A 57,671-nucleotide genomic window follows, 5' to 3' on the forward strand; every position below is an offset into this window, starting at 1 on the left:
AGGCACGCGGCGAAGGCCGTCGCCAGGACAAGCGTGAAGATGGTGCCCAGGGCGAACAACGCAAGGGCCGTGGCGAAGGCCGCCAGGACCGCAACCGCAAGGAAGAGGTAACGACGGCGCAGGCCGCGCAACCGGCCACCGCCAAGCCACAACGTGAGCCGCGCGAGCCCCGTGAAGGCAAGGAAGGCCGCGAACCGCGCGAGCGTCGCGAACGCCAACCGCGTGAGCCGCGTCCGGCTGCCACGCAGGCAACTGACGAGGTGATCGACCAGAGCCTCGTGCAGGCCGCCGTCACTGATGTGACGGCCATCGAGCAAGGTGCCGCCACCGGCGAACAGCGCGAAGGCAGCGGCCGTCGTCGCAACCGTCGCGGCCGCGGCGGCCGTGGTGGCGAGCGTCGTCAGGATGGCGAGGCCGGCGCTGTCGCCGCCGTCAGCTCCGAGCTCGACGTTCCGACCGAACTGGTATTGCCTGCCGAAGTCAGCAGTGCTGCCACGCAGGTGAACGAGCCCGCTCCGCTGGACGTCCCGCCTGTCGTGCCGGTCGAAGCAAGCCAGGAGGTCGCCGAGCCTGCGACCGAACCGAGCTTCCTCGAAGTCCTGCGTGAAACCGCACCGCCGGCCCTGCAGAAGGAAGCCGAGCTGGAGCCGGTAGCCGTGGAAACCGCCACCGCTGAAGAGCCCGTCGTCGCCCTCAACGAGGAAGTGCCGGCAGCATCGGCCACGTCGCTGAGCGCGTTCGAGAATACGGTGGTGCAGGCCGTGGAACGCCAGAGCGCTCCTCAAGCGCCGGCCGTCGAGGCGCCGCAAGCCCAGTTCGACTTCAGCGCGCTGCTGAAGGACGACAGCCTGCAGATGGTCGAAACCAAGGGCGGCAGCAGCATGGTCGTGGCGAGCGAAGAATCCACCACCGAACCGGCACGTCGCCGCCCGCGTCCCACCGTGACACCGGTCGCCGATGAGCCCCTGCAGCAGGTCGAAACACGCCGCGAGTAAGCATGCAGGAGTGTCCGATAAAGGACGCAAAGGAAAGGGGCCGCAACAGCGGCCCCCTTTTTTTTGGCCTGTGGCCCTTGGCACTCGGACTTGCCGGAAAGGGCGAGTCCTATTGAAACAGAGTTCAAGCGAATGCAGCGCGACTACCAGATGGAACTCGCCGATTGACCACTGGTGACGCGGGCGCATGCATGAACGGTTCCACTTGCTCAGACATGAAGGCTCCAATGCAATGTCGCGCGGTCATTGAAAGAATCTGAGGCCATCGCACCGCCCGAGGGCGGCCAATGTCGCTGTGGATGGTTGCTGCGCACCCCGCACGAAGAGCCTGTCCTCAAGCGCGGCACCCGACCCCGGGGGCGTATAGCAGGCGCGTCTCTGCCACCGAAACGCGAGCATCCATTCCCGCCGCCGTCCACCGAACAGTGCGGCAATGACCGGACGGCTGGCCTGCGTCAGACATCCCCCGTCGCAACTGACCTATCTCACCCGCTGGCGTCGCAGAAAGCAAAACGGGCACCTCGCGGTGCCCGTTCTTGCCTGTTCCAGGACGGCTTACTTCAGTTGCTCATACAGCAAGGACAGGATCTGGCGTGCGGAATCCGTCTTGACCACCACGCCTTCCTTGTTCAGCACGCGCACGGTCGACTGCGCCGCATCTCCGGCCACCGCAATCCGGTACTCGCCAGTAATGCTGTTGCCCTTGTCATCGCGCCAGAACGCCAGCTTGGACATGATGCCGCTGTCCTTACGTTCCACATCTTCCGGCATCACGTAACGCACGACGTAGTAGCCCTTTGCGCGGTCGCGGTCTTCAACGACGAGGCCGACGCGATCCAGCGACAGACCCACCTGGCGCCAGGCCCGATCGATCGGATCCTTCAGCAGCAGTTGCGAAGCGCCGTCAGCATCCTTGCCGAGCTGGGCACGATCCGAAGGCGCTGCCGCTGCAGCAGCCACCGTCTGCGTCGCCTCCTCCTTCTTCACACCCGCGAAGCGGGTCATCATGTTGACCAGCATCTCGGCTTCGAGATTCGGATCAGGCGGGCGCGACTGCCAGCGGGTCTGCGTGTTGCTCTCTTCGATGAAGACTTCATCGACACCGCGATGGCTGATGTAGATCTCGACCGTGCCGGGCTCTTGCCCCGGCTCCAGGCGGGTGCGGAATTTGTCGCGTTCCGAATTGCTCCACAGCGTGCCGATCACCGAACTCAATGCGCTGCGGACGATGTCCTGGGGAATGTTGGCGCGGTTTTCCGCCCAGTCGGTTTCCATGACCAGCGTGTTCGGCGATTCCGACTTCAGCGTGAAGCCGGAATCCAGCCAGAATTCGCGCGTCTTGGTCCACCATTCCGTGGTCGTCCCCGGTACGACCAGCCAGCGCTGCGTGCCGGCGCGCATGATGCGCATCTTGGCAGCGACTTCGGTCATGGACGATCGCACCGGCGACGCAGCCGCAGCCTCGGCAGGACGGCTGCTGTATGTCGACAGCGTGGCGCTGCCACGTGAGCTGTCGGGCATCGCGAAACGGCCGTCAGCGGTGGGCGCCATCAGATCGGGCGGAACTTCCAGCGTGCTCTTCTTGGCAGGAACGCTGGACTCGTAGCCAGTGGGATTCTTGTGGTCGCCGGTGCTGGAACAGGCGGCCAGTCCGAGTGCGCAGGCCAGCACGGCCCCGTTACGCACGAGTTTCATCATCAGACCTCGAATTCAGGAATGCGCCACGCCGGCAGCCGCCATGGCGGCACGCACGCGAGCGTGGAATTGATCGGAGAGACGGGTCAGCGGCAAACGCTGGCCGGGCCCTGTCAGGCCCATCTGCTCGACCGCCCACTTCACGGGAATCGGGTTGGCCTCCACGAAGAGATCGCGATTGAGCAGGAAGAGCTTTTCATTGATCGCACGGGCTTGCGCAAGTTCGCCGCTGCGCACGGCCACGCAGAGTTCGTGCATCAGACGCGGCGCCACGTTGGCCGTCACCGAGATGACACCGTGGCCACCGACCGCCATGAACGCCATGCCGGTCATGTCGTCGCCGCTGTACAGCGCGAAATCTTTCGGCGCACGCATCACCAGGTCGGTCACGCGCTCCAGGCTACCGGTGGCGTCCTTGATGCCGACGATGTTGTCGACCTGCGCCAGGCGCAGAACCGTGTCGTTAGACAGGTCCGCAACGGTACGGCCGGGTACGTTGTAGAGGATGACCGGCAGATCCACCGCCTCGGCGATCGCCTTGAAGTGCTGGTAGAGCCCTTCCTGGGTCGGCCGGTTGTAGTACGGCACCACCGACAGCGAGGCTTGCGCCCCGACCTGCTTGGCAAAGCGCGACAACTCAATGGCCTCGCTGGTGGAGTTGGCACCCGTTCCGGCGATGATCGGCAGGCGGCCGGCAGCATGTTCGACCGCCACGCGAATCAGATCGCAGTGCTCTTCCACATCAACCGTGGGCGACTCGCCGGTGGTGCCGACGATGACCAGACCGTCGGTGCCTTCCCTGGCGTGAAAATCAATCAGCGCGCGAAAACGCGGCATGTCGAGCTGACCGTCCGCCTGCATCGGCGTGACCAGCGCAACGAGAGAACCCGTAATCATGTCGGACCGTGACATCGAAATCTAAACGGCCATTGTACCCGAGCCGCCCGGCCAGACTGCGAGCTTTGCAAGCAGTCACACGCACTGGCGGGGTCACGGCCTAGATGCCGGCGAGCGCCTTGACATGGGCGACCACGCTGCGGCCCAGGGCCGAAAGCGCGTAGCCGCCTTCGAGCATCGAGACGATGCGCCCCTTGCAATGCTGGTCGGCAAACTCGCGCAGACGCGCCGTGATCCACGCATAGTCGGCTTCGACCAGTGCCATGGACGCCATGTCGTCCTCGTAGTGGGCGTCGAAGCCAGCTGAAATGACCAGCATCTCGGGCTGGAACATTTCCAGCGCCGGCAGCCATTTCTCCTCCACCAGCGCACGCACCGCATCGCCGCGCGTACCTGCCGGCAGCGGAGTATTGCGCATGTTGTCGTCCAGGGGCTTCGTGCCGCTGTATGGATAGAGCGGGTGCTGGAAGAAGCTGAGCATCATCGCCCGTGACTCACCAGCCAGAATGTCTTCCGTACCGTTGCCGTGGTGCACATCGAAATCGATCACGGCCACCCGCGCCAACCGATGATGTTCCAGCGCGTGGAGCGCAGCGATGGCAACGTTGTTGAAAAAGCAGAAGCCCATCGCGCGCATGCGTTCCGCATGGTGCCCGGGCGGGCGTACTGCGCAGAACACCGAGCGCACGTCGCCACCCATCACGAGGTCCACGGCTTTCACGCCAGCGCCTGCCGCCCGCAATGCGGCCTTCAGGGTTTGCGGACACATGGCAGTGTCCGGATCCAGGTGAGTGATGCCGCGTTCAGGTACGGCGGCATGGATGTCGTCGATGTACTCGTCGGTATGCGCGAGCAACAGGTTCTCGCGACTGGCTATCGGCGCCTCGACACTGTCGACGTACTGGTCCAGCCCGGAAGCGATCATCTGGTCGCGGATGGCCGACAGGCGATCCGGCGACTCCGGGTGCATGGCACCCATGTTGTGCTGCCAGCAATCGGGGTGCGTGATGAAGGCGGTGGGGGTCAAGAGAAACCTCCGCGATGCGACGCCGCCAACTCTGTCACGGTCGCCGCGACGACACAAGCCGGCGATGGTGGCCGGCAGCAGCCAAACGGCCGCCCGCCCCCTTAATCGGCGTGCCCGCTCCGGCGCGCCGGGCGCCAGGGCATGTTCATGTACACGTCGCCCCGCGCCAGTTCGTCGAGCATCTGTTCAAGCCGCCGTTGCTGGGTCTCTGGCAGGCGTGCGCGATTGATCCAGCCAAGGTAGTCATTCTGCTGGTAGCCCGGCCGCCCCCGGTAGGCGTCCAGCAGGCGCTGGTGTTCCAGCGCCTGGCGCACGAAATCCGGCATCGGATGGCGTTCGCGCTTGAGTCGGGCAAAAGCTTCGCTCATGACGTCCTTGCTTTGTGCAACGGTTGGCGATCAACGCTTGATGCCGAGGCGCGCCTCTTCGTACTGGGCCAGCAGGCCCCAGCTACGGCCGCGGCGACGCACCACTTCGAGAATGGCCAGGGGACGGATGCTGATCCGCGCAGGCCGGGCCGGCGGACAAGCCTGGGAGACGCGAGAAGACTGGGCGGGGACGACAGCGGCGAGATGACGGGCAAACATGGCGGACTCCTGTGATGCGTGCGGACAGCAAGGGGCGGGATGAACGGGCTCAGCGGGCGAAACCATCGCGGACCAGGCCGACGGCAAGACCTTCGATGGCCAGCGGGGTATGGGACGGGTCGACCAGGATCGGCGCGTAGTCCGGATTCTCGGCAATCAGTTCGACGATGCCGTCACTGCGCCGACGCAGCCGCTTGACGGTGACGTCATCCTCGACGCGGGCCACGACGATCTGGCCGTCGCGGGCCTCGGCAGTGTTGTGTACCGCCAGCAGGTCGCCGTCGAGAATGCCGACGCCAGTCATGGAGTTGCCCCGCACGCGCAGCAGGTAGTCGGCGCGCGGCATGAACATCGCCGGATCGATGGCGTGGCGGGATTCGATATGTTCCTGCGCGAGGATCGGCGAGCCGGCGGCGACCCGCCCCACCAGCGGCAGACTCAGGCGCTCGGTCACCGTGCGCAGGTGCGCATCGAGGCGTTCGCTGACCTGTTCGAGCATGCCTTCGGGCAGGCGGATACCGCGAGCCGAACCGGGCTCCAGGCGGATCGCGCCTTTCTGCGCCAGCGCCCTGAGATGGCTTTCAGCCGCATTGGGCGAGGCAAAGCCGAAGGCAGCGCCGATGTCGGCGCGGGTGGGCGGCATGCCCTGCTCCGCCATGTAACGGCGGATGAAATCGAGGATGGCTTGCTGGCGAGCGGTCAGGGACTGCATGCGGAATCCTTAAGCGGGCTACTGTTTTTTCATACAGTAATTGTATTTTTATACAGCTCCGCCACAGAACGCAAGCCCTTGCGTGAATAATCGCTCGCTGCTGGCTTTGCCGTGGTGCAGCGCGGTTTGTCGTGTCAGAAAAATTCGTACATGATTCCCGGAGCTGACGCTGCACACGAGATGCACGCGGCGCACGTGCAGTACAAGAAGAAACACATCCATCCCGGAGGAGACACCATGAAACTCAAGCACCTTGTGGGTGCTGTGGCAGCGTTCGGCCTGAGCGCCGCCGCACATGCCGCCACCGACTATCCCAGCGGCTACACCAAATGCGTCCAGAACACCGGCGCGACCTGCACGTTCAGCGGCACCCGCTCGGTGGCGCTCGGCAAGTCCGGCAGCTTCGTCTACGGCACCTTCACCAACAGCGTCGTCTGTAGCGGCAGCAACTTTCCGAGCAACAGCTTCAGCAGCTCGGCCTGGTGCTCGTACTCGAACAGCACGAGCAGCGGTTCCAGTTCCTCTTCGAGTTCCTCGAGCTCGTCGAGCAGCAGCTCCTCTTCAACGAGTTCATCGTCGAGCAGCTCCTCATCCAGCTCCAGCTCCAGCTCCAGTTCGACGTCGTCTTCCTCCTCGTCTTCTTCGAGCAGCAGCTCCAGCTCGACCTCATCCTCTTCCAGCAGCTCGTCGTCGAGCAGCTCCGGCGGCAGCACCAATGGCAAGCAGGTCGAGCGCCTGAACCGCGGCGCGGTGGCGGTGCAGACCAGCGGCGGCGTGTTCCTGTCCTGGCGCATGCTGGCCACCGATCCGGATGGCATCGGCTTCAACATCTACCGCAACAACAGCAAGCTGAACAGCAGCCCGATCACCACCGCGACCAGCTACCTGGATTCCGGTGGCTCGTCGAGCTCCAGCTACTGGGTGGTGCCGGTCGTCAATGGCACGGAGTGGACCGGTGAGAGCCCCGGCAGCGTCTGGAGCAACCAGTACAAGACGGTGAACCTGTCGCGTCCCTCCGGCGGCACCTCGCCCGACGGCGTGGCCTACACCTACTCGCCGAATGACATCAGCGTGGCCGACCTGGATGGCGACGGCGCGCTGGACATCGTGCTGAAGTGGGATCCGTCCAACGCCAAGGACAACTCGCAGTCGGGCTACACCGGCAACGTGTTTGTCGATGGCTACAAGATCGACGGCACCCGCCTGTGGCGCATCGACCTCGGTCGCAACATCCGCGCCGGCGCGCACTACACGCAGTTCCTCGCCTATGACTTCGACGGCGACGGCAAGGCAGAAGTGATGATGAAGACGGCCGACGGCACCAAGGACGGTACCGGCGCCATCATCGGCAGCAGCAGCGCCGACTACCGCAACAGCAGCGGCTACGTGCTGTCCGGCCCCGAGTACCTGACGGTGTTCAACGGCCAGACCGGCAAGGCCATGGCAAGCACCGACTACCTGCCGGGCCGTGGCACGGTCAGCAGCTGGGGGGACAGCTATGGCAACCGCGTGGACCGCTTCCTGGCCGGCGTGGCCTACCTGGATGGCAAGCGTCCGAGCGCGGTCTTCACGCGCGGCTACTACACCCGTGCGGTACTGGTGGCCTGGGACTACCGCAACGGTTCGCTGAGCCGCCGCTGGACCTTCGACAGCAACTCGTCGGGCAACAGCGCATACGCCGGCCAGGGTGCCCACAGCCTGTCCATCGCGGACGTCGACAACGACGGCAAGGATGAAATCATCTTCGGCGCGGCCGCCATCGACGACAACGGCTCCGGTCTGTACTCGACCGGCCGCGGCCACGGTGACGCGCTGCACGTCTCGGACTTCAACCCGGCCCGCTCCGGCCTGGAAGCCGTGATGCCGCACGAGTCGCCCAGCGCCTATGGCAGCCACGGCATCGAGATGCGTGACGCACGCACCGGCTCCATCATCGCCAGCATGTCGGGCGAGGGTGTGGACGTGGGTCGTGGCGTGGTCGGCGACATCGACAGCCGCTACGCCGGTGCCGAGTTCTGGGGCTCCAAGGGCACGCTGATGAGTGCCGCGGGCGTGTCTATCGGCTCCAAGCCGAGCCAGATCAACTTCATGGCCTGGTGGGACGGTGACCTGATGCGCGAGATCCTGGACGGCACCTCCATCTACAAGTGGAACCAGGGCTCAAGCAGCACCCTGCTGTCGGCCGGCAACAATGGCGCCGCGTCGAACAACGGCACCAAGTCCAACCCCGGCATTTCGGGTGACATCCTGGGTGACTGGCGCGAGGAAGTGATCTGGCGTCACAGCGACAACGACAAGCTGCTGATCTTCACCACCACGATCCCGACCAGCTACCGCTTCTTCACGCTGCTGCACGACCCGCAGTACCGCGTGGCGCTGTCCTGGCAGAACGTGGGCTACAACCAGCCCCCGCACCCGAGCTTCTACCTGGGTACGGGCATGAGCCAGCCGGTACGTCCCAACGTCTATACGCCGTAAGACGACAGGCAGGCTGAGCTGCAAATGAAACGGCCCGGTGCGTGAGCATCCGGGCCGTTTCACTTCAACCCACTCCGGGCAGCGGTCGTTCAGTCCGCCTCGTCTTGATGCAGGGCCATCAGGCGCTCGCGGTAGTACTCCGCCTTCTCGGTGTCGCCCCGTCTGGCATAGAACTCCCACGCCCGTTCGTTCGCGGCGAAGACGCACTCGCCGTCCTTGTCCATCGCAGCCTCCAGGTAGCGGATGCCTGATTCGTCATCCCGCTCGAGCAGCATGCGTCCGACGATGAAGGTGGCCCTTGCGGTGCTTTCACGGCTGTCCGCCACGCGCCGCAGCACTGCCAGCGCACGGTCCGGTTCGTCCAGCGTAAGCAGTGCGAGTCCGTAGCGCTCCCTGTCCTGCTCGGCCAACGCGCCTTCGTCCGGCCCCAGTTCCGCCAGCGTGCTGCGGGCGTCCTGGACATCCCCGTGGCGTTCGCGCCAGGCAGGCTGCGCCTGGCGCCACCAATCCTGGTCGAAGTGCTTCACGAGCTGCGGCAGGCGCTCCTCGAACAAGGCCTGCGCCGCAGACGGCGAAGCCGGCGGCGGAATGCGGGCCGGCTCGCCGAGGGCCTCCAGCCGATCACGCAGGGCCGGGTGGGTGTCATCCACGTCGGTACGCTGCGCCATCGCTTCTTTCAGCCAGGCGCTCTCGTCACCGGCAGTGATGCCGGCCTTCAATGCCGTCAGCATCGATGCATGCGGCATCAGTGCCGGCGCCGGGTGATTGTCCGCATCACGCCACAGCCGGTTCCAGAAACGCTCGCCGATGAAACGGCCCTTCAGCCGCACGCTGACCAGCGCATCCGCGGCCTCCCGCGCGCCGGCGATGCGGGCCGCGATGGCATCCGCTTCGTACTCCTGCTGCCTGGCCAGCACGAAGCTGTAGGCGCTGAAGAACGGCAGGTAGCGGCGGAAGAACCATTGCAGGCCACGGTCCACCGGCGAATCGGGGTCATCGAAATTCTGGTAGACGCGGTCCCAGGTCGTACGCAGGCGGTACAGCCAGGCCCCGAGCTTGCCGTGTGCGCCGGACAGATGGCCGTACTCGTGGGCGAGCACGGCGGTGAACTGCTTCTGGCTCAGGGCCTGCAGCAGCGGCAGGCCGATGACCAGGGTGTTGCGATGCCAGCCGAACATGCCGAGTCGCGGCGTCTGCCAGATCGAGGCATTCATCTCGTCGTTGAGCACCACCTCGTGGATAGGCGGTGCCTGCAGCTTGACGCGAAACTTCTCGATCAGACGGAACAGGCGTGGAGCCTGCTCGACCGTCAGGCGCTTGCCCGGCGGGCCTTCCAGGCGCACCCACAGGGCGCGGACGAGCAGGAAGGTCATCACACCGCCGATCAGGGCCAGCTTGCCGCCCACGAAGTACCGCTGCTCCGCGAGGAAGGCGGCCCCGGCGACGAGAAGCCCCAACCCCAGGCCAAGCGCCGCCAGCACGACGGCATAGCCCAGCAGGGCCAGCGCCAACACGCGGAGACGATAGCGTGGCGGCGATATTTCGCATTCGACTTCGAGTCGTGCAACCAGCTTGCGGAATTCCTGGTCGGTCATGCGCGGCACCCGGATATGACAATTTCGACAACATTATCAAAACAAACCAGGTCCGATATCAGCGCTGGACGAACGTGCCGTATTGCCGACCAGCGACAAGCAGATGCCCGGACCAAAAGAAAACGGCCGTCATGCGACGGCCGTTCGATCGGACAGGCAGTCCCTGTCAGGCGCTCAGGCTGCTCGCCCCGCCCATGTACGGACGCAGGGCTTCCGGGATGGTCACCGAGCCGTCCGCCTGCTGGTAGTTCTCCAGCACCGCCACCAGCGTGCGGCCCACGGCCAGGCCGGAGCCGTTGAGGGTGTGCACCAGTTCGTTCTTGCCCTGCTCGCTCTTGAAGCGGGCCTGCATGCGGCGCGCCTGGAAGCCCTCGCAGTTCGACACCGACGAGATCTCTCGATAGGCGTTCTGCGCCGGCAGCCAGACTTCGAGGTCGAAGGTCTTGCTGGCGCCGAAGCCCATGTCGCCGGTGCACAGCGACATCAGGCGATACGGCAGGCCCAGCTTCTGCAGGATGGCCTCGGCATGGCCGACCATCTCGTCCAGTGCAGCGTAGCTGGTCTCCGGGTGCACGATCTGCACCATCTCCACCTTGTCGAACTGGTGCTGGCGGATCATGCCGCGGGTGTCGCGGCCGTAGCTGCCGGCCTCGCTGCGGAAGCACGGCGTGTGGCCGGTCAGCTTGATCGGCAGGTCCTTCGCCGCGACGATCTCGTCGCGCACGGTGTTGGTCAGCGTGACTTCGGAAGTCGGGATCAGGTACAGCGCTTCGCCATCACCTTCCTGCCCGCCCTTCTTCGCCGCGAACAGGTCGGCCTCGAACTTGGGCAACTGGCCGGTACCCAGCAGCGAATCGGCATTCACGATGTAAGGCGTATAGCACTCGGTGTAGCCATGCTCGTTGGTCTGCGTGTCGAGCATGAATTGCGCGAGCGCGCGATGCAGGCGGGCGATGCCACCACGCATGAACGTGAAGCGCGAACCCGACAGCTTGGCGCCGGTGTCGAAGTCCAGACCCAGCGCGGAGCCGACGTCGACGTGATCGCGCACTTCGAAATCGAAGCTGCGGATCGTCCCCCACTTGCGTACCTCCACGTTGCCGGACTCGTCCTTGCCGACCGGCACGGACTCGTGCGGCAGGTTCGGGATGCGTTGCAGGAAGTCATTCAGCTTCGCCTGCAGTGCAGCCAGCGATTCCTCGTTGGCCTTCAGTTCGTCGCCCAGCCCGGCCACTTCGGCCATGACGGCGGAAGCATCTTCGCCCTTGCCCTTCAGCATGCCGATCTGCTTGGACAGGCTGTTGCGGCGCGACTGCGCTTCCTGCGTGCGGGTCTGCAGATGCTTGCGCTCGTTCTCCAGCGCGGTGAAGGTTTCAGTGTCCAGAACGAAGTTGCGCGACGCGAGGCGCTGGGCCACGGTGTCGAGCTGGGTGCGGAGTAGTTGGATGTCGAGCATGTTTGTTGTTGTACAACGCGACGGCGTCGGAAAGTCGAGATTCTAGCTTGCCATCCCGCACAGGCGAGCTACCTTGAAACATGAGTCTGGAACAGGAGTCGTGACCATGCTTTCTCTCAAGGACTGCACCGACTACTGCGATCTCACCGAGGAAGAGATCGCGCTCATTGCCGAGCATGAACATCTGCCCACGCATGTGGCCGCCACACTGGCGTGCGGGCTGGTGCAGACGGACGAGGGCGTGGTCATGATCGACCAGTGCCTGGAGGAAATGGTGTCGGCTGCCATGCGTGACGGGCAGCTCGACAAGGCAGAACACGTGTTGCACGTGTATGCGCAGTTTCGTGCTGCGCACCCGCTCGCTCAATGATCCCGCGCCTCCCGTGCGCGTCATCGCCCCTCTTCGGGATGCGAGCAACAAGATGACCTCCGGGTCGTCTTCCTCCCGCGGTCAGCCGGACGCCCCCGACTGACTGCGGGAATTTCTCGTCCGCAGCTCGTACTCATCCCGCGTGCAAGGCTGAACAGCCCGGCTAGCGCTTGCCGCCATCCTTTTTCGCGGCCTTGTCCAGGCTGCGCAGGTAAGCCAGCTTCTCCGCGATCTTGCCTTCCATGCCGCGGTCCGTCGGCCGGTACCAGCCCGGCTCGCGCATGCCCTCCGGCAGATAGTTCTCGCCAGCCGCGTAGGCCTCCGGCTCGTCGTGCGCGTAGCGGTAGGCCTTGCCGTAGTCCAGTTCCTTCATGAGCTTGGTCGGCGCATTACGCAGGTGCAGTGGCACCGGTCGGGTACCGTCCTGCTCCACGAAGCGGCGCGCCTCGTTGTAGGCCATGTACAGCGCGTTCGACTTTGGCGCGCAGGCCAGATACACCACGGCCTGCGCCAGCGCGAGTTCGCCCTCCGGCGAGCCAAGGCGCTCGTAGGTCTGGCAGGCCTCCAGCGTCATCGTCAGCGCGCGTGGGTCGGCCAGGCCGATGTCCTCCACCGCCATGCGCACCACGCGACGGCCGAGGTACAGCGGATCCGCGCCGCCGTCCAGCATGCGCACGAACCAGTACAGCGATGCGTCCGGATTGGACCCGCGCACCGATTTGTGAAGCGCGGAGATCTGGTCGTAGAAGGCCTCGCCGCCCTTGTCGAAGCGGCGCAGGTTCTGCGCCAGCGTGCTCTGCGCAAACTCGCCGCTGATCGTCTCGACACCCGCCGCATGTGCCGCCGTGCGCAGCGTGTCCAGGACGTTGAGGAAGCGGCGCGCGTCACCGTCCGCCCAGCCGATCAACCGCTCTCGCGCCTCCTCCTCGAACACGATGTCGGGAAAAGCGACGCGCTGCGCGCGCTCGAAGAGCTGCGCCATCTCTTCCGGCTTCAGGCTGTCCAGTACGTACACCGCCGCCCGCGACAGCAACGCGGAATTCACCTCGAAGGACGGGTTCTCGGTGGTCGCGCCGATGAAGGTCAGCAGGCCGGATTCCACGAAAGGGAGGAAGGCGTCCTGCTGCGACTTGTTGAAGCGATGCACCTCGTCGACGAACAGGATGGTGCTGCGCCCCTTCACGGCACGGATGGACTCCGCCTGCGCCACCGCCTCGCGGATGTCCTTGACGCCCGAGAACACCGCCGACAAGGCCACGAACTCCGCGTCGAAATGCGTCGCCATCAGGCGTGCCAGCGTGGTCTTGCCCACGCCAGGCGGCCCCCACAGGATCATCGAGTGCGGCTTGCCGGCCTCGATGGCCAGGCGCAGCGGCTTGCCCGGCCCCAGCAGGTGGGCCTGGCCCACCACCTCGTCCAGGCTCTTCGGGCGCAGGGATTCGGCCAGCGGCACGTTGGCGGCGGGTTGTTGATCGGCGAACAGGTCGTCCAAGGCAGGCTTCCGGCAGTGAAACGGCAAGGACGGATTGTAGCGACCCATAGACAACCTCGGCCGGGCGAAGGCGGCCGGCTATAATCCCGGGTTTCCCCGATTTGCCGGAACCGCGCCATGGAAGCCGAACGCCTCAACGCCATCACCAACCAGATCGCCGACCTGCGCGCCCGCGAGCAGGAACTGCGGAGGTATCTTTGACTACCCTGACAAGGCGGAAAAGCTAGAGGAAGTCTCCAAGCAGCTCGAAGACCCGAACATCTGGAACGACGCGCAACGCGCGCAGGAACTGGGCCGCGAGAAGAAGGCACTGGAGACCATCGTGCTGGCGCTGGACGGCATCGGCCAGGGCCTGACCGACACCGAGGAGCTGTTCGAGCTCGCCAGCATGGAAGAGGACGAGGACACCGTCGCGGCGGTGGAAGCGGACCTCACGCGCATTGCCGGGGAAATCGGCGGACTGGAATTCCGCCGCATGTTCAACAACCCGATGGACCCGCAGCCGGCGTTCATCGAAATCCAGTCCGGTGCCGGCGGTACCGAGGCGCAGGACTGGGCGCAGATGCTGGAGCGCATGTACCTGCGCTACTGCGAGAAAAAGGGGTTCACCGTCGAACTGATGGAAGAGTCCGAAGGCGAAGTTGCCGGCATCAAGAGCGCCACCATCAAGGTCACCGGCGACTATGCCTACGGCCACCTGCGCACCGAGACCGGCATCCACCGCCTGGTGCGCAAGTCGCCCTTCGACTCCAACGCCCGCCGCCACACCAGCTTCGTGTCGGTGTTCGTGTTTCCGGAGGTGGATGACTCGATCGAGATCGACATCAACCCTGCCGACGTGCGTACTGACACTTACCGCGCCTCCGGCGCCGGTGGTCAGCACATCAACAAGACCGACTCCGCCGTGCGTCTGACCCACGTGCCGACCGGCATCGTCGTGCAGTGCCAGAACGACCGTTCGCAACACCGCAACCGCGACGAAGCCTGGAGCATGCTGCGCGCCCGCCTGTACGAACTGGAACTGCGCAAGCGCCAGGCCGAACAGCAGAAGCTGGAAGACGCCAAGAGCGACATCGGCTGGGGCCATCAGATCCGCAGCTACGTGCTGGACCAGGGCCGCATCAAGGATTTGCGCACCAACCATGAAGTGGGGAATACCCAGGCTGTGCTCGACGGCGACCTGGATGGTTTCATCGAGGCCAGCCTGAAACAGGGCGTCTGAGCGGCGCATAGAACGCCCGCCCTCCCCGCTGCGTCGCGCCTCGCCAACCCCCTGATCGGGAGAACTCGCCATGGAAACCCGCACCGGTTCCTGCCATTGCGGCGCCGTCGTATTCACCCTGCAGTTGCCCGACGGCCTGCAGAACCTGCGCCGCTGCAATTGTTCGCTATGCCGGCGCAAGGGCGCGGTGATGGCGATGGTGGCGCTCGACGGCCTGAAGGTCATCCAGGGCGCGGACAAGCTGAGCCTGTACCAGTGGAACACCGGCATCGCGAAGCACTATTTCTGCAGCGTCTGCGGCATTTACACGCACCACCAGCGCCGCAGCAAGCCGGATGAATACGGCTTCAACGTAGCCTGCCTGGAAGGCGTGAATCCCTTCGAGCTGGGTGACATCCCGGTGGCCGACGGCGCCTCGCAAAGCCGAGTGGTGCCAAGCTGAGCGCGCTGGACCCAGCCACGCAACAACGACACATGAACCCGACCAATCCCGCCTCGATACTGGCTGCGAATCTCGCCGTATTCCTCGCGCCGGGCTTCCAGCTCGACGACGTGCCCGCGCTGTGGTCGCTGGCGCGCTCGCATGCGCTGATCGACGCCTTCATCACGCTGTTCCGCGGTGGCGACGAAGAGGTGTACGCGCGCCTGCACGTGCTGCGCGAACTCGGCATCCAGGCCGAGGCCACGCGCTGGGAGCCGGACGCCCTGCGCCGCCACTTCAGCTACCTCGACACCGTCAAGCTGGAGACCGTGCTCAAGCGCCTGCGCGAAAACGGCCTGATGGTCTTCGGCGAGGACGGCACCTACTCACTGACCGACGCCGGCCGCAACGCGCTGGCTGCCATCTCCGCCCTGCTGCGCTTCGGCGAGAGCGAGGACGCGGAACTGGGCTTCCTCACCACGCAACTCGCCGGCATGCAGGCCACCGGCAGCGTGTCGCCGGAGATGCTGCAGCACTTGCTGGCGAAGTTGAACGCGCTGACCGAGAGCTTCGAGGACGCCATCGCTTCCGGCTCCGAGTTCCGCATCCTGGAAGCCCGTTCGCGCCTGTCGGCCAACGTGCGCTGGCTGGACAAGGGCACCAGCATCCTGCGCGAACTGCTCTCCGACGACGAGATCAGCGCGGAGACCGGCCGCATCGCCCACTCCATCGGCCTTGCGCAGAGCCGTCTGGCGCGCGTCGACGCTGCCTTCCAGCGGGCGCTGAACAAGATCGAATCGCAGCGCGTGACGCTGGGCGCCTCCGGCGTGTCCTCCTCGGATGCAGCCGCCTGGCTGCGCAGACTGAGCATCACGCAGATCGTCGCGCTGGGCCACGGCGCCATGCGTGGCGGCGTGCGCACCCAGTACCTCGCCGGCGGCCACGAACTGCTGGACCGCGCCGAGAGCGCGCTGTCGGAAGAAGTACAACGCATCGAGGCCGACACCGCCCTGCCCCCGCCGGGCTCGGCCGACATGAACATTTCGCCGGAGACCGACGACCTGTCGCTGCTGATCCGCCTCACCGACAAGCTCGCCGCCGTCGAACAGGAAGCGCCCGCCCACAAGCTGGTGCTGGGCGGCGGCTTCGGCCCGGCCAGCTATCGCCTGTCGCTGCTGTCCCTGTTGGGCGGCGTCGAGGCGCAGGCCGAAGGCCCGGTCGCCAGCTTCACCCAGATGCCCTACGACCTGATGCTGGAAGCCACGCTGCTGACCCTGCGCGAAGACGAGATCGAACAAATGTCAGCCGGCCAGGTGGTACGCAGCGGCGCACCGGCCAGCACCAGCAAGGACGACAGCCCCCGCCCGGGCACCACGGACACCACGACGGCTACCCCCGTCTCTCCCTGAGCGAACATGGACCAAGACATCACCTCCCTCACCGCGCGCCTGCTCGCCCATCGCTGGCTGCCGCGCAACGACAGCCAGGTGCGCCGCGCGCTGGTGGACGAAAGCTTCCGCAGCGAACTGGAAGCGCGCCTCGCCGCCGTCGGCCTCGTGCTGCTCGACAACCCCTTCGCGGAACATGTGGCCGTCGGCCTGCAAGGCGAGGTCATGGATGCCGTGCTGGGCGGCCGCGAATACCAGGCCAGCACCATGGGCCTGACCCGCGACGAGATCGCGCTGCTGATCGTCATCTGGGCGCTGATCGTGCTGCCCAAGCGCGAACGCCAGCTCGGCCGCCGCCAGGTGGCGGACGATGGCCAGAACGACATGTTCGGCCAGGACAAGCCGATCGAACACGGCGAAACCGTGTCCGGCGCGGTGTCCGAGGCCTCGCTGCTGGCCGACTTCGGCACGCAACTCGGCGGCCGTACCCGCATCCGCAACTTCGCGCTCGGCAAGCTGGCCCGCCTGGGCTTCATCGAGCGTCGCAACAACTACATCTACGAGGGCCCGCTGCTCGACGTGCTGCTGGACTACCGCGTGCTGGCCGACCGCATCATCAACGGCACCCTGGCCGACGTGCTGGCCAGCGCCGGTCACGCACTGCCGACGCAGAGCGAACTCGACGAGGACGTGCTGGATGTCTACGAGGACGACGTGCCGCCGGACGCCCCGGCTGGCGTCCGTCCCACGCCTGACACGACGCTGACCGCGACGCCGGATGACGACGGCGGCGAAACACACGTCGTAGACGAAATCGACGACATCGAAGCGCGCCGCTGAGCCGCGCCCACGACAGAGACACTGACACCCGATGTTCCACATCCGCGAAATCGAACTCGTCCACTGGGATTTCTGGCGCCGCTTCACGGTGCCGCTGGACGCCCAGATCATCACCATCGTCGGCCCCAACGGCTCCGGCAAGACCACCCTGCTGGACGCGATGCGCACGCTGTTCGCGCTCAAGTGCTCCGGCAAGCGCGACTACCGCCGCTATGTGCGCCGCTCCAACCACGGCTTCGCATGGATCCGCGCCACCGTCGCCAACACGCCCTCGTCCACCGGCAAGCGGCCGTTCTTCCCCTGCATGAAGGACGTCGTCACCCTGGCTTGCCGCATCAAGCGCGCCGGCGGTGACTGGACGCGCGAGTACTGCATCGAGGACGGCCTGGTCAGCGTCGAGGAGCTGGAAGAGAAAGCCAGCTTCGCCGGCCTGCGCGACTACCAGCACCGCCTGGCCTTCGCCGGCCTGTCGCCGGCCATCGCCAAGGTGCTGTCGCTGGAACAGGGCGACACCGACAAGCTGTGCGAATACTCGCCACGCCACCTGCTGGACCTCGTCTTCGACGTGTTCGGCGACAAGGAGGTGCTGGACAACTACGAGACCGCGCGGCAGGAGCAGAAAGGCGCGCAGCGCGAGCTGGACGCGCTGGCGCTCGACCTGGAGAAGCTGCGTGCGCAGGCCGAGGCCAAGCGCCTGGAAGCGGATCGCTACGCTGAATGGAAAGGCCTCGCCAGCGAAGTACAGGCGCTGGACACCGACGTCATTCCGCGCCTGGAAGTCGGCGAGTTGCGCGAACAGGTCGCAGCCGAACGCGAGCAACTGGCCGGTGCCCGCAAGGACCTTGCGAAGAATCGCGACGGGCTGGACGCCGCACGCAGCCGCCTCGCCGGCGTGAAGGAAGAAAAGGGCAGCGCCGAATCCGCCGTTGAACAGGCGCGCATCGCCGCCCGTGAGGCCGACGCCGCCTGGCAGCAGGCGCGCGACGCGGTGCGCGACCTGGAAAAGGTGCTGGAAGAACGCAACCGCCTGCGCGAGCAACTGGCGCGCGAACACGGCGAGGATGCCGTCGCGCTGGAAAAGGAACACGAGCAGCTCGACAGCCGCCGCCAGGCCTTGCGCAACGAAGTGCGCACGCTGGAAACGAAGTTCGAGGACGTCGCCGGCTCGCTGCGCGCCGCCCGTTCGCTGTCCGGCCCGCCGGGCGAGCCGGAGGTGAACCGCTTCCGCCAGACGCTGCGCGACGAAGGCATCGCCCACGCCGGCCTGGCCGAGATCGTCAACGTGCGTGATGCACGCTGGCAAGGCGCGGTGGAGGCCATCCTGCGTCCCTATCGTCACCTGGTGCTGCTGGAGGACGAAGGCGATCGTCATATGGCCTGGGCCATGGGCGAGCGCGAGCGTTTCCGTCACTTCATCGTCGCCGAACGCGCACCCGCGCCGAAGGGCGACCGCGACTCGCTGCTGGCGGTCGTCGAATTCACCGCCGACCCGCCGCGCTGGCTGGCCGACCTGCTGGGCCGCATCCAGCGCGTGGAGGACGCCGCGGAAGGCGCCAGTATGCCGCGCGAACAGGAATGGATCACCCGCGAGGGCTACCACCGCGAACGCCGCGGAGCACGCCACTTGGGCGTGCCCACCGACTTCTGGTTCGGCGAACTCGCCAAGCAGGCTCGCGTCGATGCGCTGGACAAGCAGGTGGCGGAACTCGACGCCGCCCTGCGCAGCAAGCGCCCGCAACTGGAAGAAGCGGAAGCCGCGTTGCGGGCACTGCGTGGCCGGCTGATCGGCCTGCAGGCCGCGCAATTGCTGGCCACCAATGCGGAGCGCTACAACGAGGCCGACGCCGCCCTGCCCGCCGCGCGCGAAAAGCTCAACACCCTGGAAGCGCAGCGCAGCACCGCCAACACCGAATCGGAACGCCGGGCCGACATGCTGCGCGGCGTCACCATCGAGATCGACCGTCGCGAGCGCGACCTGCGCGATGTCGAACAGCACCTCGGCCGCCTGCGCAGCGAATCCGCACCGCGCCGCCATGAACAGGCACAGCGCCTCCTGAAGCTGCGCCGCCTGCAGCACGGCATCCCCGCGGACTGGCTGGACGCCGACACGGTGCACGCGCTGTCCGAGCAGTACGCCGGCGCACACGGCGCGCGCAACGAGCTCTCACGCCTGAAGCGCCGCCTCGCCGACGGCGACTGGGTGACCGACGACAGCGTGGTGGCGGTGCGCGACAAGCTGGCGCTGGAGCTGACGCAGCGCGAACGCGATGCCGGCGAGCGCCTGGCCTATTGCGAACGCACCCGCGTGCTGGTGGACGAAGCCCGCGCCGCCTATATCGCCAAGCTGCGTGCCACCGTGCGCCAGTACGGCAAGAACCTGCGCGCGCTGGGCGAACTGGCCGGCGTCAATGTCGAATGCCCGCTGCCGGTGCTGGACAACGACGACGCCACGCTGCATTCGGCCGGCCTGGAAGTGCAGTTCGACTTCGACCAGAAGGGCGCGCAAAGCCTCAACGACGGCGAGGCCTCCGGCGGCCAGCAGGTCATGAAGTCGTTGATCCTGCTGATCGGCCTGCTGATGGACGAAGCCCGCCCCGGCGGCTTCGTGTTCATCGACGAACCCTTCGCCCACCTGGACGTGGCCAACATCGACAAGGTGGGCGCCTTCCTGCGCGCCACCCGCGCCCAGTACCTCATCACCACCCCGGTGACCCATAACGCCAACGTATTCCAGCCGGCCCAGCTAACACTGGTGACACGCAAGAAACGACCTTCGGAAGACTGGGCGCCAGCCATCGGCGTGCTCAAACGCCAGATCGACTGAGCGGTCGCTTTCGCGCCACGGGTGGCGCTTTGAGGCGTCAAACGCCACCCGCGTAACAAAAAGCCACGAAATGCCTGAAAGATCAGTGCTTCCCTCGTGGATTCCCACACGCCCGAGGCCTTCAGCAAAGCGTCATGAGGGCCGATACTCGCTGACAAGCTGAACCGCCCACGCTGCGCCCGTTTTTTGCTGCGCCCCGTTTTTGCTGCGCCCCTTTTCATAGCCAAGGCCAACGCGCTCGTTCTCATGCAAGCCGACACCCTGCTGCACCTGCTGGAGCACATGGATGAAATGACTGCCTCGCGCGATCGCGAGCGTCTGGCCGAGCATGTTGCCAGCGGCGGACGCGAGCTGATCGACGCGCAGTTCGCATTGCTGCACCGCGTGCAGATCACCCCGCAAGGCTACGCACTGACGCCGGCCGCCTGGTCGGTGGAGGGCGTGGGTTCGTCGACGGCTGACGTGGACCGCCTCGAAGCGGAGAACGAATCGCTCTCTGCCGACCCCCTCCTGGAAGAATGTCTGGCCACACCGGAAGGCTTCGCCTGCGAGGAATACGGCAGCGACATCCGCCTGGCGTTCTCAGTGGGCGGTGTCGGCAACGCCGCGGCGGTGTTCGATGCCCGCACGCCGCAGATGCCGGATGCCGGTGCCATGGATTGCCTGCGCCATTTCCTGCGCATCTACGAGCAGCAGCTCAAGATGCTGGACTACGCCGAACTGGACACGCTGACCCGGCTGAACAACCGCAAGACCTTCGACGAGAACTTCGACCGCTTCATCTCGATTGCGGAGCAGGCCAGGCGCGTGAAGAACGGCGACCGTCGCGAGGACGAGGACAAGACCGCCCGCCCCTGCTGGCTGGGCGTGGTCGACATCGACAAGTTCAAGCGCATCAACGACAACTTCGGCCACCTCTTCGGCGACGAAGTGCTGCTGCGCGTGGCCGAGATCATGAAGAAGACCTTCCGCACCAGCGACAAGCTGTTCCGCTTCGGCGGGGAGGAATTCGTGATCCTGCTGCGCCACGTTTCGCAGGACAAGGCCGCGATGGTGTTCGACCGCTTCCGCCAGGCGGTGGAAGAGTACGAGTTTCCACAGGTCGGCCGCGTCACCTGCTCGCTGGGTTATCTCCAGATCGACGCCACCCTGACGCCGGCCGACATGCTGGGCCGCGCCGACGAGGCCTTGTACTTCTGCAAGGAAAACGGCCGCAACCAGATTGCCTGCTACGAAGACCTCGTGGCGCAAGGCCTGGTCGATGCGCCGGTGGAAACCTCCAACGCGGATCTGCAAGCCGACGTCGACGCATTGTTCGACTAGGAAAATCCTGCAAAGTGGTTCTGGCGTCCTTGCGCCTCCTGGCCGTACCAATCGTACTGTCTGCGTCGGCGCGCCTGGCCACTCATTTTCCCGAAGCGGTTGCGCTCCGCTCCACTCCACTTTGCAGGCTTTTCCCGTTCTGACAGGGGCAGAAACCCCGCAGCGCATGTGACAGCCCTGCACCGATCGGTCAAAATGTCAGGCTCTCGCGCCGATGGCGCACGATTCCAGCCTTGATTGCATCCCTTGACCATGTCAGACCAGCCGAACGCATCCACCAGCAACGCCGCCGAGCCCGCGCAAGACGAGAACCACATCATCGCGGAGCGCCGCGCCAAACTGGCGAAATGGCGCGAGGCAGGCAACGCCTACCCCAACGACTTCCGCCGCGAGAACACCGCCGCGAAGCTGCACGAGGGTTACGACGACAAGGAAACGGAAGCACTGGAAGCGACGCCGGTCAGCGTCACCGTCGCCGGTCGCGTTATGCTCCGCCGCATCATGGGCAAGGCCACCTTCCTGACCATCCAGGACCTGTCCGGCCGCATCCAGCTCTACGTCACGCGCGACGCCGTCGGCGAGGACGTGTATGCCGACTTCAAGACCTGGGACATCGGCGACATCGTCGGCACCACCGGCACCCTGTTCAAGACCAAGACCGGCGAGCTGTCGGTCAAGAGCGAATCCATCCGCCTGCTCTCCAAGTGCCTGCGCCCGCTGCCGGACAAGTTCCATGGCATGGCCGACGTGGAGCAAAGCTACCGCCAGCGCCACCTCGACCTGATCACCAGCGAGGAGTCCAAGGCCACCTTCATCGCGCGCAGCAAGCTGGTGTCCGCGGTGCGCCAGTACATGGACACACACGGCTTCCTGGAAGTGGAAACGCCGATGATGCATCCCATCCCCGGTGGCGCATCGGCCAAGCCCTTCATCACGCACCACAACGCGCTGGACATGCAGATGTTCCTGCGCATCGCACCGGAGCTGTACCTCAAGCGCCTGGTCGTCGGTGGTCTGGAGAAGGTGTACGAGATCAACCGCAACTTCCGCAACGAAGGGGTGAGCACGCGTCACAACCCCGAGTTCACGATGATGGAGTTCTACGAGGCCTACGCCGACTACAACCTCCTCATGAACTTCGTGGAAGGCCTGCTGCGCCACGCCGCACGCCAGGCGCTGGGCACCGAGGTGTTCCAGTACCAGGGCCGCGAGCTGGACATCTCCCGCCCCTTCGACCGCCTGACCATGGTGCAGGCCGTGCTGAAGTACTGCCCGGAATTCACCGAAGCGCAACTCGCCGACGAAGCCTGGCTGCGCGAGCAGCTCGCCGCCCGCAAGGCACTGCCGAAGGGTGAAGTCGGAATCGGCTCGCTGCAACTGGCCTTCTTCGAAGAGACGGCAGAAGCGCAACTGTGGAACCCCACCTTCATCATCGACTACCCGGTGGAGACCAGCCCGCTGGCCCGCGCTTCCGACAAGAACCGCGAGATCACCGAGCGCTTCGAGCTCTTCATCGTCGGCCGCGAGATCGCCAACGGCTTCTCCGAGCTGAACGATCCGGAAGACCAGGCCGAGCGTTTCCTGTCGCAGGCCAAGGCCAAGGATGCCGGTGACGAGGAAGCGATGTACTACGACGCCGACTACGTGCGCGCGCTGGAGTACGGCCTGCCCCCGACGGGTGGATGTGGCATCGGCATCGACCGGTTGATCATGCTGCTGACGGACAGTCCGGCCATTCGGGACGTGATCCTCTTCCCCCACCTCCGCCCTGAATGACACGACACGGCCTACTGCGCGGGCCGATCTTGAAACTGTGGTGCTCAACGTACATCACGTACGTCTCCGCTCCGCGTTTCAACCTCGACCCGCTCGCTACGGCCGCCTCGCGTCATTCCCCTCCAGCGGGCTTCTGATATCCGAAGCCGTCGTTCCCGCGAAAGCGGGAACCCAGTGTCGTTGAGTTCTTTTTCCGGCAACTGACACTGCCGCGCCGCCCCGGGTTGTTAAAATCCCGCCTCCCCCGCCGCGCGAGAAAATCCCTGTGTCCGCCGCCCAGCCCCGCTTCAGCGAAGCCGAGATCGCCGCCCATACGCCGATGATGCAGCAGTATCTGCGCATCAAGGTGCAGCACCCGGACACGCTGCTGTTCTACCGCATGGGCGACTTCTACGAGTTGTTCTTCGAGGACGCGGAACGTGCCGCGCAGTTGCTCGACATCACGCTCACCACGCGTGGTGCGTCGGGCGGGCAGCCGATCCGCATGGCGGGCGTGCCCTTCCATGCGCTGGAGCCGTATCTCGCCAAGCTGGTGAAGCTGGGCGAGTCGGCGGTGATCGCAGAGCAGGTTGGCGAGCCCGGCGCGACCAAGGGGCCGATGGAGCGTGCCGTGGCGCGTATCGTCACCCCTGGCACGCTGACCGACGCCGGCCTGCTGGACGACCGTGCCGACGCACCGCTGATCGCCCTGTCATTGAACCGGGGCACGTTGGGCCTGGCCTGGCTGAACCTCGCCAACGGTGACTTCCGCCTGCTGGAGACCGACCCGGAAAAACTGCCGGCGCAACTCGAACGCCTGCGCCCGGCCGAAGCGCTGATCCCCGACAGCCTGCGCCTGCCGATCCTCGAAGCGCGCGTGCCGGCGCTGCGCCGCCTGGCTGACTGGCAGTTCGATACCGACACCGCGCAGAAGCTGCTGACCGAACACTTCGGCACCCGCGACCTCGGCGGTTTCGGTGCCGACCGCATGCCGGTGGCACTGGCCGCCGCCGGTGCACTGTTCGACTACGCGCGGGCCACGCAACGCCACAGCCTGGGCCACATCACCGGCCTGCGCATTGAACGCGACGACGACTACCTGCGGCTGGATGCGCACACCCGCCGCAACCTGGAAATCTCCGAGACCTTGCGCGGCGAAGCTTCGCCCACGCTGCTGTCGCTGCTGGACCGCTGCGAGACGACGATGGGCGCGCGCTGGCTGCGCCACTGCCTGCACCACCCGCTCGCCAACCGCGCCGCGTGCTCGGCCCGTCACGAAGCCGTCGCAGAGTTGCTCGGCAACAACGGCAATGGCCCGATGCTGGCAGTCGCCGCGGCGCTGAAGCCGATCGCCGACGTGGAGCGCATCGCCACCCGCATTGCACTGGCCAGCGTTCGCCCGCGCGAACTGTCCAGCCTTCGCCTGAGCCTGGAAGCACTGCCTGCGCTGCGTGCTGCACTCGGCCCGGTATCCAGCGGCCTGCTGCATGACATCTGTCGCCAGATCGAACCGCCTGCGGACATCCTCCGGGCATTGCAGACAGCCATTGCCGACGAACCCGGCGTACAGGTACGCGATGGCGGCGTGATGCGCGATGGCTTCGATGCCGACCTGGACGAACTGCGCGCCATCCAGAACAACTGCGGCGAGTTCCTCGTCGCGCTGGAAACACGCGAGCGCGAGCGCACCGGCATCGCCAACCTGAAGGTCGAGTTCAACCGGGTGCACGGCTTCTACATCGAGGTCACCCACGCCAACACGGACAAGGTGCCGGACGACTACCGCCGGCGCCAGACCATGAAGAACGCCGAGCGCTACATCACGCCGGAACTGAAGACCTTCGAGGACAAGGCGCTGTCCGCGCAGGACCGCGCGCTGGCCCGCGAGAAGCTGCTCTACGAAACGCTGGTCGCCCAGCTCGCACCTGCCGTGCCGTTGCTGCAACGCATTGCCCACGCGCTGTCCCTGCTCGACGGTCTGAACGCCTTCGCCGACACCGCGGCGCGCTACAACTACAGCCGCCCGCAACTGGTGGACGAAGCGCTGATCGACATCCGCGGCGGTCGCCACCCGGTAGTCGAACGTCAGGTCGACAGCTTCATCAGCAACGACGTGCTGCTGTCGCCGACCCGCCGCATGCTGCTGGTGACCGGCCCGAACATGGGCGGTAAATCGACCTACATGCGACAGGTCGCGCTCATCGTGCTGCTGGCGCACTGCGGCGCCTTCGTGCCCGCCGCGTCGGCGCGCATCGGCCCGGTGGATGCGATCTTCACCCGCATCGGCGCCTCCGACGACCTGGCCTCCGGCCGCTCCACCTTCATGGTGGAGATGACCGAGGCCGCCGCCATCCTCAACGGCGCCACGGAACGCAGCCTGGTGCTGATGGACGAGATCGGCCGCGGCACGTCCACCTTCGACGGCATGGCGCTGGCCTACTCCATCGCCCGCAGCCTGCTGGACAAGAACCGCAGCTATGCACTGTTCGCCACCCATTACTTCGAGCTGACGCGGCTGGCGCAGGAAACACCGGAATGCGCCAACGTGCACCTCGGCGCGGTGGAACATGCCCATCGCATCGTCTTCCTGCACGCAGTGGAAGAAGGCCCGGCCTCGCAGAGCTACGGGATAGAGGTCGCCGCGCTGGCCGGCATTCCCGCGCCGGTGGTGCGCGACGCCAAGCGCCGCCTGCGCGCGCTGGAGAACCGCGAGATCGCGGCGGGCCCGCAGGAAGACCTGTTCGCGACCCTGCCCGAAGTCGAGACCACGACCTCGCACCCCGCACTGACACAACTGTTCGAGCTGGACCCCGACAGCATGAGCCCGCGTGAGGCGCTGGAAGCCCTGTACGCGCTGAAGAAGGCGCTGTAGACGCTCTTCATGCGGGAGACATGGCCTTCATGCCGCCGTGCGCATGAGGCCGCAACAGGACAGTGACTTTTCCCGCTTAGAATCGATCGTCCATCTGTTTCAAGAGCTGCATCCGATGTCCGATACCGTCTCCATCCGTTTCAAAGGCGAGTTGCTGCCCGGGCATTCGCTGGACGCCGTCAAGGCGCAGGCCATCACGCTCTTCAAGCTGACACCGGAAAACTGCAACGCCTTTTTCTCCGGCCGGGAGATCACTCTTCGCAAGGGATTGCCGACCTCGGAGCTGGCCCGTTACCTGGAACGCCTGCATGCCGCCGGCCTGCGTGTGGACATCGTCCCCGACGCAGCCGTGACACCTGCGGCTTCCCCTGCAGGCACGCAGCCCGCAGTCATGCCGGCTCTTGCCATGACGTCCGGATCGGCCCCCTCCCTGGCAACCGGCCCGGTATCGGTGCCAGCGCCCGGCGCCGACACCGTCACCTGTCCGCGCTGCCAGGAAGTGCAACCCAGGCGCACGCTATGTCGCAATTGCTCGCTGGACATACCCGGCTTCCTTGAAGCACAGGCACGCGAGCAGCAGGAAGCCCGGGCAGCGGCGGCGGCCGCTCGGGACGAAGCCCGCCTCGGCACCCATGGCGCGTATGACGAAGAGGTTTCACTCGCGAGCTTCTCATTCGAAGGACGAGTGGGACGGCGCACTTATCTCGTGGCCTCCGTGCTGTCGATCGCGCTGTTCGTGGCGCTGGGCCTGTGGATGCTGAAAGCGGGCGTATCGACGCCCTGGGTTGCCGTCACCCTCATCTCGGCCATTCTCAACATCGTGTGGGGTTTCCGGATGGCGGCGCTGCGCCTCCACGATGTCGGCGTAACGGGCTGGGCTTGTCTCGCGCTGCTGATTCCCTATGTCGGCGCCGTGGCCTGGCTGGCACTGCTAGTATGGCCCGGTAGCAAGGAGGGGAACGATTACGGTGAGCGCTCCCGACCGGTCAATCCCCTGGGCGTGCTGGGATCGATCCTGCTTACGGCCATCCTCGGGGCCATGCTGTTCAGCCAGTTCAAGGCCATGGGTCCGGAAGGAATCATGGAGCTGCTCCAGGACAGCGAGTTCATGGAAGGCGATTACGAGGCGACGAATGCGGACGATACGGACGAACTGGATGTGTTCGACGGCTACGATTCTTCGCGCAACACATTGGTGATGTATTCGCTGTCCACCTGCCCCTACTGCGCGGAAAAACGGCAGCAGTTCCGGGCGGCCGGGGTGCGTTTCACCGAGTACTTCATCGACACTGACGAGCGCGCCTCGGAAGACTTCACGGCCAGGCTCCAGGCGCACAACATTCCCAGCGGATCGATCGGCTTGCCGACCATCGAGATCAACGGGGTGTTGCTGCCGAACAATCCATCGCTGTCGAAGATCGCGCAGCACATCCGGCGCCCGCGAAGCTGATGCTCAGGTCGGTTCGATTCAGATGAATACGCTGTCGGCAATCGCGCCGTCCTTCCATGCAATCAGGATAGTCGTGTGACCGGGTCGTCCGTTTTCACCATTTCCCGCCTGGTACGCGCGCGCATCGCCACCAAGGCCCACTTCTTCATCAGCGGCCTGCTCTTCGCTACCTGGGGCGTGCACGTGCCCACGGTGAAGACGCAGTTCGGGCTCAGCGAGGCGGAGCTGGCCTGGCTGATGCTCGCCGGTGGGGTGGGTGCGTTGATCGCGCTGACCCGCGTCGGGGGTTGGGTCGCGCGTCATGGGGCACGGCCGGTGGTACTGGCGGGTGCCGCGGCAGTAGCGGCCAGCCTGGCCTTGTTCCTGTTCGCACCGGGTTACGCGGCGCTGATGGTGCTGCTCTTCGTGTTCGGCCTCGGCAGCGGTGGCTTCGATGTCGCCATGAATGCGGAGGCCGTGGCGGTGGAGCGCGAACTCGCAAAGCCCATCATGTCGTCCTTCCACGGCTTCTTCAGCCTGGGTGGACTGGCGGGCGCGCTGGTCGGCAGCCTGGTGGCGCGTCTCGCCATCGCGCCTTGGCTGCACATCCTGACGATGAGCCTCGCCGGCTTCGCGCTGGTGTGGATCGCCGCGCGCGCCATGCTGCCGGAATCCGCAACCCATTCGCCGGACGAAGCGCACCACGGCTTCAGCCTGCCGCGTGGCACCATCCTGCTCATCGGCCTGCTGGCCGCCTTCGGCCTCGTCAGCGAGGGGGCGATGTACGACTGGAGCACGCTGTACATGGCCGACACGCTGGGCAGTCCGGCGGACGTGGCGGCACTGGGATACGCCGCGTTTTCCGGTGCCATGGCGCTCGGGCGGTTCGGGGGCGACTGGCTGCGTGGCAGGCTGGGCGCGACGCGCACCCTGCGCATTTCGGCCTGGCTCACCAGCATCGCGATGCTGGTCACCTTGCTGATCGGCGAACGCTGGGCCGGCATCGTCGGCTTCGCACTGGTCGGCCTTGGATTGTCCAACGTGATTCCCGTGTTGTTCTCGGCGGCGGCACGCGTACCCGGCGTGTCGCCAGCGCGCGGCATCGCGGGCGTGTCGGGCGTCGGTTACCTGGGCTTCATGGCCGGGCCGCCGCTGATCGGCGCCATTGCGGAAGTCAGCAGCCTCACACACGGCCTGCTGGTCGTGGCGGCCTTTGCCGCCGCCGTCGCATTGCTGACGCGGCGTGCGATGCGCGACTGCACGGAGTGAGCCCACATTGAATTCCACGCTTCGCATCGAGCGCATCGACCTGGGTCGGGAGGATCACACCGCCATCCTGCGCAGGCTGCTGGACATCTACGCGCGCGACCCCATGGGCGGCGGTCATGCCCTGTCCGGAGATGTGTTGCAGTCGTTGCCGGAACGTCTGCGCGACTGGCCTGGCTACGTGGGCTTGATCGCCTTCGAGCATGATGTGGCGGTCGGGCTGCTCAACGCTTTCACCGGCTTCTCCACTTTCGCGGCGCGACCGTTGCTGAACGTGCACGACATCGCGGTGCTCCCCGATCACCGGCGGCGCGGCGTGGGCCAGGCACTGCTTGCAGCGCTGGAGCGCATCGCCCACGACATGGGTTGCTGCAAGCTGACGCTGGAAGTGCTTTCCAACAACGAAGGGGCGCTGGCGAGCTATGCGCGCTTCGGCTTCGCGCCCTACCAGCTCGACCCGCAGGCAGGACAGGCGCTGTTCCTGCAGAAGTGGCTCGATCGGCAGGACGACGCACCGCAAGACAAGGATCAACCACCGGCATGAGTTTTGGCGACATCGACATCAGCGAAGAAAGCGGCGTCCGCTACCTGCACTTCGGCTCCGAGTGGGTGCAGGGCGCGATGCGCATCCGCCGCCCGTATGACCTGGAACTGGCCTACACACGGGAGATGATGGCGGGACTGCTGATGCGCGACGATGCGCTGGCCAGCGGCCCCACGCATTCGCCGCGCTGGCCGCGCAACGCGCTGCTGATCGGCCTGGGTGCCGGCTCGCTCACCAAGTTCATGCACCGCCACCTGCCGCAGACGAAACTCACCGTCGTGGAGATCAACCCGGCGGTATGGGCGGCGGCCCAGCAGTTCTTCAAGCTGCCGGAGGAAGACGCGCGGCTGCGCATCGAGGTTGCGGACGGAGTGGACTTCATCGCACAGGGTCGCGGCTACTACGACTACATCCTCGTCGACGGCTACGACGAGGATGCGAAAGTGGGTCTGCTCGACAGCCTGCCCTTCTACCAGGCCTGCTGGTCACGCCTGTCGGAAAGCGGCCTGCTGGTGGCCAACATGTTCGGGCGCTCGCGCAAATACGGGCCGTCGCTGTCCCGCCTGGCCGAAGCCTTCGACCAGCGGGTCTTCGCCTTCCCGCCCTGCGACAGCGGCAACGTCGTGGCCTTCGCGGCACGCGGCGAGGCGGTCAATGTCCCGCTGCCCGTCCTTCGCGAACGGGCAGCCATCCTCCGCGCAAATACCGGCCTGGATCTGCGGACTACCGTCACCCAGCTGGAAAAGGCAGGAAAGCTCACCAGCAACGCACTCGTCTTCTGAACACAGGGAGACGACGTGCCGCCAGACACGGCGGCGTCATGGATCGCAAACCCGCCGACGCTGCTCCAGCAAGGAAAAGAACCGGGAGTATCGGCCTGACCTGGCGCCTCGTTACCACGCCTGACCGACACTCCCGCAAGACCGGTACTGCCGCGCTGGACACCACCGGCCCAAAGGAGCCCATGACGTTCATGAGCGGCGGCCATTTGAGCCCGATCGCGCTGTCGGTGCCAGTGTCCCTCAGGGCAGCAGCGCGACGGGCAGGTAGAATCCAGCCGCCCCCGTACCTGCGGATCCGAACACAGCCATGCCTCGCAACATGACGAAAGCGGCCATCGCCGAGGCTTTCCGCCGCTGGCATGCCGCCAACCCCGAGCCGACGACCGAGCTGGAATACGGCTCGCCCTTCCAGTTGCTCGTGGCGGTCGTGCTGTCTGCCCAGGCCACCGACAAGGGCGTGAACATCGCCACCCGCAAGCTGTTTCCCGCGGCGCCCACGCCAGAGGCCATGGCGACGCTGGGCGAGGCTGGCATCGCGGAGTACGTCAAGACCATCGGCCTGTACCGCACCAAGGCGAAGAACGTCGCCATGCTGTGCCGCCAGCTGCTGGAGCGTCATGGTGGTGAAGTGCCGGATGACCGCGAGGCGCTGGAGGCCCTGCCGGGCGTCGGCCGCAAGACCGCCAACGTGGTGCTCAACACCATCTTCCGGCAGCCGACCATGGCGGTGGACACCCATATCTTCCGCGTCGCCAACCGCATGGGGCTGGCACCGGGAAAGGACGTGGTAGCCGTGGAAAAGGCGCTGCTGCGCCGCGTACCGAAGGAGTACCTGCTGGACGCGCACCACTGGCTGATCCTGCACGGTCGCTACGTGTGCGTGGCGCGCAGTCCGAAATGTGCGGGTTGCCTGGTGTATGACCTGTGCGAGGCCAGCGACAAAACCGTATAAGCGCGGTTTGAGGCAGGCCGCGCAAACCGGCGCAGTGGCGCCCTACTCCAGCGCCTGGTAGTTGTCGGTCAGGAAACGCGGCGTGCAGATGGCGAGGAACACCAGGTCGCCCTGACCATCATTGCGGATGCGCTGCGGCTCGCCCGCGGGAATGACGACGACATCCCCGGCCGATACCGGCATCGGCGGCAGCTTGCCGGCCTCGACGACGCCACGTCCTTCCAGGATCACGTACCGCTCGGTGGTGTCGCGCAGGCTGTGCCAATGCGTCGTCACGCCCACCGGCACGCGGGCGCGCGCTACGGAAGCTGCGGCATCGTCCGGCGAGTTCCACCACTCCGTGATGTGGCAACCCTCCGCGAAGTAGTACTCCGGCGTGGTGGCGTTGAAGACGATGCGTGGCTTGGCGCTCACTCCGGACTCACCCCAGTGCGTTGCCGGCGGACACGACCGGCACGACCTTGACGATCGCGACCGAGATGTTGTCGCCGGCACCGGCGCCCCGCTCACGCGCCGCGTTGATCAGTACCTTGGCGGCGGCACGCGGGTCCAGCTCGTCGAGCGTGGTGCCCAGCTCGTAATCGCTGAAATAGGCCCACAGGCCGTCCGAACACAGCAGGAAGACGTCGCCTGCCTGCAGGGCCGGCGTGGCGCCGAAATCGATGCGCGGTTCGCGCTCCGCCCCCAGGCAGGACAGCAGCAGGTTGCGTTGCGGATGCGTCTCCGCCTGCGCTTCCGTGATGCGACCGGAACGGACCAGTTCGCCGACCAGCGAATGATCCGGCGAACGGCTGACCAGCCCGCCACGGCGGAAGTGATAGATGCGCGAATCGCCGCAATGCGCCCAGTCGGCATGGCCGGGGCGCAGCACGAACACGCAGGCGGTGCTGTGCGGGTCGGCTTCGCTGGTGAAGCGGGTCAGCTTGATGACCACGTGGGCCTCGTCGATGACCGACTTCAGGAACTCCTGGATGTCCTCCACGCCGGGCGTGAAGTGACTGAAATTCTGGCGCGCCTTCAGCACGACCTGCTCGGCCGCAATGGACCCGCCGGTATGGCCGCCCATGCCGTCGGAAAGGACGGCGAGCAGGCATCCAGGCTTGGTGGGATGCGGAAAGATGCCGACGCGATCCTGCTGTTCGCCCCGGTCGCCGATGTGCATCGCTGCGCAGGTTTCAATGCTGATGGACATGAGAGAGTATTGTTGTATTTATCGTATTTTACAAATTAATCGGATTTTGGCCACGCTGCGTTGCAGAAAATCGACTTCCGGGAACGTCTGGCGGGCGTGCGTTTCGTGCCGCGGAACTCTGCCAGCGTAAGGGCGGGCGTGCGGTGGGCAAACCGGAAAAAACGTCAATATTTCACGGCTTCCCGCAAGCCTGGAAAAAGTGGCACGTGCGTGTCGTCATTTATCCGACAGTGGAACGGGCAGAGCAGGACAGTTTCGGCACATTGCCGCCTGACAGGAGGCCGGATGCACGACGCCCGTCCCTGGTTAACGTCTTGCGAGCGGGTGACTTTACGTCGGCAGGCAGTCGGCCAGCCACTCTATCCAGTGACGAACCGGCAGGTTCGTATCACCGGCAAGATGGGTGATACAGCCGATATTCGCACTGGCGATACCGGAGGGCACACCGGCCTGCAAGGCGTCCAGCTTGCGGCGGCGTAGCGCGCCGGCCAGCGTCGGTTGCAGCAGCGAATAAGCGCCGGCAGAGCCGCAACACAGGTGACTGTCGGCTACCGGGGTCAAACGATAGCCCGCCCCTTCCAGCAGACGCTCCACGCCGCCCTTGATGCCCTGCCAGTGCTGCAGGGTACAGGGCGAATGCCAGGCCAGGCTGCGGCCTGCCGCACGACCGGCCACCCGCGGCAACAGCCGGTCGATCTCCTGCAGCAGCACCTCGGCGATGTCGCGGGTGTGGCCCGCGAGTTCGGCGGCGGCGGGATCGTCCGGCAACAGATGCGCATAGTCGCGCACGAAAGCCCCGCAGCCGGACGCGGTCATGACGAATGCTTCATGCCCGGCCGTCGCAGCCTGTGCGGCCAGCGTGCGGGCATCGGCTCGTCCGCCCGCCATGTCGTCGGTATGGAAGCGCAGCGCGCCGCAGCACTGCCCCGTCAGCTCGACGAGCGAGATGCCGATCGCATCCAGCACGCGCGCCGCGGCAAGGTTGATGGCGGGACGCATCACCGGCTGCACGCAGCCCCCCAGCACCAGCATGCGCCGCGCGTGACGCGGGGCTGGCCACGCTCCGCCAGCCGGCTCCGGCAGCTTCGCACGCAGGCTGCGTGGCAGCAGCGGCGCTGCCAGACGGCCGACGTCCAGCACGCGGCGGAAAACGCCGGGTCGCGTCAGCGTCTCGCGCAGGAGGCTGCGCAGCGCCGTCGCCGGCGCACTGCGCGGCGCCTGGGCCAAGGCCTCCTTGCGACCGATGTCGAGCAGGTGGCCATAGTCGACGCCCGACGGACAGGTCGTCTCGCAGGCATGGCAGCTCAGGCAGCGGTCGAGGTGTTCGCGCGTGCGTGCCGTGACGGGCGTGCCCTCCAGCATCTGCTTGATGAGGTAGATGCGCCCGCGCGGGCTGTCCAGCTCATCGCCCAGCACCTGGTAGGTCGGACAGGTCGCCAGGCAGAAACCGCAGTGCACGCAGCGTTGCAGGATGTCCTGCGCCTCGTCCCCCTGCGCGGTGTCGCGGATGAAGCCGGCCAGCTGGACACGCATCAGAACTCCCCGCCCATGCGGCCGGGGTTGAACACGCCTTGCGGATCGAAGGCACGCCGCAAGCGGCGATGCAGGGCGGCCATCGGGCCCTGCAGTGGCTCGAAGCTCGCCACCCCCGGCGCACGGTTGCGCCAGCACTGCGCGTGCCCACCCACCGCGCTCACCGCAGCGCGCAGCGCAGCCGCCGGCATGTCGCTGCGCAACCATCGCAGGCCACCGTGCCATTCCATGAGCATTTCCCCCTGCAGCGGCAATGATGCCGTCGTGCCCGGCACGGCCAAGCGCCACAGTGCCTGCGTGCCGCCCGCGAAGAAAGGCAGGCGCTGGTCGCGTAGCGCCTGCCAGTAGCCTGCCGCCTCCACCTCTCCCACGACCTCTCCGCCCGTCACGGCCTGTGCCGCGCGCAGCGAAGCCTCCGTCCCGGACAGGCGCAGGTGTGCCAGGCCAGCCTGCCAGGCCGTGGCGGACAGCGGCAAGGGCTGGCCTGCAAGGCGGTTGAAGCGCTCGATCGCCGCGGCTTCCGTCAGCTCCAGCCTCAGGGTCAGCTCCAGCGGCGGGCGTGGCATCGTCCGTACCGACACCTGCGCAATCAAGCCCAGCGTCCCCCAGGCCCCTGCCATCAGGCGCGAGACATCGAAGCCGGCCACGTTCTTCATGACGCGACCACCGAACTGCAGCCACTGGCCTTGGCCGTCGATCAGGCCGATGCCCAGCAGGTGGTCACGCACGGCGCCCGCCTGCACGCGACGCGGACCGGACAACCCGCTGGCGACCATGCCACCGATGGTGGCGCCGGGAAACGCAGGCGGCTCGAACGCCAGCATCTGCCCATGCGCCGCCAGCAGCGTGGTGACCTCGTCCAGCGAGGTGCCGGCACGCACGCTGATCACCAGTTCGGCCGGATCGTAGTCGATGACGCCGGCGTACCCGCGGGTGTCCAGCAGGTCGCCCTGCAACACGTCGCCGAGGAAGCTCTTGCTGCCACCGCCGACGATGCGCATCGCGCGACCGCTCCTTGCGGCTTCGCGCACCTGCTCGCACCAGCGCCGTGGCAAGGATTCCATCAGAACCTCGGCAGGCCGGGATGGGTGACGGCATCACCGCGCACATGCTGCATGCCGTACTCGGCACAGCGGTTCAGCGTGGGGATGGCCTTGCCGGGATTCAGCAGGCCCTGTCCGTCGAAGGCCAGCTTCACGCGGAAGAAGCTCTCCAGCTCCGCCTCGTTGAACTGCGCGCACATCGCGCCCAGCTTCTCGACGCCGACGCCGTGCTCGCCACTGACCGTGCCGCCGAGTTCGACGGAGTGACGCAGGATGGCCTCGCCGAATTCCTCGGCCCGCCCCTGCTCACCCGGCTGGCTGGCATCGAAGAGGATCAGCGGATGCAGGTTGCCATCACCCGCATGGAACACGTTGAGACAGCGCAGCCCGTAGCGTTGCGCCATGAGGGCGATGCTCTCCAGCATCTCGCCCAGGCGCTTGCGCGGGATCGTGCCGTCCATGCAGTAGTAATCCGCCGCCAGCCGGCCGGCGGCCGGGAAGGCTGCCTTGCGTCCGGCCCAGAAGCGCAGGCGCTCGGCTTCGTCGCGCGACACCCGGATGTCATGGGCACCATGCGCCTGCAGCACCTGGCGGATCTGCGCGATCTCGTCCTCCACCGCCTCCGGCGTGCCGTCGGACTCGACCAGCAGGATCGCCTCGGCATCCAGCGGGTATCCGGCATGCACGAATTCCTCCACTGCCGCGGTGGCCGCCTTGTCCATCATCTCCATGCCGGCCGGGATGATGCCGGCGGAAATCACGCCGGCCACCGCTTCGCCCGCACGCACCACGGAGCCGAAGCTGGCGAGCACGCAGCGCGCGGTCTGCGGCAAGGGCAGCAGGCGCACCGTCACCTCGGTGACCACTGCCAGCATGCCCTCCGAGCCGATCACCAGCGCCAGCAGGTCCAGCCCGGGCGAATCCAGCGCGTGGCTGCCGAACTCCAGCACTTCGCCGTCGATGGACAGCGCGCGCACCCGCATCACGTTGTGCAGGGTCAGGCCGTATTTCAGGCAATGCACGCCGCCGGCGTTCTCCGCCACGTTGCCGCCGATGGTGCAGGCGATCTGCGAACTGGGGTCCGGCGCGTAGTACAGGCCGTGCGGCTTCGCGGCCTCGGAGATCGACAGGTTGCGCACGCCGGGCTGCACGACCGCCAGTCGCGCCAGCGGGTCCAGGCTGACGATGCGGTTGAGCCGCGCCAGCGACATCAGCACGCCCTGTGCGTGAGGCATCGCACCGCCGGACAGGCCGGTGCCCGCGCCGCGCGCCACCACCGGCACGCCGAGTTCGGCGCAGATGCGCAGCACTGCCTGTACCTGCGCCTCGTCCTGCGGGAGCACCACCGCCAGCGGCATCCGCCTGTACGTGGCGAGGCCGTCGCATTCGTATGGCCGTACCGACTCGTCGTCGACCAGCACGGCATCGGCCGGGAGCGCGCGGCGCAGGCGTTGCGCCAGCAGCGCGCGGTCCACCGCGGCAAATTCCCGACTGGCGCGCAGGCTGTCCGGGTTCATGGCGGTTGCGTGATGGCGATTACGTCAGAGCGCCGCCACCATCAGGCGGAAGCAGGCCAGCGTGCCGATGCCCCACACCAGCGAACGCAGGGCATGAACGTCGGCGAGGTAGCAGATCACGTAAGCCACGCGCGCAGCCACGAAGACCAGTGCCCAGGTGTCGATGGTCGCTTGCGGTACGCCGGCCTGGGTCGCCATCAGCACGCCGGCGAGGATCAGCGGCAAGGCCTCCCAGCTGTTCTGCTGCGCCCAGTTGGCACGCTTCGGCCACCCGTCGAGCTGGGCCAGGCCTTCGCGTGGCTTGCGGTTGTTGTAGCGCTGGCCCAGCACCTGCCCGCCCGCCTTGGCAGCGAGGGTCAGCAGCAGGGGACTGAGCGCGGCGAATATGAGGCAGGCGTAGGCAATGTTCATGGGCGTCCGGCGTGGCGGTCAGGAAATGACAGCCAGCTTACGTCCAGCCACCCTGCCCTGTCAGCCGGACAAGCCCGCATTTGCACGCAGGCAAACCACTACACGTCAGAGAGCGTCGGGCAACGTCTCGATGGCGGGCGTGCTGCCCAGCAGGCTGGCGATGGATTGCGCCGTCTGCTGCGGATCACCCGAAGTCCATACCCGCAGCGGCGCGGCTACCTGCGTGGCGGGCGCCAGCAGGTCGGCCGACAGCAGACGGCGCTGCAGATGCGCCGCCACGGCGCCACCGGTGTCGATGACGGCCACCGAAGGCCCCACGATGGCCTCGACCTGCTCGCGCAGGAAGACGTAATGCGTGCAGCCCAGCACCACGACATCCGCACCATCGTCCAGCAAGGGTTGCAGGTGGGAATGGAGCAGCGTGCGAAGGGCCGGGCTGTCGAAGTCGCCGCGCTCGACGAACTCCACCAGGCCGACACCGGGCCGCGTCACCACCTTCACATCGTGCGCGAAGTTGTCCAGCAAGGCGGCGAAGCGCGCGCTCGCCAGCGTACCGGTGGTGGCCAGCACACCGACCACGCCGCCACGCGTCGCCGCGGCAGCCGGTTTGACGGCCGGCTCCATGGCGATCAGCGGCACATCGGGCCAGCGTTCGCGCAGAGTGGCCGCAGCCGCAGCGGTGGCGGTATTGCAGGCCAGCACTAGCGCCTTGGCGCCCTGCTCCAGTAAGAAATGCGCAATCTTCAGCGAGCGCTCGCGGATGAAGTCCTGCGATTTTTCGCCGTAGGGGGCGAAGCCGGAATCCGCCACGTAGAGCATGGACTCCTGCGGCAGGCGGGCGCCGATCTCGCGCAGCACGGACAGACCGCCGAGACCGGAGTCGAAGACGCCGATGGGGCGCGGGTCGCTCATCGGGCTATCACCACGCCGGTGAAGACGCACTCAGAACAGAAGAAGAACGCGGTCGGACATCCCCTGCCACGACGCCCAAAGTCACTGGGCTCCTGCTTCCGCAGGAGCGACGGATTCGTGAGGAGCACGGACAGGGTTTTTCCTCGTCAGATAGCTTTGGCCAGCTTCACCGCGTCGCCGACGTAGCTCGCCGGCGTCATCTGCATCAGGCGCTGCTTGTCGGCCTCCGGAATCTCCAGGGTCAGCACGAAGGCCTGCAGCGCTTCCTTGCTGATGCCGGCACCGCGCGTCAGGGCCTTGAGCTTCTCGTACGGCTCCTCGATGGCGAAGCGGCGCATCACCGTCTGGATCGGCTCGGCCAGCACTTCCCAGGCGGCGTCGATGTCTTCCGCCACGCGGGCCGGGTTGGCTTCCAGCTTGTTGAGGCCACGCAGGCAGGACTCGAAGCCGAGCACGGTATGACCGAAGGCCACGCCCATGTTGCGCAGGACGGTGGAGTCGGTCAGGTCGCGCTGCATGCGCGAGATGGGCAGCTTTTCGCTGAAGTGACGCAGCGTGGCGTTCGCGACGCCGAAGTTGCCTTCGGCATTCTCGAAGTCGATCGGGTTCACCTTGTGCGGCATCGTCGAGCTGCCGACTTCGCCGGCCTTCAGCTTCTGCTTGAAAAAGCCCAGCGAGATGTACATCCAGATGTCGCGGCAGGCGTCGATCAGCATGGTGTTGGCGCGGGCGATGGCGTCGAACAGCTCGGCCATCGCGTCATGCGGCTCGATCTGGATGGTGTACGGGTTGAAGGTGAGGCCCAGCGACTCGATGAAGCGCTGGTTGTTGGCCGCCCAGTCGATGTCCGGGTAGGCGGACAGGTGGGCGTTGTAGTTGCCGACCGCGCCGTTGAACTTGGCGGTCATCTCCACGGCGGCGATGCTCTTGCGGGCGCGCTTCAGGCGGTAGGCGATGTTGGCCATCTCCTTGCCCAGCGTGGTCGGGCTGGCCGGCTGGCCGTGGGTGCGCGACAGCATGGGGATCTCGGCTAGCTGGTGGGCGAGTTCGACAAAACGGGCGATGACCTTGTCCAGTGCCGGCAGCAGGGCCACGTCGCGGCCATCGCGCAGCATCAGCGCATGCGAGACGTTGTTGATGTCTTCCGAGGTGCAGGCGAAGTGGATGAACTCGCTGACCTTCACCACTTCCGCGTTGTCGGCGAAGCGGCGCTTCAGCCAGTACTCCATGGCCTTCACGTCGTGGTTGGTGGTGGCCTCGATATCCTTCACGGCCTGCGCGTCGGCTTCCGAGAAGCCGGCGATCACCGCATCGATCTCGGCCAGCGTGGCGGCGGAGAACGGCGCCACTTCCGGCACGGCCTTTTCGGCCGCCAGCGCCTTGAGCCACTCCAGCTCGACGCGGATGCGGTGGCGGATCAGGCCGTACTCGCTGAAATAGGGGCGCAGGCTGTCGCCCTTGCTGGCGTAACGGCCGTCCAGCGGCGACAGGGCGGTGAGGGCATTCAGGCTCATGGTTCTTCTCGTGGAGCACCGGAAACGGCGCGCATGAAAACAGGAAAGGGCAGAATTATACGCTCCGGCACCGCCCAGACCTGAGTACTGGCCGGGCCCCACTGCACCCCTTCAGCCTGCACGGAATGCTGGACGACATGCCGAACCGTCTGTTGCGCTATACCTGCCTGCTCCCTCCGCTGGCCTCGCGCCCGGCCGCCCTGCTCCTGCTGGCCCTGTGCAGCCTGACCAGCGCCTGCACCCTGGTGCGCCTGCGCGAGGAGGCTGCCGCCATCGACACGGCCACCGTGCTGGTGGGCACCGTCCAGCCCGTCCATTCATGCGCCGGACCGATCCAGGTGCTGGCGCTCGACATGGACGACAGGACGCAGTCCGTCCCGCCCGGCCCACACATCGCCCACCACACCCGCCTGTTCGCGCCCGGCGGCTACGAGCTGATCGTGCCGAGGGGGCGCTACACCGTGCTGGCTTTCTGCGACGCCAACGACAACCTGCGCCACGACCCGGGCGAGGACGCAGGCTGGACCGATCCCGCCAGCCCGCTGGCAGCCTCCGGCGACGGCGTGATCATCGGCAACGACCTTACGCTCGCCTACAAGCTGCTGCCCACCGCCTGGGCGGGCCTGCAGGTGCCGCCCTCGCCGTTCGGCACGCACAGCGCGCGGGCCGGTGCCATCGCCGCGCTGGACACGCCGGCCTTCTCTGCGGAACAGGGGGTGCGTGGCTACTGGGCGCCACTGAGCTTCTACCGCGAGCTGGGCGGCAACATCTATTTCCTGGAACCCTACGACCCGAAGCGCATCCCGGTGCTGTTCATCCACGGCGCAGCCGGCTCGCCGCAGGACTGGCGCGACTTCTTCTCGCGGCTGGACCGCAGCCGCTACCAGGCCTGGTTCTTCTACTACCCGTCCGGCACCTCGCTGGAATCCACCTCCAACCTGCTGTACTGGAAGCTCTACAACCTGCAGGCGGAGTACAGCTTCCAGCAGGTGGTGTTCACCGCGCACAGCATGGGCGGCCTGGTGGCGCGCGATTTCCTGACGCGTCACGCGACGCAGCTGCCGTTCAGCATCCCGCTGTTCGTCAGCCTGTCCACGCCCTGGGCCGGCGAGGCGCGCGCGGAATCCGGCGTGCGCAATTCGCCCGCCGCGGTGCCGTCCTGGTACGACATGCGCCCCGAAGGCCCTTTCCTGCAGGGCCTGTTCCAGCGCCCCCTGCCCGACAACACCCGCTACTACCTGTTCTTCGGCCACCAGGGCAGCCCCGGCCTGTTCCGCCCGAACAACGACGGCGCGGTGACACTGGAAAGCCAGTTGCGCACCAGCGCGCAGGACGAGGCGCGCATGACCTTCGGCTTCAACGAGGACCACACCAGCATCCTGCGTTCGGCGGCGGTCTTCGAGCGCTATGCCGCAGTGCTGAAGAACGCGACCGGCGCGCAGCAGGACGGCAACCAGGGGAACGTCCAGGTCACCCTGCTGGATGCGGCCGGCACGCCGTTCGTGCCGGCGGAAGCACTGTTGCAACTGGAGCCGGAGGGTGCCGGCGGCGAGCGGCTCACGCTGTCGATCGGCCGCCTCAGCAATGCGAAGGTGCTCGGGCCGATCCCCACAGGCCGCTATCGCGCGCGTGCCTTCTCCTATGGCTATGCGACCGACACCCCGTCGCAGAGCATCGAAGTCCGCGCCGACCAGACCCTGGCGCTGCAATTCCGGATGCGGCCACAAGGCGTGCTGTGGGGCTTCATCGGCAGGCCGGTGCAGGCCGCGCAACGCACACCCGCCGGCTACCTTCGCCCGGCCGACACGACGGTGAGCATCCGTCGCATCACCTTGAGCGGCGCGGGCGTCCAGCGCGTCCTCACGCCGAGCAGCACGACGACGGCCGACAGCGTGGAGCGCTACCTGGCCGGGCAGGACGAAGCGCAAGGACCGCACTTCTCCTTCGTCGGCCTGCCGGCGGGTGACTACGAATTGCTGATCGAGGCGGAAGGCTACGCGCCGTCGCGCACCCGGCACCGCGTCACACCGGGGCAGGTTTCGCAGAACGCGATGATCCTGCTCAACCGTTCGTAGGCGCGGCCGGCGTTCCCAGCCTGGCAAGGATGTCGGCGAAGCGCGCGGCCTGCTGCGTCAGGTCGTAACGCTCCAGCACGCGTGCCCTGGCAGCGGCCCCACGCGTGGAACGCTCGGCCAGCGCGGTCGCCATGGCGGTGCCCATCGCCACCTCGTCATCCACAGAGACGACGAAACCGGTGTCAGCGACGATCTCGCGTGCATCGCCCACATCGGTGCTCACCACCGGCGTACCGCAGGACATGGCCTCCACCAGCACGTTGGGGAATGCCTCGCTGCTGGACGACAGCACCGCCACATCGAAGGCGGCATTCCAGCGCTCCACATCACGCTGCGCGCCGACCAGATGGAAACGGTCACGCATGCCGGCAGCATCCAGCAGGTCGAGCAGGTCGAAGTTGGCCGTCTCGCAGCCCTCGCCGACCAGCACGAACTGCGCGGCCGGAATCGCCTGCACGCAGCGCGCGGCCGCACGCACGAAGAGCGCATGGTTCTTCACCGGATGCCAGCGCGCCACCATGCCGAACAGCGGCGTGGCCGGCGACAGGCCCAGCTCGGCGCGCACGACGGCACGCGCCAGCGCCTGCGGCGCGAAGCGCGCGGTGTCGACACCGTTGGGCAACACCACCGTGCGTGCCGCCGGGTAGCCGTAGCGCGACTGCATCAGCGCGGCGCTGCGCGACGAGACGTTGAGGATCAAATCGACCTTGCGCAGGAACAGGCGCGAAGCCTGGATGACGCCGCCGGTGAACAGGCTGTGCGAATGCGCATGGTCCGGCGTGGCGCGGATCGCCCAGGCCAGCGGCAGCTTCGGGCTTCGCGGCAGCGCGCCGGCCAGCACTGCGGCGGCAAGATTGCCGTGGTACATCCAGCCCAGCAGCAGGTCCGGTGCCATCTCGCGCATGGCGGCTCGCGCTGCGCTCAACTGGCCCAGCGGCCAGCGGCCAGGGCGCATGCCCAATGCACGCACCGGAATGCCCGCCGTGCGATACCGCGCGGCCATCGCGCCCTCTCCCCCCAGGCACAGCACGGCCGGTGAAAAGGCTCCGCGGTCCAGCCGCGACAACAGGTTCAACAGCGCATGCTCCGCACCGCCATTGCCAAGGCTGGCCACGACGACCAGCAGCTTTTTTGCAGGACCGCTCAAACACCCTCCTTGTCACGCTTGCCGATCACACCACGCTCGCGCCAGGCACGGTGGTGGTGCAGCGCGAAGACCACGCAGGCCGTCGCCCAGGCCATGAACAGGGCGCCGTTGCGCGCGCCGCTACGCCACAACACGTACATCGCCACCGCCACGAAGATTGCCAGGCCCCAGGCGAACAGCACCACCATGCCGGGCGAACGACCCTGCGCCAGCAGCAGATGATGGAAATGGCGCCGGTCCGCCGCGAAAGGGCTTTGCCCGCAACGCAGGCGCAGTGCCGCCACCGCGAGCAGGTCGGCCATCGGCATCCAGCAGGCGGCGAGCAACGCACTCCAGTGGATCTTCGGCGCCGGCCCGCCACCGAGCTGCAGCATGAACCACAGCACCAGCATGCCGACCCCGAACGCTCCGGCGTCCCCGAGGAACACGCGCGCCCGGCCCTGCCAGGGCAGCCGTGCGTTGAGCAACAGGAAACCCGTCACGGCCGCCTGCAGCAGCAGGACAATGCGCTGCAGGCTTCCCATGCCGGCGGCATCCGCCATCGCCGCGAGCAGGAACAGGCCGATGACCAGCAAGCCGCCGCAGAGGCCATCCACGCCGTCGATGGTGTTGATCGCGTTCAACAGCCCGACCCCCAGCACGACGCTGAAGGGCGTGGCGAACACGCCGAGCTCGATGCTCCCCAGGCCCGGCAGCGCGAAGGTCTCGAAGCTCAGGCCCGAGGTCTTCAGCAACAGCCAGACGGCGGCGATCTGCGCCCACAGCTTGTGCCGGGCCGGCACGTCGTAGATGTCATCCAGCAGACCCACCAGCACGGCCAGGCCGACCGGCACTGCCACGGCAGCAAAGTTGCCGGCGATGCCCGCCATCCTGGCCGACAGCACGAAGCCGAGGAGGATGGCCAACCCACCCACCAGCGGCACGGCCCCCTCGTGCTGCTTGCGGGCGTCCGGCTGGTCGACCAGGCGCAGGCGCGGCGCGAGCGCGGCCAGTATCCAGGCAGACATTGCCGAGACAAGCAACGCGGTGAGCCAGGCTTTCATCGAACGGCGTCAGGCGGGAGCAGAGGCAGGCGCGGCGTACACGGCCAGCGTCTGGGCAATGTTGTGGGCATCGTCATAGTAGCGCTCGGCGTCCGCCCTTGCCGCCAGCCCCATGCGTCGCGCCGTCACCGGATCATCGACCAGGCGCAGCACGGACGCGGCGAACGCAGCCGCGTCACCACGGGGAAACAGCAGACCGTTCTCGCCATGCCGCACGATGTCGCGACAGCCCGGCACGTCGCTGGCGAGCAGCGGCCGCGCGCTGGCAGCAGCTTCGATCAAGGTGCGCGGCAGGCCTTCGCCATGACTGGGCAGCGCGGCGAGGCTGGCGCGCGCGTTCAGTTGCGGGATGTCCTCGCGATGACCCAGGAAGCGCACCGCTCCCTCGCTGGCCCAGCGCTCGACCTGTGCCTGCGGAATGCAGTCCGGGTTGCTGTCGTCGCGATCGCCCACCAGCCAGAATTCGATTTCCGCGCGCTGCCGCCGCACGCTTGCAGCCGCCTCCACGAAGGTGGCGATGCCCTTCGCCCACAGCAGGCGCGCCACCATCAGCACGACGGGCGGCTGGTCCGCAGGAGGCGGCGCCATATCGAAACGCGCGAGGTTCACGCCGGACCCCGGCACCAGGTGCGCGCGTGCGCGCCGCAGCACGCCGAGTTTCTGGAACAGCGCCAGGTTGTCGCGGTTCTGGAACACGATGTCGCAGCCGGCGAACAGCACGCGGTACACGGTGAGAATGATCGGCCGCAGCAGCCGCGCCTTCCATGATGAAGACATCATCACATGGCCCAGCCCGGTGATCGCATTCACCACCTTGCGCACGCCGGCGCACCGCGCGGCGACGGTGCCGTAGAGCACGCACTTGATGGTGAAGTGATGCACCACGTCCGGCTGCAACGCGCGGTAGAGCCGCCACAGGCGCCACAGCACGGCCAGTTCGGCGAGCGGATTCAGGCCGTGACGCGCGAACGGAAACACCCGCCAGTCATGGCCCGCCGCGCGCAAGCGCTCGCCCCACTCGCCCTGCGGGCTCAGCAATACCACCTCGTGCCCCGCCGCCTTCAACGCATCGGCCAGCGCGAGGCGAAAGTTGTAGAGGTACCAGTCGGTATTGGCGAACAGGACGATGCGCATCATGCGCCCCGGGCTCGGTGCCCCGAGCCTGTTGTGCTCTCGTGCCTTGGGCCTGTCGAAGGGCCTACCACCAACCGCCAACTGTCACGTTTACGGCTTCGGCGAGTTGGCTTCGACGGGCTCAGCCAACGGGCTGTGCCGCGCCCTGAGCTTGTCGAAGGGCGGCGCTCGAAGCGCAGAGGGCAACCGGACGCGCAATACACACGGCGAAGGCCAACCGGCTTCGCCCCCGTGGACAAGCTCAGGGACCGCAGCCAAGCGAAGGCCCGTGCCCTGAGCCCGTCGAAGGGCAAGCAACGCACGAACCAGGCTGACGTCAGACAGACGCTCACCGCGCCGCCCCGGCGACACGTTCGCGGTATTGCTCATACCACTGCTGGAACATCAGCACGTCCCACAGGTGGTAGTGCCAGTCGCTGCGGCCGCTCAGATGCTCGGCCCACTTCCGGCGCACCGGCTGCGGGTCGAGCATGCCGCTGGCAAGCAGCCTGTCCGGCGCCAGCAATGCCTCCGCCCAGTCGCGCAGCGGGCCACGCAGCCAGGGGCCCAGCGGGATGCCGAAACCCTGCTTGGGGCGTTCGAACAACGGGCGCGGCACGTGGCGGGCCAGCAGCTCGCGCATCAGGTACTTGCCCGCAGTCTTCCCCGAGCCGCCGCGCAGCTTCAGCGACAGCGGCACCGTCCACGCGAACTCCACCAGGCGGCTGTCGAGGAAGGGCGTACGTGTCTCCAGGCTGACCGCCATCGCCGCGCGGTCCACCTTCACCATGATGTCGTCCGGCAAGTAGGCCAGGGTGTCGTGCGCCTGCATGTACTCGATGTCGTTGGCGCCGACGCCGGCCGCGGCGCGCGCCATCTCCAGTGGGTGCAGGCGTGCGCCCGGCACCAGCACCGACGGATCCTTCCAGTGCGAGATGAGCTCGTCGTAGAAGCCGACGGGCGACTTCGCGCGCAGGATGCGCGCCACGCGGCCGATCTTCTCGCCCGGTGATGCGCGCAGCAGGCGCGGTGCCGCATTGCCCAACGCGCGTCCGGCGGCGTCCCACGCCCTGGCCGGCACCGCATCCAGCCCCAGCGCCGCCGCGCGACGCAAGCCCAGCGGCATGCCCTGCACGCGCTTCCAAAGACCATCGCCGACGATGTAGCGCGTGTAACCCGCGAACATCTCGTCACCGCCGTCGCCCGACAGCGCCACGGTGACGTGCTGGCGTGCGAAGCGTGACACCAGGCTCGTCGGCAACTGCGAGCTGTCGGAGAAAGGCTCGTCGTACAGGCTCGCCACCTGCGGCACGAGGTCCAGCGCGTCCTGGCCGGTGAGGTACAGCTCGTGGTGCTCGGTGCCGAGGTGCGCCGCCACCTCGCGCGCGAAGCGACCTTCGTCGAAGCTGTCTTCCTTGAAACCGATGGTGAAGGTCTTCACCGGCCGCGACGCGCGCTTCTGCATCATCGCCACGACCAGCGAGGAGTCGATACCACCGGACAGGAAGGCCCCCAGCGGCACGTCGGAAATCATCTGCTCGCCGATCACCTCGCCGAGCACGGCATCCAGCCGGTCGACCCACTGCGACTCGTCGGCGACGCTGCCGGCGCGCGTGGCCTCGCCGGCACGCATGGCGTCCTCCAGACGCCAGTACGGCCGGGGCGTACCGACGCGCCCTTCGTGGATTTCCAGCACATGTCCCGGCAGCAGCTTCTGGACGTGACGGAACACGCTCTGTGGCGCGGGGATGCAGTTGTAGTGCATCAGCGCCCCGACGGCATCACGATCCAGTTCGCCGTACCAGGACGGATGCGGATACAGCGCGCGCAGTTCGGAGCCGAACAGCAGTGCGCCGTCCGGCATGCGCCCCCAGTACAGCGGCTTCTCGCCAAGGCGATCACGCGCCAGCAGCAGGCGCCGCTCGCCAGCATGCCAGGCGGCCAGCGCGAACATGCCGCTGCAGCGTTGCACGGCGGCATCCACGCCCCACAGGTCGATGGCCTCCGCCAGCACCTCGGAGTCCGAATGGCCGCGCCACGCGAAGCCGCCGCCGTGTGCGGCCTCCACCTCGCGACGCAGCGACTGGAAGTTGTAGATCTCGCCGTTGAACACCAGCATCCAGCGGCCTGAGCGGCAGGCCATCGGTTGCGCGCCGGCCTCGGTCAGGTCGAGGATCGCCAGGCGGCGGTGCGACAACGCCAGCCCCGCGCCAGGGTCTGCCCATTCACCATGCGCATCCGGGCCGCGATGCCGGATGGCATCGCCCATCGCGCGTGCGACGGCGGTCAGGCGCGCAACGTCCCATCCGGGTTGGGGGTTCAGATAGCCGGCAATACCGCACATGATTTCGTTCTTCTGATGGGGTGTTGTGGGGAGATGGACCGAGGAGTCGTCACGCGTTCAGGCCGCCACCTGTTCAGGCTGCGGCCTCGCGCAGGATCGCCGCGAGCCTGGGCACGATGACCTCAGCGGAGTAATGCTGCTGCACGACCCGCCTGCCATTGTCGCCGAGACGGCGGGACAGCATGTCGTCACGCAACAGCGCGATCGCCGCATCCACCCACTCGCCTGCATCGCGCGCGCCCTGCCCGACTTCATCGTGTGCCAGCACCTCGGCATTCATGCCCCAGGGCGACACCAGCACCGGCAGACCGCAGGCCATGTAGGTCAGCATCTTGAAGCTGCATTTGCCGCGCGTCCACGCCGTGTCGGGCATGGGCATGAGGCCCAGGTGGGCAGTCTGCAGGGCTGTCACCTCGGTGGCCGGGTCCCAGGGCCAGTGGTCGACCCGTTCCTGCGGCAGGCCACGCAACTGCGGTGGCTGATTGCACACGACGCGCAGGCGCACGTCCGGCAGGCTGGCCATGATGCGGGCCAGGGCGGGCACGATGTCCTGCAGGTAGGGCAGGCCGCTGGCGCTGCCGGACCACACCATCACTCTTGCGCCGGCGTCGCGGGCCAGTGAAGCGGCGGGCCGGTAGTGCGCGGTATCCACCGCCGTCGGCAGCACCCAGACTTTCGCGTGACGGGAAAAGTGCTCGGCAATGTAGGCGTTGCCGCAGATGACGCGGCCCAGGCGCTGCGCAATCCGGTCGATGCCGCCAAAGCGCTGGTTGAGCCAGATGGCATCGTCCACGTCGAACACGGCGGGCCCCCGCCAGCGATCCTCGATGGTGTGCAGGGTGGATAACAACTCACGCTGGAACAGGGCGACATCGCTTCGCCCCGCCTCCCGCAAGGCCACGGCGCGCTCCGCCAGGGCGTGCGGTGCCCATTTCACGCGCGCGATCAGGCCCGGAGGCGGGTACGCGCCATGACGTGCAGGCCATTCGCGCACGGCAATCCCCTCTTCCGCCAGCAAGGGAATCAGCGCCCGCACGCGAAAACGCGCGGAGGGTACGTCGTCGCCCTGCGTAAACGCTGCAACCTGAAGGGGCCGGATGCCGGTGGCTGGCAGGTTCATGTCATGCCGCTCCTCGCGCGCCACCAATCCGCCAGCCAGCCCCGACAACCGGCGCCATCCAGCACCAGCATGCAGCTGCCATACACGGCAACGCCGCACAGCCCCTGCATTGCGAGTGCCGCGACGCCGTGCCCATCCAGCCGCGCAACCACCACGGCCATCACCAGGGTGCTGAGGACAGGCGCAGCCCAGGTCTTGTCCGGCCAACCCCAGCCCAAAGTCCTGCGCCCCGACCACATGGACAAGGCCAGGCAGAAGGCCTGCGCCACCACGGCGGCCCAGGCCGAGCCCAGTGCGCTATGTACAGGTGCCCACCACAGGTTGAGCGTCACGCCCAGCGCCGCCGACAGCCCGACGTTGCGCAACTGCAGGCCCATGCGGCCGGCAAGATAGAGGCCGATATCGGCGAAGAACATGCGGGTGCAGGCCAGCGCGATCGCCAGCGTGAGCCAGGGCCACACCGCCAGCGCAACGGACTCGTAGGCCGCGCCGAAGAACACCGACGACAAGGCGCGGGCCACCAGCGCAAAGCCCGCCACGGCGGGCAACAGGACGGCCAGCGCCAGCAAGGCGTAACGGCGGGCAAGGCGGTGACGTTCGACGAGATCACCGGCTTCATGCGCACGCACCAGACGCGGATACCAGGCCAGGTACAAGGCCCCGAACAGGAAGCCCAGGCTCTGCTGGGTCAGGTCGCCCACCGCCGCGTAGGCGCCCAGCACCTCCGGCGGCACCGCGGCCGCCAGCATGAAACGGTCAGCCCACTGCAGCACTGCCGTCATCAGCAGCGTGGCGCCGAGCGGCAGGCAGAAGCTGCGCAGCCGCCCGCGCCAGAGGGCGGTGTCCACATCCGCCCCACACGCTGGCCGCTGGGCGAACAAGCCGGTCCAGTCGCTGCGCGCAACGAGGACGACGGCCAGTACGGCCGCCAGCCCATAGGCAGCGACGACCCCCGGCACGCCCGCGCTTACCGCGAGCGCGGCGGCACCGATCGCCACGAGCAGCAAGGCCTTCGACACGAACATGCCGGCATAGCGCCGGCTCTGCCCCGTCGCCGTCGCATGCTGTGCCGAGAAGTCGAACAGCCCCTGGCTGGCGCCCAGCACCCACGCGGCCGAGGCCAGCCCCAACGGCCAGGCCCCCGACAGGCCTGCGACCAGTTCCGCAATAGCGGCGCACAGTGCCAGTGCAAGGCTCACACCGACCAACAGCCGGCCGAGCACGACACGCGCTGCCGCCTCCGCCACCACGAAGCGGCTCAGGGCGTGCTGCAAGGGTTGCAGGAACACGGCCACCGCCACCGCCGCCACGCTGCTCGCCAACGCCACCCAGCCATAACCGGCCGGCCCCAGCCCGCGCGCGAACAACCCCACCGCCACCAGCGAGACCAGCCCCGCCGTGGCGCGTGCCGCCATGTAGATTGCGCTGGCCCGCAGGCTCATGCGGTGCGAACCTGCCGCGGGGCATCTGTTGCGGCACCGCCAAACGGATACGAAGAGCTCGACCAACCAGCGTGCGAAAGGAGCTGATTACTGCGCCAACGCCTGCCTTCGGTGCACTCGATTGATGACAGCACCGTGCCCTGGGCCTGTCGAAGGGCACGCGCATCATGCGGCTGCACGGCGGACGACCAGGACTTCACAAACGCCTCAACACGTAGCGCAGCTGGTAGCACGGCAGCAGGTAGCAGAGGTTCTCCTCGTGGAATTCCTGCAGCCAGCGCGAAGCGTTGAACAGCTTGCCCATGGCCCGGCGAACAAGGCCGCGCAACGGGAACGGCGAATCGAAATCCAGCCGCACGTCCATCAGCTCGAACGCCGGCTCGCGGCCGTACTGCGGGACACCCCGGCGAAACAGGCTTGACCTCGCCAGATAGGAAAAGGTGTAGAGACCGAAGAACCGGCTGTGCGTCGGGTCGGAATAGAAATAGGGATTGGCGAAATGCGGCACCTCGACGTCCAGCATCGCGCCCGGCGTCATCACCCGCGCCACTTCGGCCAGCAGACGATCAAGATCCGCGACGTGCTCGAAGAAGTGGTAGGCATGCACCGCCGACACGCTTGCCGCGGGCAAGGCCGCCAGCACGCTGAAGACATCCCCGACGAGATCCACGCCGGGATAGTCCAGCGCATCGACACCGATCGCCTCGGCATGGCGTTTACGCGACCCACAGCCGAGTTCCAGCGCCAGCCGCTGCCCGGCCGCTAACCGCGCCATCACGCCCGATCTGTCCGCAAACCCCGCACGGTTCTCCGTCGCCTCAGTCACCGCTCGCGCCCTGTTCTGCAAAGCATCGGAGTATAGCGGCGCGGGCCAGTGCGCTTGTCCGCAAAGCAGATCGCTTATGAAGTGGGGGAGTCGCCTGCATTGCGCACAGCGTCCCGCGCCGAGCCGGATAGTGGCCAGCCAGCATCGTGCCGTGTCACCCCTGCTGGCATGCATTCCGGCATCAACGCTTCATCTGGATTGGTGTCTGCCAACACCACATGCACCGTCCGCGAACACGAGGGGTTGATGGTGGTTTCGCCCCTGCCCTGCGCAAAATCGCTCGGTCACTCCGGCGAAAGTAGAAGCCAGCGTTCGTCCTACAACCTGCACGTCAGCAGCGCGTGCCCCTCGGCCGCCAGGCTGGCAACCCGGCGCCTGACATCTCCGTGATAGATCACCGGATAGGCGCCACAGATCACATCCACGTAGTGCTGCGCATCCGCGTCGCGTCCGCTCCAGGCATATGCCGTCACGCAACGCTCCAACACCTCCAGGGAAGGCTTCGCGCGCGCTGCCGTATCGCACAACCCCGCCACGGTCGCGGCCTGTGCGCGGTCCGTCTCCACCCAGTTGCGGATGCGCAGGATGCCGGCATGCGGTGCAAACATCGAACGTCGGTCCACCTGCAAGGCCAGCGACTCCACATGACGCACATCGCGCTGCGCGTCATCAATCACCGCATAGCCCTCCTCCAGCACCCGGTAGTCACGCAAGGTCCACCCCAGCATGAACACGCCAACCGCCACCGGCAGCAGTAACCAGCGGGAACTGAAACTGACCGTCCGCAAACCCTCGTCCTGCGCGTCCGCCAGCCCGATCGCGAGAAAGAACGGAATGATGAAATAGGTGTACCAGAGTGGATACTCCACCAGGCTGTGCAGCCCGATGATCGACACAATCGCCAGGCACCACCACCGCTCCGGCGTCGGCGGCAGTCGCAATTGCCTGATGAACCACCACACGAACAAACCAACGATCACCAGCGCCGGCACCAAGCCCAGCTCCGCCGCCAGATGCAGGGGCGTGTTGTGGGCGTTCTCGCCGATGCGCACGAAAGTGGTCGGCGGCAACTTCGCTGCATGCTCGGCGGTCTGCCATGCGAACGTGCCGATGCCCGAGCCGGTAAACGGGTGCTCCAGCGCCGTCTTCAGCGCCACCTCCCAGTCGAACAGCCGCTGGCCATTCGACCCGCCCTCATCGATGCGGGAAGCCGCCGACACCACCTTGCTGCCGCTCAATACCCCGCTCGACACCAGCCCCTGCGCCAACACCGAAAGCACCGCCACCAGCAGCGCCCCGGCACGTAATCTTCGGCCCACCTCATCGCCGGCCCGCCCGACGATCCAGGCAAGCACCGGCAAAGCCAGCATGAACAGGAACACCGAGCGCGACGCCGATAGCGACGCCGCCATCGTCAGCATCGCCGCCGGCAAGACGAGCCAGCTCACCGGACGGGGCGAGCGCGCCCACAGATACAGAAGCGAGGCCAACCCCAGCCACAGAAGATTGGCGTAGTGGTTGGGCTGGGCAATGTTTCCGTACACGGCGGAATACAGCCGCGGCATCAGCCATCCCCCCCCCCCAACTCCCAGCAACTGGCAAAAACCCAACACCGCTTGCAGCAGAGCACAAACCAGCAGCGTCATTGCGCAAACAACCACGGGCCTATGTCCCGCGCCCGTCCAAGAGAGCAGCCCATGCCTTGGCAATACCCCGTCCCCGGAGCCCTTCAGAAAAAGTATCCCAGAACCTCGTAGGAAACCTCCATGGCTTGCGAAGGCAGCCCCACCCAGCCCCCACGCCAATGCCCCCAGCGCCGCATACGCCGGCCAACCACCAGCGCGGCCCGCCAGCACCAATAGAGCCAACCCGATCACCACACAGCCTAAGCCCACGACACCTGCACGCAAACGTCCTGCAAACATCACTAACCCCGCCACTACCAAAATCGCTGCCGCATTACACCACTCCTGCCAGAACACAGTCTGGGGATGGCGATGAAACGGTAAAAGCGTCGGCAAGGCCAAGGCAGCGATCAGGCACAAGCTGAGCAACGATTTCATGGGATTGGGCGGCAATAAAGAAGGGGCTGCATTGTGCCGAGAAATCCAATGCCTAACACACGATGCAAAGCCTAGCCTCGCAGCCAGCTGGTTAGAAGTTGGAAACCTCCGGGCTCAAGCGCAATAGAAGAAGTACTGCGACGCGACGATCGATGTAAAAACACACACCCGCTGACGCGTACCAAATAAACCCCGCCTTTTTGGCAGATCGTTTCCGATAAATTAACCGAGACACCAAGTTCAGCGCAAATCCATCCCTGCGCTTAAACAGGAAACAACACGCATCAGTATCAGGTTTTTAAGGCGTACGTACGGACAGGGGCCGGTCACAACAGTTTTGCTGAGATACTCTGACGGAGTCCAGCGTATTTTGACGGGCCTTATTGCGCTTGCTTCGCAAATTCCTAAGCGCTTAGGAACTCTTAAAACCTTCGGTTCAATGCCTGACGAGCCCGGATATGCTTAACACGCTCGTGGTTTGTACTGGGCATCAACGGTCGATGTACAGGACCATTGTCCTTGGTCAGTCCTAGCCAACGTATGAATGCGGCCGCTGAGCAATGCAACTGCTTCGCCATCGAACGTAAATGTCAGGCTGGCCTGCCCATCCGCCCCAAAGGTACCGGCGACCGTACCCAGATTGCTGGCACTAGCCGTAATGCCCAACTGGCCAATATCTGCCGGAACCCCTCCGCTCGTATAGATATCTTCCGTCACTGTTTTCAATGCCGAAAGCGTAGCAAAAGCAGAGGTTGCCTGCGATTTCGCCGCGTAGCCCTGATAAGCCGGCAGCGCAATTGCCGCGAGAATGCCGATGACGGCCACCACGATCATCAGCTCTATCAAGGTAAATCCGGAGTGTCTGGAAGTCATGACTTCTCCTTCTCAATCAGCAGACCAAAAAAAACCGCTGACACAGCGACAGCGGTTTTCTTTGCATCAGGGGAATGCGGAACAGAACCCGCTCCCCTGTAGGAGACTGACGTATCAGCCTTGGCAAGTCCGCGGCGCGAACTTCAGCTTATCGGCCGCCGCAAGGGTGGTCGAACAAGCCCAAACACCATTGGCGCCTCGGGTCCAGACGATATCGAAGCCGTTAACTTGCTGCGGTGCATTAATAATATCGCACGTGATCGTGCCGGTACCCGCAGACTGAGTCCCCGAGGCCGTGATGTTGCAGTTGCCCGTGGCGGTGGCCGACAGACCAATGTCAGTCTGGGCGGCGACGTCCTGACCGTTATTGAAGCGATCTTCGAAAGCAGTCTTGCCGGCAGAGATTTCGGCCAGACCCGCAGCGACCTTAGACTTTGCTTGGTACTCGGAGTAAGCCGGCAGTGCAATAGCTGCCAGAATACCGATGATGGCCACCACGATCATCAGTTCGATCAGGGTGAAGCCTTGTTGAACGCGTTTCTGCATGGTCATTTTGTATATCTCCAATGTTCAGGGTGTCGCGGATACGAGTCCGATCCGCACGCCGGACTATGAGCCAGACACATGCCATTGACGGACACCGCTCGTCGATGTCCGATCTAGTTCATCAAAAACAACACCTTACAAAACTTGAATCCATTCGTCGCTTAAGACCTTCGTAGCAAACACTGACGTTTTTCGGCAGTTGACCGTCAACGCCTGTCAGCACAGAGGGTTAACCACAGGTCCTGCGGGAAATATCTTCCTTGAAATCCCCAGCGTGTGCCTAAGCCAGCAGCGTGCGCTGGCGCCTGGCTGCAAAGAAACTGGACAGCAGCTGTCCGCATTCCTCGGCCAGCACACCGCCCTCTATCTGCGCATGGTGATTCAGACGGGTCTCGGCATAGAGGTCAAAGACGCTACCGGCCACGCCGGTCTTGGGATCCCGTGCGCCATAGACGACACGCGCGATCCGGCCATGGAAGATTGCCCCGCTGCACATGACGCAGGGCTCCAACGTGACGTAGAGCGTGGCGCTTGGCATGCGGTAGTTGCCCAATCGCTGGCCCGCGTCGCGCAGGGCCATGACTTCGGCGTGCGCAGTCGGATCGTTGCGGAAGATGGGCTGGTTACAGCCGCGGCCAATGATCTCGTCGTTCAGCACGACCACCGCGCCGACCGGCACTTCGTCGAAGCTACCGGCCTCTCTCGCAAGCGAGAGCGCTTCGCGCATGAAGAACTCGTCGCGCTCCTTCATGACGCACTGCCTTGATCGTCGTCGCCACCGCGTCGCTTCCACGCGGCGAGCGCCAGCGTTGCCAGCGCCAGCAGCAGTTCATCCAGCAGGGGAATGAAGTCCGGCACGATCAGGTTGATGACCAACAGGGCCAGCATCAGCAGGAACAACTGCGGAAAGCGCAGTCGCCGCGCGAAGCCCAATAGAGCGGCAGGCAGGAAACGCGCGATCAATCGGGAGATTGCCATCGCGCTAGGTCCTCATTCCCACTCGATGGTGGCGGGCGGCTTGCCGGAGACGTCGTAGACCACGCGGTTGATGCCACGCACCTCGTTGATGATGCGGTTGCTGACGCGGCCGAGCAGGTCGTGCGGCAGATGCGCCCAGTGTGCGGTCATGAAATCCTGCGTCTGCACGGCGCGCAACGCCACAACGTATTCATAGGTGCGGCCGTCGCCCATGACGCCAACGCTCTTCACGGGTAGGAACACAGCAAAGGCCTGGCTGGTGAGGTCGTACCAGGTCTTGCCCGAATTTTCATCGACTGTCTTCCGCAGCTCTTCGATGAAGATGGCGTCGGCACGGCGCAGCAGGTCGGCGAAGTCCTTCTTCACTTCACCAAGAATGCGGACGCCAAGGCCTGGACCCGGGAAGGGATGGCGATAGACCATGCCGGCAGGCAAGCCTAGGGCGACACCCAGTTCGCGCACTTCGTCCTTGAACAGTTCACGCAGCGGCTCCAGCAGCTTGAGGCCCAGTTGCTCGGGCAGGCCACCGACGTTGTGGTGGCTCTTGATGGTCGTGGCTTTCTTGGTCTTGGTGCCGCCACTCTCCACCACGTCAGGATAGATGGTGCCTTGCGCGAGGAACGTGGCGCCCTTGTGCCCTGATCCGCTCCGCTTGAGCTTTTCAGCCTCGGCCTTGAAGACGTCGACGAACAGGCGGCCGATGATCTTGCGTTTCTGCTCAGGATCGCTGACACCGGCCAGCTCTCCCATGAAGAGATCGGCGGCATCAACACGGATGACCTTGGCGTGCAGCTTGCCGGCAAACATCTCCATCACCAGATCGCCTTCGTTCAGCCGCAGAAGGCCGTGGTCCACAAAGACGCAGGTGAGCTGTTCGCCGATGGCACGGTGGATCAGTGCGGCAGCCACCGAGGAATCCACGCCGCCGGACAAGCCGAGGATGACCTCTTCGTCACCGACCTGCTCGCGGATTCTCGCGACGGCCTCCTCGATGTAGTTGCCCATGATCCAGTCGCCCGAGCAACCGGCAATCTCGCGCACGAAACGATTGAGCATCGCAGCGCCCTGCAGGGTGTGCGTCACCTCGGGGTGGAACTGGACGGCGTAGTAACCCTTCTCTTCGTTGGCCATGCCGGCGATCGGGCAACTGGGCGTGGAAGCCATCAGCTTGAAGCCCGGCGGCAGCGCGGTGACCTTGTCGCCGTGGCTCATCCACACCTTGAGCATGCCGTGGCCTTCCGTTGTGGCGAAGTCCTGGACGCCCTGCAGGAGCCGGGTATGTCCATGCGCACGCACCTCAGCGTAGCCGAATTCGCGCGTGTCGCTCCAGCTCACCTCGCCGCCCAGTTGCACGGCCATGGTCTGCATGCCGTAGCAGATGCCCAGCACTGGTACGCCGAGATCCCAAACGGCTTGCGGCGCGCGTAGCGCGTGGTCCTCGTAGGTCGATGCATGGCTGCCCGACAGGATGATGCCCTTGGGTGCGAAGCTACGGATGAAATCATCCGACACGTCGTTGGGATGGATCTCGCAATAGACATGCGCTTCGCGCACCCGGCGCGCGATGAGCTGGGTGACCTGGGAGCCGAAATCGAGGATGAGGATCTTGTCGTGCATGCTGTATGTCGTGCTTGGGGAATGAACCGGATGAGCCAAAAGAGAAAGGCGTCCGGAAGGGACGCCTTGATCCACTCGACGGCCGATCAATCCTGGTGGTAGTTGGGTGCTTCCTTGGTGATCTGGACGTCATGCACATGCGATTCACGCATGCCTGCCGAAGTAATCTCGACAAACTGGGCGCGCGTACGCATGGCTTCGATGGAGCCACAACCGACGTAACCCATCGATGCCCGCAGGCCGCCCATCAGTTGATGGATCACAGCAGAAACCGGGCCCTTGTAAGGCACGCGGCCTTCGATGCCTTCGGGCACCAGCTTGTCCGCATTGTTCTCGGCATCCTGGAAATAGCGGTCCGCCGCACCTTGCTGCATGGCGCCCAGGCTGCCCATGCCGCGATAGCTCTTGTAGCTGCGGCCCTGGAACAGCACGGTCTCGCCCGGCGCCTCTTCGGTGCCGGCAAACAGACCACCCAGCATCACGGCGTAGGCACCGGCGGCGATGGCCTTGGAGATGTCACCCGAATAGCGGATGCCACCGTCGGCAATGAACGGCACACCGCTGCCATCCAGCGCCTTGGCCACATTGTCGATGGCCGTGATCTGCGGCACGCCGACGCCGGCCACGATACGAGTGGTGCAGATGGAGCCAGGGCCGATGCCGACCTTCACTGCATCCGCCCCGGCTTCGACCAGCGCAAGCGCCGCGTCACCCGTGGCAATGTTGCCGCCGATGACCTCGACTTGCGGGAAGTTCTTCTTCACCCAGCTCACACGGTCGATGACGCCTTGTGAATGGCCGTGAGCAGTATCCACGACGATGACGTCGACACCAGCCTCCGCCAGCAACTCGACGCGCTCTTCGGTACCCGCACCGACACCAACCGCCGCACCGACGCGCAGGCGACCCTGTGCGTCCTTTGCGGCCAGCGGGTGCTCAGTGGATTTCAGAATGTCCTTGACCGTCACCAGACCGTACAGCTCGCCACTGCTCTTCAGCACCAGGACGCGCTCCAGGCGGTGCTTGTGCATCAGCGCCTTGGCGTCTTCCAGCGAAGTGCCTTCCGGCACGGTCACCAAGCGGTTACCCGGCGTCATGATGGCGGAAACAGGCTGGTCGAGATTGGTCTCGAACCGCAGGTCACGGTTGGTAACGATGCCCACCACCCGTCCGCCATCCACCACCGGCAGGCCGGAGATTTTGTGCTGGCGGGTCAGCGCCAGCACCTGCCGTACACTCAGCGTAGGCGGAATCGTGATCGGGTCGCGCAGTACGCCCGATTCGAAACGCTTCACGCGAGCGACTTCCTGAGCCTGCTGCTTGGCGGGAAAGTTCTTGTGGATGATGCCCATCCCGCCCTCTTGCGCCAAGGCAATCGCCAGGCGCGACTCGGTCACCGTATCCATTGCGGCGGAGACCAAGGGGATGTTCAGGGAGACG

48 protein-coding genes (2 of these 48 running past the window's edge) are annotated in these 57,671 nt (G+C 66.1%); 17 read left to right on the forward strand and 31 right to left on the reverse strand.

Annotation, left to right across the window (positions count from 1 at the left end; genetic code table 11):
* Window positions 1-995: the 3' portion of an Rne/Rng family ribonuclease gene (locus VVD47_RS03660; protein ID WP_327602043.1), read on the forward strand. 1,891 nt of this gene lie to the left of the window's left edge; only the last 995 of its 2,886 coding nucleotides appear in the window; its start codon lies beyond the left edge, outside the window; its stop codon occupies window positions 993-995.
* 555 nt (window positions 996-1,550) lie between these two features.
* Here the strand turns inward: VVD47_RS03660 and bamC are convergent.
* The 6 genes from bamC to lexA form a co-directional block, all read right to left on the reverse strand.
* On the reverse strand, window positions 1,551-2,693 hold the full coding sequence (gene bamC / locus VVD47_RS03665) for an outer membrane protein assembly factor BamC (RefSeq protein WP_327602044.1): 1,143 nt from the start codon (window positions 2,691-2,693) through the stop codon (window positions 1,551-1,553).
* A 12-nt stretch (window positions 2,694-2,705) separates the two neighbouring features.
* Window positions 2,706-3,587, reverse strand: coding sequence for a 4-hydroxy-tetrahydrodipicolinate synthase (gene dapA, locus VVD47_RS03670; RefSeq protein WP_327602045.1), 882 nt, complete (start codon window positions 3,585-3,587; stop codon window positions 2,706-2,708).
* Window positions 3,588-3,687: 100 nt separating this feature from the next.
* Window positions 3,688-4,614, reverse strand: a complete 927-nt coding sequence (locus tag VVD47_RS03675; RefSeq protein WP_327602046.1) for a histone deacetylase family protein — start codon at window positions 4,612-4,614, stop codon at window positions 3,688-3,690.
* Between the two features lie 101 nt (window positions 4,615-4,715).
* Window positions 4,716-4,982 (reverse strand): YdeI/OmpD-associated family protein, encoded by a 267-nt coding sequence (locus tag VVD47_RS03680; RefSeq protein WP_327602047.1) that lies wholly within the window; start codon window positions 4,980-4,982, stop codon window positions 4,716-4,718.
* 30 nt (window positions 4,983-5,012) lie between these two features.
* Complete coding sequence (locus tag VVD47_RS03685) at window positions 5,013-5,201, reverse strand: hypothetical protein (protein ID WP_327602048.1); 189 nt, start codon at window positions 5,199-5,201, stop codon at window positions 5,013-5,015.
* 49 nt (window positions 5,202-5,250) lie between these two features.
* Window positions 5,251-5,913, reverse strand: a complete 663-nt coding sequence (gene lexA, locus VVD47_RS03690) for a transcriptional repressor LexA (protein ID WP_327602049.1) — start codon at window positions 5,911-5,913, stop codon at window positions 5,251-5,253.
* A 237-nt stretch (window positions 5,914-6,150) separates the two neighbouring features.
* Here lexA and VVD47_RS03695 point away from each other — a divergent pair, with 237 nt between their 5' ends.
* Window positions 6,151-8,391 carry a rhamnogalacturonan lyase gene (locus VVD47_RS03695; RefSeq protein ID WP_327602050.1) on the forward strand — a complete coding sequence of 747 codons (2,241 nt, stop codon included), beginning with the start codon at window positions 6,151-6,153 and terminating at the stop codon, window positions 8,389-8,391.
* Window positions 8,392-8,480: 89 nt separating this feature from the next.
* Here the strand turns inward: VVD47_RS03695 and VVD47_RS03700 are convergent, their stop codons facing one another.
* Together VVD47_RS03700 and serS are read right to left on the reverse strand one after the other, a co-directional pair.
* A complete protein-coding gene (locus tag VVD47_RS03700; RefSeq protein ID WP_327602051.1) occupies window positions 8,481-9,986 on the reverse strand; it encodes a M48 family metalloprotease in 1,506 nt (501 codons plus the stop codon).
* Window positions 9,987-10,152: 166 nt separating this feature from the next.
* Window positions 10,153-11,442 carry a serine--tRNA ligase gene (gene serS / locus VVD47_RS03705; protein WP_327602052.1) on the reverse strand — a complete coding sequence of 430 codons (1,290 nt, stop codon included), beginning with the start codon at window positions 11,440-11,442 and terminating at the stop codon, window positions 10,153-10,155.
* Window positions 11,443-11,548: 106 nt separating this feature from the next.
* Between serS and VVD47_RS03710 the strand changes: the two genes are divergently transcribed.
* Window positions 11,549-11,812, forward strand: coding sequence for a hypothetical protein (locus VVD47_RS03710; RefSeq protein ID WP_327602053.1), 264 nt, complete (start codon window positions 11,549-11,551; stop codon window positions 11,810-11,812).
* 163 nt (window positions 11,813-11,975) lie between these two features.
* Here VVD47_RS03710 and VVD47_RS03715 read toward each other — a convergent pair whose 3' ends face one another.
* On the reverse strand, window positions 11,976-13,304 hold the full coding sequence (locus tag VVD47_RS03715) for a replication-associated recombination protein A (protein ID WP_327602054.1): 1,329 nt from the start codon (window positions 13,302-13,304) through the stop codon (window positions 11,976-11,978).
* Window positions 13,305-13,421: 117 nt separating this feature from the next.
* Between VVD47_RS03715 and prfB the strand changes: the two genes are divergently transcribed.
* The 13 genes from prfB to nth all read left to right on the forward strand — a co-directional run bounded on the left by prfB (window position 13,422) and on the right by nth (window position 30,922).
* Window positions 13,422-14,526 (forward strand): peptide chain release factor 2 gene (prfB, locus tag VVD47_RS03720; RefSeq protein WP_327602055.1). Its coding sequence is split into 2 segments (ribosomal slippage): window positions 13,422-13,502 and window positions 13,504-14,526, totalling 1,104 coding nucleotides; the frame shifts between segments, so codons are not numbered across the junction.
* Window positions 14,527-14,596: 70 nt separating this feature from the next.
* On the forward strand, window positions 14,597-14,968 hold the full coding sequence (locus VVD47_RS03725; protein ID WP_327602056.1) for a GFA family protein: 372 nt from the start codon (window positions 14,597-14,599) through the stop codon (window positions 14,966-14,968).
* A gap of 32 nt (window positions 14,969-15,000) precedes the next feature.
* Window positions 15,001-16,356: a hypothetical protein gene (locus VVD47_RS03730; protein ID WP_327602057.1), complete on the forward strand. Its 1,356-nt coding sequence runs from the start codon at window positions 15,001-15,003 to the stop codon at window positions 16,354-16,356.
* Between the two features lie 6 nt (window positions 16,357-16,362).
* Entirely contained in the window at window positions 16,363-17,175 is an 813-nt protein-coding gene (locus VVD47_RS03735) for a hypothetical protein (RefSeq protein ID WP_327602058.1), read from the forward strand.
* 31 nt (window positions 17,176-17,206) lie between these two features.
* Window positions 17,207-19,999 (forward strand): ATP-binding protein, encoded by a 2,793-nt coding sequence (locus VVD47_RS03740; RefSeq protein WP_327602059.1) that lies wholly within the window; start codon window positions 17,207-17,209, stop codon window positions 19,997-19,999.
* 246 nt (window positions 20,000-20,245) lie between these two features.
* On the forward strand, window positions 20,246-21,322 hold the full coding sequence (locus VVD47_RS03745; protein WP_327602060.1) for a GGDEF domain-containing protein: 1,077 nt from the start codon (window positions 20,246-20,248) through the stop codon (window positions 21,320-21,322).
* Window positions 21,323-21,574: 252 nt separating this feature from the next.
* Window positions 21,575-23,098, forward strand: coding sequence for a lysine--tRNA ligase (gene lysS / locus VVD47_RS03750; RefSeq protein ID WP_327602061.1), 1,524 nt, complete (start codon window positions 21,575-21,577; stop codon window positions 23,096-23,098).
* A 322-nt stretch (window positions 23,099-23,420) separates the two neighbouring features.
* Window positions 23,421-25,949 (forward strand): DNA mismatch repair protein MutS, encoded by a 2,529-nt coding sequence (gene mutS / locus VVD47_RS03755; protein WP_443080958.1) that lies wholly within the window; start codon window positions 23,421-23,423, stop codon window positions 25,947-25,949.
* A gap of 115 nt (window positions 25,950-26,064) precedes the next feature.
* Window positions 26,065-27,399 (forward strand): DUF805 domain-containing protein, encoded by a 1,335-nt coding sequence (locus VVD47_RS03760; RefSeq protein ID WP_327602062.1) that lies wholly within the window; start codon window positions 26,065-26,067, stop codon window positions 27,397-27,399.
* A 75-nt stretch (window positions 27,400-27,474) separates the two neighbouring features.
* Window positions 27,475-28,647, forward strand: a complete 1,173-nt coding sequence (locus tag VVD47_RS03765) for an MFS transporter (RefSeq protein ID WP_327602063.1) — start codon at window positions 27,475-27,477, stop codon at window positions 28,645-28,647.
* 7 nt (window positions 28,648-28,654) lie between these two features.
* Window positions 28,655-29,188, forward strand: coding sequence for a GNAT family N-acetyltransferase (locus VVD47_RS03770; RefSeq protein ID WP_327602064.1), 534 nt, complete (start codon window positions 28,655-28,657; stop codon window positions 29,186-29,188).
* Window positions 29,185-29,970, forward strand: coding sequence for a spermidine synthase (locus VVD47_RS03775; RefSeq protein ID WP_327602065.1), 786 nt, complete (start codon window positions 29,185-29,187; stop codon window positions 29,968-29,970). Before VVD47_RS03770 ends, VVD47_RS03775 begins: the two co-directional genes overlap by 4 nt.
* A 319-nt stretch (window positions 29,971-30,289) precedes the next feature.
* The gene (gene nth / locus VVD47_RS03780) at window positions 30,290-30,922 is read left to right on the forward strand and encodes an endonuclease III (RefSeq protein ID WP_327603178.1); all 633 of its coding nucleotides are present in this window, start codon (window positions 30,290-30,292) and stop codon (window positions 30,920-30,922) included.
* A gap of 42 nt (window positions 30,923-30,964) precedes the next feature.
* Here nth and VVD47_RS03785 read toward each other — a convergent pair whose 3' ends face one another.
* The 8 genes from VVD47_RS03785 to purB all read right to left on the reverse strand — a co-directional run bounded on the left by VVD47_RS03785 (window position 30,965) and on the right by purB (window position 39,044).
* Window positions 30,965-31,336 (reverse strand): cupin domain-containing protein, encoded by a 372-nt coding sequence (locus VVD47_RS03785; protein WP_327602066.1) that lies wholly within the window; start codon window positions 31,334-31,336, stop codon window positions 30,965-30,967.
* 7 nt (window positions 31,337-31,343) lie between these two features.
* Window positions 31,344-32,114, reverse strand: coding sequence for a PP2C family protein-serine/threonine phosphatase (locus VVD47_RS03790; protein WP_327602067.1), 771 nt, complete (start codon window positions 32,112-32,114; stop codon window positions 31,344-31,346).
* A 330-nt stretch (window positions 32,115-32,444) separates the two neighbouring features.
* A complete protein-coding gene (gene glcF / locus VVD47_RS03795; protein WP_327602068.1) occupies window positions 32,445-33,647 on the reverse strand; it encodes a glycolate oxidase subunit GlcF in 1,203 nt (400 codons plus the stop codon).
* Window positions 33,647-34,711 (reverse strand): glycolate oxidase subunit GlcE, encoded by a 1,065-nt coding sequence (glcE, locus tag VVD47_RS03800; RefSeq protein ID WP_327602069.1) that lies wholly within the window; start codon window positions 34,709-34,711, stop codon window positions 33,647-33,649. Before glcE ends, glcF begins: the two co-directional genes overlap by 1 nt.
* Complete coding sequence (locus tag VVD47_RS03805) at window positions 34,711-36,207, reverse strand: FAD-linked oxidase C-terminal domain-containing protein (RefSeq protein ID WP_327602070.1); 1,497 nt, start codon at window positions 36,205-36,207, stop codon at window positions 34,711-34,713. The genes glcE and VVD47_RS03805 overlap by 1 nt, the downstream gene beginning before the upstream one ends.
* A gap of 24 nt (window positions 36,208-36,231) precedes the next feature.
* On the reverse strand, window positions 36,232-36,618 hold the full coding sequence (locus VVD47_RS03810) for an MAPEG family protein (protein ID WP_327602071.1): 387 nt from the start codon (window positions 36,616-36,618) through the stop codon (window positions 36,232-36,234).
* Window positions 36,619-36,723: 105 nt separating this feature from the next.
* On the reverse strand, window positions 36,724-37,530 hold the full coding sequence (murI, locus tag VVD47_RS03815) for a glutamate racemase (protein WP_327602072.1): 807 nt from the start codon (window positions 37,528-37,530) through the stop codon (window positions 36,724-36,726).
* Between the two features lie 146 nt (window positions 37,531-37,676).
* On the reverse strand, window positions 37,677-39,044 hold the full coding sequence (purB, locus tag VVD47_RS03820) for an adenylosuccinate lyase (RefSeq protein WP_327602073.1): 1,368 nt from the start codon (window positions 39,042-39,044) through the stop codon (window positions 37,677-37,679).
* A 137-nt stretch (window positions 39,045-39,181) separates the two neighbouring features.
* Here purB and VVD47_RS03825 point away from each other — a divergent pair, with 137 nt between their 5' ends.
* A complete protein-coding gene (locus VVD47_RS03825) occupies window positions 39,182-41,119 on the forward strand; it encodes a PGAP1-like alpha/beta domain-containing protein (RefSeq protein WP_327602074.1) in 1,938 nt (645 codons plus the stop codon).
* Here the strand turns inward: VVD47_RS03825 and VVD47_RS03830 are convergent.
* From VVD47_RS03830 to guaB, 14 genes are all read right to left on the reverse strand, one after another.
* Window positions 41,106-42,266, reverse strand: a complete 1,161-nt coding sequence (locus VVD47_RS03830) for a glycosyltransferase (protein ID WP_327602075.1) — start codon at window positions 42,264-42,266, stop codon at window positions 41,106-41,108. The genes VVD47_RS03825 and VVD47_RS03830 overlap by 14 nt on opposite strands.
* A complete protein-coding gene (locus tag VVD47_RS03835; RefSeq protein ID WP_327602076.1) occupies window positions 42,263-43,273 on the reverse strand; it encodes an MraY family glycosyltransferase in 1,011 nt (336 codons plus the stop codon). Before VVD47_RS03835 ends, VVD47_RS03830 begins: the two co-directional genes overlap by 4 nt.
* Window positions 43,274-43,318: 45 nt before the next feature.
* Window positions 43,319-44,446 (reverse strand): glycosyltransferase family 4 protein, encoded by a 1,128-nt coding sequence (locus tag VVD47_RS03840; RefSeq protein ID WP_327602077.1) that lies wholly within the window; start codon window positions 44,444-44,446, stop codon window positions 43,319-43,321.
* A 325-nt stretch (window positions 44,447-44,771) separates the two neighbouring features.
* The gene (gene asnB / locus VVD47_RS03845) at window positions 44,772-46,766 is read right to left on the reverse strand and encodes an asparagine synthase (glutamine-hydrolyzing) (RefSeq protein WP_327602078.1); all 1,995 of its coding nucleotides are present in this window, start codon (window positions 46,764-46,766) and stop codon (window positions 44,772-44,774) included.
* A 73-nt stretch (window positions 46,767-46,839) separates the two neighbouring features.
* A complete protein-coding gene (locus VVD47_RS03850) occupies window positions 46,840-47,886 on the reverse strand; it encodes a glycosyltransferase family 4 protein (RefSeq protein ID WP_327602079.1) in 1,047 nt (348 codons plus the stop codon).
* A complete protein-coding gene (locus VVD47_RS03855) occupies window positions 47,883-49,328 on the reverse strand; it encodes a lipopolysaccharide biosynthesis protein (RefSeq protein WP_327602080.1) in 1,446 nt (481 codons plus the stop codon). The genes VVD47_RS03850 and VVD47_RS03855 overlap by 4 nt, the downstream gene beginning before the upstream one ends.
* 196 nt (window positions 49,329-49,524) lie before the next feature.
* Window positions 49,525-50,154: a methyltransferase domain-containing protein gene (locus VVD47_RS03860; protein WP_327602081.1), complete on the reverse strand. Its 630-nt coding sequence runs from the start codon at window positions 50,152-50,154 to the stop codon at window positions 49,525-49,527.
* A gap of 317 nt (window positions 50,155-50,471) precedes the next feature.
* Entirely contained in the window at window positions 50,472-51,800 is a 1,329-nt protein-coding gene (locus VVD47_RS03865) for a PglL family O-oligosaccharyltransferase (RefSeq protein WP_327602082.1), read from the reverse strand.
* A gap of 879 nt (window positions 51,801-52,679) precedes the next feature.
* Complete coding sequence (locus tag VVD47_RS03870; protein ID WP_327602083.1) at window positions 52,680-53,090, reverse strand: pilin; 411 nt, start codon at window positions 53,088-53,090, stop codon at window positions 52,680-52,682.
* A 114-nt stretch (window positions 53,091-53,204) separates the two neighbouring features.
* Entirely contained in the window at window positions 53,205-53,642 is a 438-nt protein-coding gene (locus VVD47_RS03875; protein ID WP_327602084.1) for a pilin, read from the reverse strand.
* A 274-nt stretch (window positions 53,643-53,916) separates the two neighbouring features.
* Entirely contained in the window at window positions 53,917-54,387 is a 471-nt protein-coding gene (tadA, locus tag VVD47_RS03880) for a tRNA adenosine(34) deaminase TadA (protein WP_327602085.1), read from the reverse strand.
* Window positions 54,384-54,614, reverse strand: a complete 231-nt coding sequence (locus VVD47_RS03885) for a DUF6116 family protein (RefSeq protein ID WP_327602086.1) — start codon at window positions 54,612-54,614, stop codon at window positions 54,384-54,386. Before VVD47_RS03885 ends, tadA begins: the two co-directional genes overlap by 4 nt.
* A gap of 12 nt (window positions 54,615-54,626) precedes the next feature.
* Complete coding sequence (gene guaA / locus VVD47_RS03890) at window positions 54,627-56,231, reverse strand: glutamine-hydrolyzing GMP synthase (protein WP_327602087.1); 1,605 nt, start codon at window positions 56,229-56,231, stop codon at window positions 54,627-54,629.
* 86 nt (window positions 56,232-56,317) lie between these two features.
* Window positions 56,318-57,671 carry the 3' portion of an IMP dehydrogenase gene (gene guaB, locus VVD47_RS03895; protein WP_327603179.1) on the reverse strand. The gene runs 107 nt beyond the window's last position, so only the last 1,354 of its 1,461 coding nucleotides appear in the window; its start codon lies off the right edge, out of view; the stop codon is at window positions 56,318-56,320.

This window comes from Uliginosibacterium sp. H1 (genome assembly GCF_036017065.1).
GTDB lineage: Bacteria > Pseudomonadota > Gammaproteobacteria > Burkholderiales > Rhodocyclaceae > Uliginosibacterium.

Excerpts from the sequence above, each read along its gene's own strand:
- lysS (WP_327602061.1), top strand. The coding sequence starts at position 21,575 with ATGTCAGACCAGCCGAACGCATCCACCAGCAACGCCGCCGAGCCCGCG.
- tadA (WP_327602085.1), bottom strand. The coding sequence starts at position 54,387 with ATGAAGGAGCGCGACGAGTTCTTCATGCGCGAAGCGCTCTCGCTTGCG.
- VVD47_RS03810 (WP_327602071.1), bottom strand. The coding sequence starts at position 36,618 with ATGAACATTGCCTACGCCTGCCTCATATTCGCCGCGCTCAGTCCCCTG.
- lexA (WP_327602049.1), bottom strand. The coding sequence starts at position 5,913 with ATGCAGTCCCTGACCGCTCGCCAGCAAGCCATCCTCGATTTCATCCGC.
- VVD47_RS03855 (WP_327602080.1), bottom strand. The coding sequence starts at position 49,328 with ATGAGCCTGCGGGCCAGCGCAATCTACATGGCGGCACGCGCCACGGCG.
- VVD47_RS03825 (WP_327602074.1), top strand. The coding sequence starts at position 39,182 with ATGCCGAACCGTCTGTTGCGCTATACCTGCCTGCTCCCTCCGCTGGCC.
- VVD47_RS03790 (WP_327602067.1), bottom strand. The coding sequence starts at position 32,114 with ATGTCCATCAGCATTGAAACCTGCGCAGCGATGCACATCGGCGACCGG.
- VVD47_RS03740 (WP_327602059.1), top strand. The coding sequence starts at position 17,207 with ATGTTCCACATCCGCGAAATCGAACTCGTCCACTGGGATTTCTGGCGC.
- murI (WP_327602072.1), bottom strand. The coding sequence starts at position 37,530 with ATGAGCGACCCGCGCCCCATCGGCGTCTTCGACTCCGGTCTCGGCGGT.
- dapA (WP_327602045.1), bottom strand. The coding sequence starts at position 3,587 with ATGATTACGGGTTCTCTCGTTGCGCTGGTCACGCCGATGCAGGCGGAC.
- VVD47_RS03700 (WP_327602051.1), bottom strand. The coding sequence starts at position 9,986 with ATGACCGACCAGGAATTCCGCAAGCTGGTTGCACGACTCGAAGTCGAA.
- VVD47_RS03805 (WP_327602070.1), bottom strand. The coding sequence starts at position 36,207 with ATGAACCCGGACAGCCTGCGCGCCAGTCGGGAATTTGCCGCGGTGGAC.
- glcE (WP_327602069.1), bottom strand. The coding sequence starts at position 34,711 with ATGGAATCCTTGCCACGGCGCTGGTGCGAGCAGGTGCGCGAAGCCGCA.
- VVD47_RS03730 (WP_327602057.1), top strand. The coding sequence starts at position 15,001 with ATGAACCCGACCAATCCCGCCTCGATACTGGCTGCGAATCTCGCCGTA.
- VVD47_RS03870 (WP_327602083.1), bottom strand. The coding sequence starts at position 53,090 with ATGACTTCCAGACACTCCGGATTTACCTTGATAGAGCTGATGATCGTG.
- VVD47_RS03735 (WP_327602058.1), top strand. The coding sequence starts at position 16,363 with ATGGACCAAGACATCACCTCCCTCACCGCGCGCCTGCTCGCCCATCGC.
- serS (WP_327602052.1), bottom strand. The coding sequence starts at position 11,442 with ATGCTCGACATCCAACTACTCCGCACCCAGCTCGACACCGTGGCCCAG.
- VVD47_RS03680 (WP_327602047.1), bottom strand. The coding sequence starts at position 4,982 with ATGAGCGAAGCTTTTGCCCGACTCAAGCGCGAACGCCATCCGATGCCG.
- bamC (WP_327602044.1), bottom strand. The coding sequence starts at position 2,693 with ATGATGAAACTCGTGCGTAACGGGGCCGTGCTGGCCTGCGCACTCGGA.
- VVD47_RS03835 (WP_327602076.1), bottom strand. The coding sequence starts at position 43,273 with ATGTCTGCCTGGATACTGGCCGCGCTCGCGCCGCGCCTGCGCCTGGTC.
- nth (WP_327603178.1), top strand. The coding sequence starts at position 30,290 with ATGACGAAAGCGGCCATCGCCGAGGCTTTCCGCCGCTGGCATGCCGCC.
- VVD47_RS03710 (WP_327602053.1), top strand. The coding sequence starts at position 11,549 with ATGCTTTCTCTCAAGGACTGCACCGACTACTGCGATCTCACCGAGGAA.
- mutS (WP_443080958.1), top strand. The coding sequence starts at position 23,421 with ATGCAGCAGTATCTGCGCATCAAGGTGCAGCACCCGGACACGCTGCTG.
- VVD47_RS03875 (WP_327602084.1), bottom strand. The coding sequence starts at position 53,642 with ATGACCATGCAGAAACGCGTTCAACAAGGCTTCACCCTGATCGAACTG.
- VVD47_RS03760 (WP_327602062.1), top strand. The coding sequence starts at position 26,065 with ATGTCCGATACCGTCTCCATCCGTTTCAAAGGCGAGTTGCTGCCCGGG.
- VVD47_RS03840 (WP_327602077.1), bottom strand. The coding sequence starts at position 44,446 with ATGATGCGCATCGTCCTGTTCGCCAATACCGACTGGTACCTCTACAAC.
- guaA (WP_327602087.1), bottom strand. The coding sequence starts at position 56,231 with ATGCACGACAAGATCCTCATCCTCGATTTCGGCTCCCAGGTCACCCAG.
- asnB (WP_327602078.1), bottom strand. The coding sequence starts at position 46,766 with ATGTGCGGTATTGCCGGCTATCTGAACCCCCAACCCGGATGGGACGTT.
- VVD47_RS03885 (WP_327602086.1), bottom strand. The coding sequence starts at position 54,614 with ATGGCAATCTCCCGATTGATCGCGCGTTTCCTGCCTGCCGCTCTATTG.
- VVD47_RS03745 (WP_327602060.1), top strand. The coding sequence starts at position 20,246 with ATGCAAGCCGACACCCTGCTGCACCTGCTGGAGCACATGGATGAAATG.
- VVD47_RS03685 (WP_327602048.1), bottom strand. The coding sequence starts at position 5,201 with ATGTTTGCCCGTCATCTCGCCGCTGTCGTCCCCGCCCAGTCTTCTCGC.
- VVD47_RS03725 (WP_327602056.1), top strand. The coding sequence starts at position 14,597 with ATGGAAACCCGCACCGGTTCCTGCCATTGCGGCGCCGTCGTATTCACC.
- VVD47_RS03850 (WP_327602079.1), bottom strand. The coding sequence starts at position 47,886 with ATGAACCTGCCAGCCACCGGCATCCGGCCCCTTCAGGTTGCAGCGTTT.
- glcF (WP_327602068.1), bottom strand. The coding sequence starts at position 33,647 with ATGCGTGTCCAGCTGGCCGGCTTCATCCGCGACACCGCGCAGGGGGAC.
- purB (WP_327602073.1), bottom strand. The coding sequence starts at position 39,044 with ATGAGCCTGAATGCCCTCACCGCCCTGTCGCCGCTGGACGGCCGTTAC.
- VVD47_RS03865 (WP_327602082.1), bottom strand. The coding sequence starts at position 51,800 with ATGACGCTGCTGGTTTGTGCTCTGCTGCAAGCGGTGTTGGGTTTTTGC.
- VVD47_RS03695 (WP_327602050.1), top strand. The coding sequence starts at position 6,151 with ATGAAACTCAAGCACCTTGTGGGTGCTGTGGCAGCGTTCGGCCTGAGC.
- VVD47_RS03775 (WP_327602065.1), top strand. The coding sequence starts at position 29,185 with ATGAGTTTTGGCGACATCGACATCAGCGAAGAAAGCGGCGTCCGCTAC.